62 protein-coding genes (1 of these 62 cut by a window edge) are annotated in these 55,081 nt (G+C 72.8%); 24 read left to right on the top strand and 38 right to left on the bottom strand.

The window, feature by feature from the left end; genetic code table 11:
* The 5 genes from ABLM29_RS12825 to ilvA form a co-directional block, all read left to right on the top strand.
* A protein-coding gene (locus ABLM29_RS12825) for a helix-turn-helix transcriptional regulator (RefSeq protein WP_349714508.1) crosses the window boundary here: on the top strand, window positions 1–2,189 show its 3' portion. 319 nt of this gene lie to the left of the window's left edge; only the last 2,189 of its 2,508 coding nucleotides appear in the window; the start codon falls outside the window, past its left edge; the stop codon is at window positions 2,187–2,189.
* On the top strand, window positions 2,186–2,683 hold the full coding sequence (locus ABLM29_RS12820) for a hypothetical protein (protein ID WP_349714507.1): 498 nt from the start codon (window positions 2,186–2,188) through the stop codon (window positions 2,681–2,683). Before ABLM29_RS12825 ends, ABLM29_RS12820 begins: the two co-directional genes overlap by 4 nt.
* A gap of 65 nt (window positions 2,684–2,748) precedes the next feature.
* Window positions 2,749–4,029 carry a TolB-like translocation protein gene (locus tag ABLM29_RS12815; RefSeq protein ID WP_349714506.1) on the top strand — a complete coding sequence of 427 codons (1,281 nt, stop codon included), beginning with the start codon at window positions 2,749–2,751 and terminating at the stop codon, window positions 4,027–4,029.
* Between the two features lie 123 nt (window positions 4,030–4,152).
* Entirely contained in the window at window positions 4,153–5,184 is a 1,032-nt protein-coding gene (gene fbaA, locus ABLM29_RS12810) for a class II fructose-bisphosphate aldolase (protein ID WP_349714504.1), read from the top strand.
* Complete coding sequence (gene ilvA, locus ABLM29_RS12805; RefSeq protein ID WP_349714503.1) at window positions 5,181–6,500, top strand: threonine ammonia-lyase IlvA; 1,320 nt, start codon at window positions 5,181–5,183, stop codon at window positions 6,498–6,500. Before fbaA ends, ilvA begins: the two co-directional genes overlap by 4 nt.
* A gap of 133 nt (window positions 6,501–6,633) precedes the next feature.
* Here ilvA and ABLM29_RS12800 read toward each other — a convergent pair whose 3' ends face one another.
* Window positions 6,634–8,169 (bottom strand): MFS transporter, encoded by a 1,536-nt coding sequence (locus ABLM29_RS12800; protein ID WP_349714502.1) that lies wholly within the window; start codon window positions 8,167–8,169, stop codon window positions 6,634–6,636.
* A gap of 37 nt (window positions 8,170–8,206) precedes the next feature.
* Between ABLM29_RS12800 and ABLM29_RS12795 the strand changes: the two genes are divergently transcribed.
* A complete protein-coding gene (locus ABLM29_RS12795; protein WP_349714501.1) occupies window positions 8,207–8,632 on the top strand; it encodes a DUF3151 domain-containing protein in 426 nt (141 codons plus the stop codon).
* A gap of 240 nt (window positions 8,633–8,872) precedes the next feature.
* Here the strand turns inward: ABLM29_RS12795 and lysS are convergent, their stop codons facing one another.
* Window positions 8,873–10,588 carry a lysine--tRNA ligase gene (gene lysS / locus ABLM29_RS12790; protein WP_349714500.1) on the bottom strand — a complete coding sequence of 572 codons (1,716 nt, stop codon included), beginning with the start codon at window positions 10,586–10,588 and terminating at the stop codon, window positions 8,873–8,875.
* Window positions 10,589–10,597: 9 nt separating this feature from the next.
* Window positions 10,598–11,620, bottom strand: a complete 1,023-nt coding sequence (locus tag ABLM29_RS12785) for a diacylglycerol/lipid kinase family protein (RefSeq protein ID WP_349714499.1) — start codon at window positions 11,618–11,620, stop codon at window positions 10,598–10,600.
* 51 nt (window positions 11,621–11,671) lie between these two features.
* Here ABLM29_RS12785 and ABLM29_RS12780 point away from each other — a divergent pair, with 51 nt between their 5' ends.
* Window positions 11,672–13,108 (top strand): carboxyl transferase domain-containing protein, encoded by a 1,437-nt coding sequence (locus ABLM29_RS12780; RefSeq protein WP_349714498.1) that lies wholly within the window; start codon window positions 11,672–11,674, stop codon window positions 13,106–13,108.
* A 163-nt stretch (window positions 13,109–13,271) separates the two neighbouring features.
* On the opposite strand, the gene ABLM29_RS12775 is transcribed toward ABLM29_RS12780, so the two are convergent.
* Window positions 13,272–13,646 carry a nuclear transport factor 2 family protein gene (locus ABLM29_RS12775; protein ID WP_349714497.1) on the bottom strand — a complete coding sequence of 125 codons (375 nt, stop codon included), beginning with the start codon at window positions 13,644–13,646 and terminating at the stop codon, window positions 13,272–13,274.
* A 247-nt stretch (window positions 13,647–13,893) separates the two neighbouring features.
* Here ABLM29_RS12775 and ABLM29_RS12770 point away from each other — a divergent pair, with 247 nt between their 5' ends.
* From ABLM29_RS12770 to ABLM29_RS12705, 14 genes are all read left to right on the top strand, one after another.
* Window positions 13,894–15,177, top strand: a complete 1,284-nt coding sequence (locus ABLM29_RS12770) for an adenylosuccinate synthase (protein ID WP_349714496.1) — start codon at window positions 13,894–13,896, stop codon at window positions 15,175–15,177.
* Between the two features lie 133 nt (window positions 15,178–15,310).
* Window positions 15,311–15,898 carry a TetR/AcrR family transcriptional regulator gene (locus ABLM29_RS12765; RefSeq protein ID WP_349714495.1) on the top strand — a complete coding sequence of 196 codons (588 nt, stop codon included), beginning with the start codon at window positions 15,311–15,313 and terminating at the stop codon, window positions 15,896–15,898.
* A 102-nt stretch (window positions 15,899–16,000) separates the two neighbouring features.
* A complete protein-coding gene (locus ABLM29_RS12760) occupies window positions 16,001–16,921 on the top strand; it encodes an alpha/beta hydrolase (protein WP_349714494.1) in 921 nt (306 codons plus the stop codon).
* 31 nt (window positions 16,922–16,952) lie between these two features.
* Window positions 16,953–18,236 (top strand): phosphoribosylamine--glycine ligase, encoded by a 1,284-nt coding sequence (purD, locus tag ABLM29_RS12755; RefSeq protein WP_349714514.1) that lies wholly within the window; start codon window positions 16,953–16,955, stop codon window positions 18,234–18,236.
* A gap of 8 nt (window positions 18,237–18,244) precedes the next feature.
* Complete coding sequence (locus ABLM29_RS12750; protein ID WP_349714493.1) at window positions 18,245–18,760, top strand: GNAT family N-acetyltransferase; 516 nt, start codon at window positions 18,245–18,247, stop codon at window positions 18,758–18,760.
* Between the two features lie 305 nt (window positions 18,761–19,065).
* Entirely contained in the window at window positions 19,066–20,484 is a 1,419-nt protein-coding gene (gene purB, locus ABLM29_RS12745) for an adenylosuccinate lyase (RefSeq protein WP_349714492.1), read from the top strand.
* Between the two features lie 15 nt (window positions 20,485–20,499).
* A complete protein-coding gene (locus ABLM29_RS12740) occupies window positions 20,500–20,958 on the top strand; it encodes an SRPBCC family protein (protein ID WP_349714491.1) in 459 nt (152 codons plus the stop codon).
* Between the two features lie 108 nt (window positions 20,959–21,066).
* Window positions 21,067–21,855 (top strand): ABC transporter ATP-binding protein, encoded by a 789-nt coding sequence (locus ABLM29_RS12735; RefSeq protein WP_349714490.1) that lies wholly within the window; start codon window positions 21,067–21,069, stop codon window positions 21,853–21,855.
* Complete coding sequence (locus ABLM29_RS12730; protein WP_349714489.1) at window positions 21,852–22,763, top strand: ABC transporter ATP-binding protein; 912 nt, start codon at window positions 21,852–21,854, stop codon at window positions 22,761–22,763. Before ABLM29_RS12735 ends, ABLM29_RS12730 begins: the two co-directional genes overlap by 4 nt.
* Window positions 22,760–24,592: an AMP-dependent synthetase/ligase gene (locus ABLM29_RS12725; RefSeq protein WP_349714488.1), complete on the top strand. Its 1,833-nt coding sequence runs from the start codon at window positions 22,760–22,762 to the stop codon at window positions 24,590–24,592. Before ABLM29_RS12730 ends, ABLM29_RS12725 begins: the two co-directional genes overlap by 4 nt.
* Window positions 24,589–25,476 carry a branched-chain amino acid ABC transporter permease gene (locus ABLM29_RS12720; protein ID WP_349714487.1) on the top strand — a complete coding sequence of 296 codons (888 nt, stop codon included), beginning with the start codon at window positions 24,589–24,591 and terminating at the stop codon, window positions 25,474–25,476. The genes ABLM29_RS12725 and ABLM29_RS12720 overlap by 4 nt, the downstream gene beginning before the upstream one ends.
* Entirely contained in the window at window positions 25,473–26,609 is a 1,137-nt protein-coding gene (locus tag ABLM29_RS12715; RefSeq protein ID WP_349714486.1) for a branched-chain amino acid ABC transporter permease, read from the top strand. The genes ABLM29_RS12720 and ABLM29_RS12715 overlap by 4 nt, the downstream gene beginning before the upstream one ends.
* Before the next feature lie 65 nt (window positions 26,610–26,674).
* Complete coding sequence (locus tag ABLM29_RS12710; RefSeq protein WP_349714485.1) at window positions 26,675–27,934, top strand: ABC transporter substrate-binding protein; 1,260 nt, start codon at window positions 26,675–26,677, stop codon at window positions 27,932–27,934.
* A gap of 194 nt (window positions 27,935–28,128) precedes the next feature.
* On the top strand, window positions 28,129–28,587 hold the full coding sequence (locus ABLM29_RS12705) for an aromatic ring-opening dioxygenase LigA (protein WP_349714484.1): 459 nt from the start codon (window positions 28,129–28,131) through the stop codon (window positions 28,585–28,587).
* Window positions 28,588–28,666: 79 nt separating this feature from the next.
* Here ABLM29_RS12705 and ABLM29_RS12700 read toward each other — a convergent pair whose 3' ends face one another.
* Window positions 28,667–28,987, bottom strand: coding sequence for an antibiotic biosynthesis monooxygenase family protein (locus ABLM29_RS12700; RefSeq protein WP_349714483.1), 321 nt, complete (start codon window positions 28,985–28,987; stop codon window positions 28,667–28,669).
* A gap of 141 nt (window positions 28,988–29,128) precedes the next feature.
* Complete coding sequence (locus ABLM29_RS12695; protein ID WP_349714482.1) at window positions 29,129–29,491, bottom strand: hypothetical protein; 363 nt, start codon at window positions 29,489–29,491, stop codon at window positions 29,129–29,131.
* Window positions 29,492–29,571: 80 nt separating this feature from the next.
* Here ABLM29_RS12695 and ABLM29_RS12690 point away from each other — a divergent pair, with 80 nt between their 5' ends.
* Window positions 29,572–30,486, top strand: coding sequence for a phosphoribosylaminoimidazolesuccinocarboxamide synthase (locus ABLM29_RS12690; RefSeq protein WP_349714481.1), 915 nt, complete (start codon window positions 29,572–29,574; stop codon window positions 30,484–30,486).
* A 44-nt stretch (window positions 30,487–30,530) separates the two neighbouring features.
* Here ABLM29_RS12690 and ABLM29_RS12685 read toward each other — a convergent pair whose 3' ends face one another.
* A complete protein-coding gene (locus ABLM29_RS12685; protein WP_349714513.1) occupies window positions 30,531–31,016 on the bottom strand; it encodes a YflT domain-containing protein in 486 nt (161 codons plus the stop codon).
* A 123-nt stretch (window positions 31,017–31,139) separates the two neighbouring features.
* On the opposite strand from ABLM29_RS12685, the gene purS reads away from it, so the two are divergent.
* On the top strand, window positions 31,140–31,385 hold the full coding sequence (purS, locus tag ABLM29_RS12680) for a phosphoribosylformylglycinamidine synthase subunit PurS (protein ID WP_349714480.1): 246 nt from the start codon (window positions 31,140–31,142) through the stop codon (window positions 31,383–31,385).
* Window positions 31,382–32,050, top strand: a complete 669-nt coding sequence (gene purQ / locus ABLM29_RS12675; RefSeq protein ID WP_349714479.1) for a phosphoribosylformylglycinamidine synthase subunit PurQ — start codon at window positions 31,382–31,384, stop codon at window positions 32,048–32,050. Before purS ends, purQ begins: the two co-directional genes overlap by 4 nt.
* On the opposite strand, the gene ABLM29_RS12670 is transcribed toward purQ, so the two are convergent.
* From ABLM29_RS12670 to ABLM29_RS12520, 31 genes are all read right to left on the bottom strand, one after another.
* Window positions 32,019–33,194, bottom strand: a complete 1,176-nt coding sequence (locus tag ABLM29_RS12670; protein ID WP_349714478.1) for an EscU/YscU/HrcU family type III secretion system export apparatus switch protein — start codon at window positions 33,192–33,194, stop codon at window positions 32,019–32,021. The two genes, purQ and ABLM29_RS12670, sit on opposite strands and share 32 nt — an antisense overlap.
* A gap of 27 nt (window positions 33,195–33,221) precedes the next feature.
* Window positions 33,222–33,998: a flagellar biosynthetic protein FliR gene (locus tag ABLM29_RS12665; RefSeq protein WP_349714477.1), complete on the bottom strand. Its 777-nt coding sequence runs from the start codon at window positions 33,996–33,998 to the stop codon at window positions 33,222–33,224.
* Between the two features lie 9 nt (window positions 33,999–34,007).
* A complete protein-coding gene (locus ABLM29_RS12660; RefSeq protein WP_349714476.1) occupies window positions 34,008–34,277 on the bottom strand; it encodes a flagellar biosynthetic protein FliQ in 270 nt (89 codons plus the stop codon).
* Complete coding sequence (gene fliP / locus ABLM29_RS12655) at window positions 34,274–35,065, bottom strand: flagellar type III secretion system pore protein FliP (protein ID WP_349714475.1); 792 nt, start codon at window positions 35,063–35,065, stop codon at window positions 34,274–34,276. Before fliP ends, ABLM29_RS12660 begins: the two co-directional genes overlap by 4 nt.
* 50 nt (window positions 35,066–35,115) lie before the next feature.
* Complete coding sequence (locus ABLM29_RS12650; protein ID WP_349714474.1) at window positions 35,116–35,655, bottom strand: FliO/MopB family protein; 540 nt, start codon at window positions 35,653–35,655, stop codon at window positions 35,116–35,118.
* A 3-nt stretch (window positions 35,656–35,658) separates the two neighbouring features.
* Entirely contained in the window at window positions 35,659–36,471 is an 813-nt protein-coding gene (gene fliN / locus ABLM29_RS12645) for a flagellar motor switch protein FliN (RefSeq protein WP_349714473.1), read from the bottom strand.
* Window positions 36,468–37,409 (bottom strand): flagellar motor switch protein FliM, encoded by a 942-nt coding sequence (locus ABLM29_RS12640; protein WP_349714472.1) that lies wholly within the window; start codon window positions 37,407–37,409, stop codon window positions 36,468–36,470. Before ABLM29_RS12640 ends, fliN begins: the two co-directional genes overlap by 4 nt.
* Window positions 37,410–37,566: 157 nt before the next feature.
* Window positions 37,567–37,998, bottom strand: a complete 432-nt coding sequence (locus ABLM29_RS12635; RefSeq protein WP_349714471.1) for a flagellar basal body-associated FliL family protein — start codon at window positions 37,996–37,998, stop codon at window positions 37,567–37,569.
* Window positions 37,995–38,978, bottom strand: a complete 984-nt coding sequence (locus ABLM29_RS12630) for a flagellar motor protein MotB (protein WP_349714470.1) — start codon at window positions 38,976–38,978, stop codon at window positions 37,995–37,997. The genes ABLM29_RS12635 and ABLM29_RS12630 overlap by 4 nt, the downstream gene beginning before the upstream one ends.
* Window positions 38,978–39,748 carry a flagellar motor protein gene (locus tag ABLM29_RS12625; RefSeq protein ID WP_349714469.1) on the bottom strand — a complete coding sequence of 257 codons (771 nt, stop codon included), beginning with the start codon at window positions 39,746–39,748 and terminating at the stop codon, window positions 38,978–38,980. The genes ABLM29_RS12630 and ABLM29_RS12625 overlap by 1 nt, the downstream gene beginning before the upstream one ends.
* Window positions 39,745–40,083, bottom strand: a complete 339-nt coding sequence (locus ABLM29_RS12620) for a flagellar FlbD family protein (RefSeq protein ID WP_349714468.1) — start codon at window positions 40,081–40,083, stop codon at window positions 39,745–39,747. The genes ABLM29_RS12625 and ABLM29_RS12620 overlap by 4 nt, the downstream gene beginning before the upstream one ends.
* A gap of 136 nt (window positions 40,084–40,219) precedes the next feature.
* On the bottom strand, window positions 40,220–41,083 hold the full coding sequence (locus tag ABLM29_RS12615; protein WP_349714467.1) for a flagellar hook-basal body complex protein: 864 nt from the start codon (window positions 41,081–41,083) through the stop codon (window positions 40,220–40,222).
* Between the two features lie 41 nt (window positions 41,084–41,124).
* Window positions 41,125–41,628, bottom strand: a complete 504-nt coding sequence (locus ABLM29_RS12610) for a flagellar hook capping FlgD N-terminal domain-containing protein (RefSeq protein ID WP_349714466.1) — start codon at window positions 41,626–41,628, stop codon at window positions 41,125–41,127.
* Window positions 41,629–41,636: 8 nt separating this feature from the next.
* On the bottom strand, window positions 41,637–42,944 hold the full coding sequence (locus tag ABLM29_RS12605; RefSeq protein ID WP_349714465.1) for a flagellar hook-length control protein FliK: 1,308 nt from the start codon (window positions 42,942–42,944) through the stop codon (window positions 41,637–41,639).
* On the bottom strand, window positions 42,944–43,978 hold the full coding sequence (locus ABLM29_RS12600) for a transglycosylase SLT domain-containing protein (RefSeq protein ID WP_349714464.1): 1,035 nt from the start codon (window positions 43,976–43,978) through the stop codon (window positions 42,944–42,946). Before ABLM29_RS12600 ends, ABLM29_RS12605 begins: the two co-directional genes overlap by 1 nt.
* On the bottom strand, window positions 43,975–44,439 hold the full coding sequence (locus ABLM29_RS12595) for a flagellar FliJ family protein (protein WP_349714463.1): 465 nt from the start codon (window positions 44,437–44,439) through the stop codon (window positions 43,975–43,977). The genes ABLM29_RS12600 and ABLM29_RS12595 overlap by 4 nt, the downstream gene beginning before the upstream one ends.
* Complete coding sequence (locus ABLM29_RS12590; protein ID WP_349714462.1) at window positions 44,436–45,770, bottom strand: FliI/YscN family ATPase; 1,335 nt, start codon at window positions 45,768–45,770, stop codon at window positions 44,436–44,438. Before ABLM29_RS12590 ends, ABLM29_RS12595 begins: the two co-directional genes overlap by 4 nt.
* Window positions 45,770–46,507 (bottom strand): FliH/SctL family protein, encoded by a 738-nt coding sequence (locus tag ABLM29_RS12585; protein ID WP_349714461.1) that lies wholly within the window; start codon window positions 46,505–46,507, stop codon window positions 45,770–45,772. The genes ABLM29_RS12590 and ABLM29_RS12585 overlap by 1 nt, the downstream gene beginning before the upstream one ends.
* Window positions 46,491–47,522, bottom strand: coding sequence for a flagellar motor switch protein FliG (gene fliG / locus ABLM29_RS12580; RefSeq protein ID WP_349714460.1), 1,032 nt, complete (start codon window positions 47,520–47,522; stop codon window positions 46,491–46,493). The genes ABLM29_RS12585 and fliG overlap by 17 nt, the downstream gene beginning before the upstream one ends.
* Window positions 47,519–49,099, bottom strand: a complete 1,581-nt coding sequence (gene fliF, locus ABLM29_RS12575) for a flagellar basal-body MS-ring/collar protein FliF (protein ID WP_349714459.1) — start codon at window positions 49,097–49,099, stop codon at window positions 47,519–47,521. The genes fliG and fliF overlap by 4 nt, the downstream gene beginning before the upstream one ends.
* A gap of 14 nt (window positions 49,100–49,113) precedes the next feature.
* Window positions 49,114–49,464: a flagellar hook-basal body complex protein FliE gene (gene fliE, locus ABLM29_RS12570; RefSeq protein ID WP_349714458.1), complete on the bottom strand. Its 351-nt coding sequence runs from the start codon at window positions 49,462–49,464 to the stop codon at window positions 49,114–49,116.
* Window positions 49,461–49,853, bottom strand: a complete 393-nt coding sequence (locus ABLM29_RS12565; protein WP_349714457.1) for a flagellar basal body rod protein FlgC — start codon at window positions 49,851–49,853, stop codon at window positions 49,461–49,463. Before ABLM29_RS12565 ends, fliE begins: the two co-directional genes overlap by 4 nt.
* On the bottom strand, window positions 49,850–50,206 hold the full coding sequence (locus ABLM29_RS12560) for a flagellar basal body rod protein FlgB (RefSeq protein WP_349714456.1): 357 nt from the start codon (window positions 50,204–50,206) through the stop codon (window positions 49,850–49,852). The genes ABLM29_RS12565 and ABLM29_RS12560 overlap by 4 nt, the downstream gene beginning before the upstream one ends.
* A 208-nt stretch (window positions 50,207–50,414) precedes the next feature.
* Window positions 50,415–50,894: a hypothetical protein gene (locus ABLM29_RS12555; RefSeq protein WP_349714455.1), complete on the bottom strand. Its 480-nt coding sequence runs from the start codon at window positions 50,892–50,894 to the stop codon at window positions 50,415–50,417.
* A 54-nt stretch (window positions 50,895–50,948) separates the two neighbouring features.
* Window positions 50,949–51,308, bottom strand: a complete 360-nt coding sequence (locus tag ABLM29_RS12550) for a response regulator (protein WP_349714454.1) — start codon at window positions 51,306–51,308, stop codon at window positions 50,949–50,951.
* Window positions 51,309–51,352: 44 nt separating this feature from the next.
* Window positions 51,353–51,832 carry a chemotaxis protein CheX gene (locus ABLM29_RS12545; protein WP_349714453.1) on the bottom strand — a complete coding sequence of 160 codons (480 nt, stop codon included), beginning with the start codon at window positions 51,830–51,832 and terminating at the stop codon, window positions 51,353–51,355.
* Window positions 51,829–52,209: a response regulator gene (locus ABLM29_RS12540; protein ID WP_349714452.1), complete on the bottom strand. Its 381-nt coding sequence runs from the start codon at window positions 52,207–52,209 to the stop codon at window positions 51,829–51,831. Before ABLM29_RS12540 ends, ABLM29_RS12545 begins: the two co-directional genes overlap by 4 nt.
* 114 nt (window positions 52,210–52,323) lie before the next feature.
* Window positions 52,324–52,656 (bottom strand): hypothetical protein, encoded by a 333-nt coding sequence (locus tag ABLM29_RS12535; RefSeq protein WP_349714451.1) that lies wholly within the window; start codon window positions 52,654–52,656, stop codon window positions 52,324–52,326.
* On the bottom strand, window positions 52,653–53,045 hold the full coding sequence (gene fliS, locus ABLM29_RS12530; RefSeq protein WP_349714450.1) for a flagellar export chaperone FliS: 393 nt from the start codon (window positions 53,043–53,045) through the stop codon (window positions 52,653–52,655). Before fliS ends, ABLM29_RS12535 begins: the two co-directional genes overlap by 4 nt.
* An 11-nt stretch (window positions 53,046–53,056) precedes the next feature.
* Window positions 53,057–54,382 carry a flagellar filament capping protein FliD gene (fliD, locus tag ABLM29_RS12525; RefSeq protein WP_349714449.1) on the bottom strand — a complete coding sequence of 442 codons (1,326 nt, stop codon included), beginning with the start codon at window positions 54,380–54,382 and terminating at the stop codon, window positions 53,057–53,059.
* Window positions 54,383–54,485: 103 nt separating this feature from the next.
* A partial coding sequence (locus ABLM29_RS12520; protein ID WP_349714448.1) for a flagellin occupies window positions 54,486–55,081 on the bottom strand: 596 nt, incomplete at its 5' end.

Here is a 55,081-nt window from a genome sequence, read left to right as displayed (position 1 = left end):
ACTGGGCCGACCCGGCCACGCTGGCGTGCCTGGAGGGCCTGGTCGGGGCGGTGCCCCTGGTGATGACGGTACGACGCGGGGACGCCGCGGCCGCGGGCGTCGCCACCCGCCTGGAGAAGGCCGGGGCGTCCCGCCTGGATCTCGAACCGCTCGGCGGGGCCGACGCACGGCTGCTGCTGGACCGGCTCCGGCCCGACCTCGTGCCGGCGGAGGCCGACGCGCTGCTGCACCGGAGCGGCGGCAACCCGCTCCTGCTGGAGGAGCTGGCGCGCGACGGCGCCTCGGAGAGCCTGACGCTGGCGGTGCTCGCCCGCTGCCGCGCGCTGCCCGAGCCGGCGCTGGAGGATCTCGCGACGTTGGCCCTGGCCGGGCGCCCGCTGCCGGCCGAGGTGCTGCCGGAGATCGGGGCCCTGCGGGAGTCGGGGATCGTCGCCGTCGATCCCGGCGGCCTGGCCGCGGTCCGGCACGCCTTGATCGCCGAGGTCGTCGTCGACCTGCTCTCCGCAGAGCGGCGCCGCCGCTGCCACGGCACGCTCGCCGGCCTCGCGGACCACCCGGGAGAGGCCGCGCGGCACCTGCTCGCGCTCGGCGACCGCGAGGCCGCGAAGGACGCCGCGCTCGACGCGGTCGCGGCCGCGCCGACCCCGGGCGAGCGGTGGCGGCACCTGGCCACCGCCGCGGAGGCCAGCGACGGCGACGGGGCGGTGCTGTTGCGGGCCCGGGCCGCCGAGGCGGCCTGCACCGCCGGGGAGCCCGACGAGGCGGCGCGGCTGCTGGACGGCCTCGACGACGACTGCTTCGCGGGGCCGCACGGGGTGGCGGTGGCGATGGCTCGGGCCACGCAGGCCTTCCAGGCGGGGGAGTGGGATCGCTACCTCGCCGAGGTCGAGCGTGGCCGTGAGGTCGCGGCGACCGGCTCGGAGGGCGAGGCGCTGGTCCGGGCTCGGGAGGCGACGGCGGCGCTGGTGGTGCGCAACGACGCCGCCGCGGCGCTGCGGCTGGCCGGCGAGGCGGTCGCGCTCGCGGAGGAGCACGGCCTGAGCCCGGCCGGCCCACGGGCCACCCGCGCCGGGGCGCTGGCCGCCCTCGGCGAGGCGGGCTGGGAGCCCGAGTTCGAGGCCGCGATCGCAGCCGCCCGCGCCGACGGGGATCCCTACCGGGAGCTCAACGCCCGGCACAACCTGGTCTTCGCCCTCACCGTGGCCGGCCTCCTCGACCGCGCCTGGGAGATCGCCGCCACCCAGCGCGCCCGGTGCCTGGAGCTGCGGCTGCTCAAGCGGGCGCGCAGCGCCGACATCTCCCGTCTGGTCGTGGCCGGCTGTCGCGGGGACCACGACTGGGTGCTGGCCGAGTCCGCACGGCTCCTCGCCGAGCCGCTCAGCCCCGGCGACCGGTGCGACGTGCACAGCGTGCGCGGCGGCTCGCTGGCGCAGCTCGGCCGGGTCGAGGAGGCGCTGGCGGCGGCCGACGCTCTCGGCGAGCGGGCCAGCCACGCCGCCGACCGCCTCGCGGTGCGGCTGCTCGCCAACGCCTTCGCCGGTCACGCCGAGGCGGCGCGGGAGGCCTGGGTGGGCTTCGGCGACAGCCTCGGGCAGGAGGACGTGATGATCACCGAGATCACCCGGGCGATGAGCTGGGCCTGCTACGAGGCCGGATGGCCGCTGCCGGAGCGGGCGCCGCTGCCGCCGGACGGCCTGGTCGCCGGCCACGCGCCGGAGCTGGACGGCCTCGCCGCCCTCGCTGCGGGCCGACCGGCGGAGGCGGCGCAGCTGTTCGCGGACGCCCAGGGACGGCACGGGCCGCGGCGCTGGGAGGTGGTGTGGTGCCGCTGGGCGGAGGGGGAGGCGCTGCGGCTCGCCGGCGACCCGTCGGCGACGTCCGTGCTCGGCGCCGCCGCGGCGGCCGCCGAGGAGCACGGCTACGCGCCGATCGCCACCCGCTGCCGGCGGTCGCTGCGGGCCCTCGGCGAGCGCCCCGCCGGACCCCGGCGGACCGGCGACGACCCGCTGACCCCGCGCGAGCGGCAGGTCGTCGACCTCGTCGTGCAGGGGCTGACCGACGCCGACATCGCCGACCGGCTGGGCGTGGCCCGACGCACGGTGCAGACCCAGCTCGCCAGCGCCCGCGCCAAGCTCGGTGCCGAGAGCCGCGCCCACCTGGCGGCGCTCGCCGGCCGGGACGCCCCGTGAGCGTCCCGCTGGTCGTGGTCGAGGGGCCCGAGGCGGCGGTCGACGACGCGCGTGGGGAACTCGCGAGCCTCGGCTGGCGGGGCGTGGTCGAGGTGGCGGTGACCGACGCCGCCAGCGCGGCCACCGCGGTCCTGGCCGCGCTGGAGGGCCGACCGGTGCTGGTCCGGGCTGCCGCGGGGCGTGACGTGGTGGACCGGCTCTGCGACGACCTGCGCCGCCTGGGGCACCTGGACCACCGGGTGGGCGAGCCGGCGGGCCCGCTCACCGCCGAGCAGCACGCCCTGCTGGCGCTGATGGCCGGCGGCGCGTCGCTCGGCGCGGCCGCCCGGGCGCTCCACCTGTCCCGGCGCTCCGCGGACCGCCGTCTGGCCGCGGCCCGCGCCGCGTTGGGGTCGGCGAGCACGGGCGCCGCGCTGGCGGCGTACCGGCGGCGACTGGGGCGGCTGCCGGCCGGAACCATCCCGGGGGCGGAGGGGGATCGGCCCGCGGGCTGATGTGGCGGGGGCGCGGCCCGGCGGAGGCTGCAGGTCCACCGATCACCCGGACCGAGGGGACCCCGATGCACAAGCAGATCCCTGCGCTGCTCGCCAGCGCGCTGATGGCGGCCTGGCTGGTCGTCCTGCCCGTCACGGCGCCGGCGACGGCGCCCGCCGCCACCGCGGCGGCCGCGGGCACCGGTGGCGGCTCGATCGTCTTCATCCGCGACCACGACGTCTGGCTGGTGCGCGGCGACGGCAGCGGGCTGTACCGGGTCACCCGCGACGGCACCGCCGCCACCCCCTACGTCTCGCCCACGATGACGGACGCCGGCATCATCGCCGCCGGCCGCGGCACCCAGGTGGTGCGGATGCGGCAGAACGGCGAGATCCTCTCCCGGTTCGACCCGAAGCCGCTCACCGACTCCGTCAGCCACCCGATCGACGGGGTGCTCAACTACGTCGCGATCTCCCCGGACGGCTCGAAGGTGGCCTACGGCTGGAGCCGGTACAGCTGCCCGGTCGGCGCCTCCTGCCAGGTGCGGTCGGTGACCGCGGTCAGCGCCGCGGACCGCTACACCGCGCCGACCACGACCTCCTACCTCCACCACCCCTCGTGGGTGAGCAACAGCCGGCTGATGGTGCACGGCGGCTACCTCTCGCAGGTGATGCTCCAGGACCTGGGCGCGGCGCCGAAGCACTGGTTCGACGACGACGAGATCTACGAGGGCGGCACCGACCTGGGCGACGCCAGCCTGTCGAGGGACGGCAAGCGGCTGGTCGCGATCCGCGGCTACGGCAGCGGCACCCAGATGATCTGGTACGCCGTCGGCGGCGACCCGCGCAGCGCCGCCCCCAGCGGCCTGCCGAACCCGAACCCGCTGTGCATCGGGTCGCCCGGCGCGACCGCCACGGACGAGCGGCTCCACGCGCCCAGCTGGTCGCCCGACGGCACCGCGTTCGCGATCGGTGCCACCGAGGGCGTCTGGGTGGTCACCACCGGTCCCGCCGACTGCAGCGGGGTCGGCGTCCGGCTCCTCGGCAAGGGCACCAGCCCGTCCTGGTCCGGTGCCGCGATCGACCCGCCGGCCCCGACCCGGTTCGCCCTGCTCGCCAAGCCCGCGCTGAAGGGCGTCGCCGCCGTCGGCAAGCGGCTCCGCGCCACCACCGGGAAGTGGAGCCCGGCGCCCGCCAAGGTGCGCTACACCTGGCTGCGCAACGGCAAGCGGATCAAGGGCGCCGGCGGGTCGTCGTACCGGCCGGTGCGGGCGGACAAGGGCCGCCGGATCGCGGTGAAGGTGACCGTCAACAAGCCCGGCCTGAGGGCCGCCTCCGCGAAGACGCGGGCCGTGCGGGTCCGCTGAGGACGGTGTGGACCGGGCGCGGCGGGTGGCCGGGCGGGACAAGTTCCCGGCTGGTCACTCGCCGGGCGTGGGTGTGGACTAGTGTCGGTTGCGCCCTTGGACCCGTGCCGCAGGAGACACGCCATGCCCATCGCCACTCCCGAGAAGTACGCCGAGATGCTGGATGCCGCGAAGGCCGGCGCGTTCGCGTACCCCGCGATCAACGTGTCGTCCTCGCAGACGCTGAACGCCGCGCTCAAGGGGTTCGCCGACGCCGGCTCCGACGGCATCATCCAGATCTCCACCGGGGGTGCCGAGTACCTCTCCGGCCCCAGCGTGAAGAACATGGTCACCGGCTCGGTCGCGTTCGCCGCCTACGCGGCCGAGGTCGCCAAGTCCTACCCGGTCAACATCGCGCTGCACACCGACCACTGCCCCAAGGACAAGCTCGACGGCTTCGTCCGGCCGCTGGTCGACATCTCCGCCGAGCGGGTCGCCCGCGGCGAGGCGCCGCTGTTCCAGTCGCACATGTGGGACGGCTCCGCGGTCCCGCTGGCCGAGAACCTCCAGATCGCCGAGGAGCTGCTGGCCAAGTGCGCCGCGGCGAACATCATCCTCGAGATCGAGGTCGGCGTCGTCGGTGGCGAGGAGGACGGCATCGTCGGCGCGATCGACGAGAAGCTCTACACCACCCCCGAGGACGCGCTGGCGACGGTGCGCGCGCTCGGCGTGGGCGAGAAGGGGCGCTACATGACCGCGCTGACCTTCGGCAACGTGCACGGCGTCTACAAGCCGGGCAACGTCAAGCTGCGCCCCGAGATCCTCAAGGCCGCCCAGGAGGCGGTCGTCGCCGAGCTCGGCCTGGAGGCCGGCAGCAAGCCGTTCGACCTGGTCTTCCACGGCGGCTCCGGCTCGACCCCCGAGGAGATCGGCGCCGCCGTCGACTTCGGCGTGGTCAAGATGAACGTCGACACCGACACCCAGTACGCCTTCACCCGGCCCGTCGCCGCGCACATGTTCAGCAACTACGACGGCGTGCTCAAGGTGGACGGCGAGGTCGGCAACAAGAAGAACTACGACCCGCGGGCCTGGGGCAAGGCGGCCGAGGCCGGCATGTCCGCCCGCGTCGTCGAGGCCTGCCAGGACCTGCGCTCGGCCGGCACCACGATCGGGTGATCACGTCCCTCCCCACTGAGGAGGCCGGGAGCGCCCCGGCCGCCCTGCCGACCGCGGCCGACGTCGACCGCGCCGCGGCGACGCTCGACGGGGTGCTCGGGGCGACCCCGCTGCAGCGGGCGCCCCGGCTCTCCGCGCTGACCGGGCTCGACGTCCGGTTCAAGCGCGAGGACCTGACGCCGGTGCGCTCCTACAAGGTGCGCGGCGCGTTCAGCGTGCTCGCCGGCCTGTCGGCCGACGAGCGGGCACGCGGCGTCACCTGCGCCTCGGCGGGCAACCACGCCCAGGGCGTCGCGTTCGCCTGCGCGCGCGCCGGGGTGCGGGCGACGATCTTCCTGCCCCGGACCACGCCCCGGCAGAAGCGCGACCGGGTCGCCGCCCTCGGCGGGGACGTCGTGGACGTGGTGATCGCCGGCGACGCGTACGACGACTCGGCGGTCGCCGCCGCGGAGTTCGCCGCCGCCTCGGGCGCCACCGTGATCCCCGCGTTCGACCACCCGGGCATCGTCGCCGGGCAGGGCACCGTCACCGCCGAGATCGTCGCCGCGCTGGCCGCGGAGGGGACCTCGCTGGACGGCCTCGTGCTGCCCGTCGGCGGCGCGGGGCTGATCGCCGGCGCGCTGACCTACCTGGCCGAGCGCGCCCCCGACGTACGGGTGGTGGCGGCGGAGCCCGCCGGGGCCGCCTCGCTCGCCGCGGCGCTGGAGGCCGGGAGGCCGGTCGCCCTGGAGCACGTCGACCCGTTCGTGGACGGCGCCTCGGTGCGCCGCGTCGGGGACGTCACCCACGCGGTCGTGGAGGCGGCGCGGTCGCGGGTGGCGGTGACGCCGGTCGCGGTGCCGGAGGGGCTGATCTGCGTCGAGATGCTCGACCTCTACCAGGTCGACGGGATCATCGCCGAGCCCGCCGGGGCGCTCGCCGCCGCGGCGCTGCGGCTGGATGAGGCGCGCTCGGTGTTCGAGCCGGGGTCGACGGTGGTCTGCGTGGTCTCGGGCGGCAACAACGACGTCTCCCGGTACGCCGACATCGTCGAGCGGGCGCTGGTCTTCGAGGGGCTCAAGCACTACTTCCTGGTCGAGTTCCCGCAGGAGCCCGGCGCGCTGCGCCGGTTCCTGGACGAGGTGCTCGGGCCGGACGACGACATCACGCTGTTCGAGTACGTGAAGCGGAACAACCGGGAGACCGGGCCGGCGCTGGTCGGCATCGAGATGCAGCACCGCGACGACCTGGCCGGGCTGCTGGAGCGGATGGCGGAGTCGCGGCTGCGGGTGCAGCGCGTGGACCCCGACAGCCCGCTCTTCGGCTTCGTGCACTGAGGTCGCGTCCGACCCTGTGTGCCTCAGGTGTCACTGGCGTCACGCCGGACAGGGGGTTCTTGCGCATGACAGGCGTTGCAATGCCTGTCATGTGCAGGAATCACCGGTCGACCGGTGATTCCTGCACCGTGACTCAACCCGTCGACCGCGCGCCGTTCCGCGGCGCGGCGAAGCACAGCACCGCCGCCAGGCCGACCAGCAGCACCGCCGGCGCGATCAGCAGCGACTGCCCCATCGCGGTGCTGAACGGGTCGTAGACCGCCGGCGGCAACCCGCCGCCCCCGGACGACTGCGAGGGGTCGAAGCTCAGCCCGTTGGCGGCGATCCGGCTGTCCATCAGCACCGCGATCGCCGCGGAGCCGATCACCGCGCCGACCTGCCGGGTGGCGTTGTAGACGCCGGAGCCGGCACCGGCCTGCTGCGGCGCCAGGTTGCGGGTGGCGGTGGCGGCCAGCGGGGCCCAGATCGCGGCGCTGCCGGCACCGGTCAGCGCCAGCGGCGCGACGATCTCCCAGACCGCGGCTTCGGGCGTCAACGCCAGGGAGAGCCAGACCAGGGAGACCGCCACGGTGGCGAAGCCGGCTCCGGTGACGTAGCGCGGGTGCACCCGGTCGATCAGGCTGCCGACCGGGCGGGCGAGCACGATCGAGAGCAGCGCCATCGGCACCAGCAGCAGCGCCGCCTGCGTCGGGGAGTAGCCGCGGACCAGCTGCGCGTAGAGCATCGTGGGGAAGCCCATCGCCGTGAACGTGAACGCGATCGCGATGATCGCGATGTTGGCGAGCGAGAAGTTCCGGTCGGTGAACAGCGAGAGCGGGATCAGCGGCTCGCGGCGGTTGTAGTGCTGCCAGACGACGAAGAGGCCGAGGAAGACCACGCCCGCGGCGATCATCAGCGGCACGCTCACCCACCCGGTGACGGTGCCCCAGTCGTACTGGTGGCCCTCCTGGATGCCGAAGACCAGCAGGAACATGCCGACGCCGCTGAGCGCCACGCCCAGCCAGTCGAACCGGTGCTGGTGGGTGGGCAGGCGGGGCACGTTGCGCATCGCCAGCCAGAAGCCGATGAGGCCGACGGGGACGTTGACGAAGAAGATCCACTCCCACGACAGCGCGTCGACCAGGATGCCGCCGAGCAGCGGGCCGACCAGCAGCGCGACGCCGGCAGTGGCGCCCCACAGTGCCATCGCCTGGCCGCGGCGGTCGGGTGGGAAGATCCGGGTGATCACGGCCATCGTCTGCGGCGTCATCATGCTGGCGCCGAGGCCCTGCACGACGCGGGCCACGACCAGGGCGCCGACGGTGGTGGTCAGGCCGCAGGCGAGGCTGGCGACGGTGAAGACGGCCAGGCCGGAGAGGTAGATCCGCTTCGGGCCGAACCGGTCGCCGAGGCGGCCGGTGATCATCACCGGCACCGCGTAGGCGAGCAGGTAGGCGCTGGTCACCCAGACGACCTCGTTGACGCCCGCGCGGAGGTCCTCGATGATCGCCGGGGTCGCCACGGTGACGATGGTCGAGTCGACCATGATCATGAAGAAGCCGAGGACCAGCGCCCACAGCGCGGGCCACGGGCTGGTCTCCTCGGCGGAGCCGTCGTCACCGGTGGAGGGTGGTGCGGCGGCGGCGCCGGCGCTGCGCCTGCCGGCGGGTGTGGGTTCGGTACGGGTCACGGGTGCCACTCAACACCCGACCGGGGACAATCGATCCATGACCAACCCTCCGATCGGCTCCGACCTGATGGCCGGCCCGCCCCCGACCCTGCTGCCCGTCGACCCCGCGGCCGAGGCGCTGGCCTCCGGCGAGGACGCCATGGACGTCGTACGCCGCCTCCCCGCCTCCCCCTGGGCCTGGGCCGCCCTCGCGAACGAGGCCGCCTCCGACGGCGAGGACGCCGTCACCGTCTACGCCTACGCCCGCGTCGGCTACCACCGCTCCCTGGACCTGCTGCGCCGCAACGGCTGGAAGGGCCACGGCCCCGTGCCGTGGGAGCACGAGCCCAACCGCGGCTTCCTGACCTGCCTGGCCCTCCTCGCCCGCGCCGCCGAGGCGATCGGCGAGGCCGACGAGCACGAGCGCTGCTCGACCTTCCTGCGCGACTCCAGCCCCGCGGCGTACGACGCGCTGCTGGGCTGAGGCCGCCGGACCGTGCCTTGTAACACGCTGTCCACCGCGCTCGTCGGCCGTCGGGCGATGTAACACGCTGTCCACCGCACCGGTCGGTCGTCGACGTTGCTTCGAGCCCGCCGCAACGGGATCGAACCAACGTGGACGGCCGACCAGTGCGTGCACCCGCGTGTTACATGACCCGCCGCAGACGACCGGCCAGCGCACGCACCCGCGTGTGACATGTCAGGACACGGCGCGGAGCAGCCCTCAGGCGGGCAGCGTCAGCAGCTCGCGCACCTTCTCCGCACCGAGCGCCGCGAACAGCGTCGGCAGGCGCGGGCCGCGCTCGGCGTCGACGAGCAGCGCGTAGAGCAGCGTGAAGAACGCCTTCTGGTCGGCCTTCACCTCGTCGGTCGGGGCGTCCTCGACGGCCAGGCCGCGGCCGAGCTTCGGCACGCCGTAGATCAGCGTGGTCAGCTCGTCGCCGTCCTCGAACGACGCGGGCAGGCGGTCCAGCAGCAGCCGCAGCCACTCCGCCTCCTGCTCCGACAGCGACCCGAGGCGCTCGGCGTCCGCGACAGCCCGCACGGTCGTCCGGTCCTCGGGGTCGACGTACGAGGTCATCCAGGTCGCGGCCTTCGACAGCCGCGGCTCCAGCTCCTCGACCGAGGCGTGCTCGTGGCCGACCTTGCCGACGGTGGCCGAGATCAGGTCGAGCGAGCCGGCGGTCACGTCCGCCACCGACGACAGCAGGCGGAAGGGGACGGTGACGGCGGGCGTCGGCAGCGTGCCGGCCGAGGCGGTCGCGGAGGCGCGCTCCCAGGCCAGCACCGCGGCGTCGCGCTTCGCGGGGTTGGCCGCCTTGCGGGTCAGGGCGTCCCACTCGTCGTACAGGCGCAGCACCTCCTGGCCGAAGTCGACGTTGAACGCCTGCTTCGGCTGCCGGCGCACGTAGAGCCAGCGCAGGATCGGCGCCTCGAGGATCCGCAGCGCCTCGGCCGCAGTCGGCACGCCGCCCTTGGACGAGGACATCTTGGGCATGCCGGCGACGCCGACGAACGAGTACCCGACGAACGACGGCGCGTGGCCGCCGAAGACCGGTCCGACCAGGTCCTTGCCGACCGTGTACGACGACCCGGGGCTCGCGTGGTCGACGCCGCCGGGCTCGAAGTGGACGCCCTCGAAGGTCCAGCGCATCGGCCAGTCGACCTTCCAGACCAGCTTGCCCTCGTCCTGCGTGGCCAGGTTGGTGACGAACGAGCCGCCGCACGTGTCGCAGGTGTAGGCGAGGTCGGTCGTCTCGTCGTCGTACGACGTCAGGGTGACCGTGTCGCGGCCGCAGCCGCGGCAGTAGGGCTTGTAGGGGAAGCGCGCGAGGTCGCCGGTCCCGTCGGACTCCTCCTCCGCGGTGGGCTCCTCACCCTCGGCGCCCTCGGGCACCTCGATCGCGGCCGGCTTCTTGGTCCGGTAGCGGCCCAGGACGGACTCGATCACGTCGCGCCGGCGGACGGCGGTGAGCACCTGCTCGCGGTAGGTGCCCGACTGGTACATCGCGGTCTGGTCGACCTCGACCATGTCGCAGCCCATCTCGGCCAGCGCCGCGCGGAGCGGTGCCTTGTAGCGCTCGGCCCAGTTGGCGAACTCGCCGGTCGGGTCCGGGACGGCGGTCAGCGGGCGGCCGATGTGCTCGTTCCAGACCGGGTCGACGCCGGCCGGGACCTTGCGGAACCGGTCGTAGTCGTCCCAGGAGTGCAGGTGGCGCACGTTGATCCCGCGCCGGCGGATCTCCTCGGCCACGAAGTGCACCGTGAGGAACTCGCGCAGGTTGCCCAGGTGGATCGGCCCGGACGGGCTGATCCCGGACGCGCAGGTGACCAGGTCCGGCAGCGTGCCGCCGTTGACGGTCTCCGCGTGATGCAGCGCCAGGTCGGCGGTGCGGGTCACCCAGTCGGTCGGGGTCTGGTCTCGTCCTCCACGTGCCACAGCCGCAGCCTAGTCACCGCGCGGCCCGGCCTCCGATTCCCTGTCGGCTCCCGGGACCACCATCGCGTACGCCGACGGCAGCACCCGCCACGTCCGCCGCCGTACCGGGCCGTCGATCTCGCCGTCGCTGTTGCAGTCGAAGCCCTCGCCGCGACCGGCGGCCGCACGCAGGTCGGTGATCGACACCTCGGCCCCGCGGAGCAGGGTCACCTCGCGGTGCTCGCCGTGCCGGGCGAAGGGGAGCCGGAGCAGGTACCCGAGCCGGGCCAGCGTCCGCTCCGGCCTCGCCACCAGCACGTCGACCTGCCCGTCGTTCGGCCGGGCGCCGGGGGTGAGCTCGGTGCCGCCGCCGACCGAGGAGCCGTTGCCGAGGGCGACCTGGAGCACGCGGTGCTCGCCGTCCTCGACGACCCGGCCGTCGACCTCGACCCGCACGCGGAGCGTCGGCGGCCGGACCGCGGTCTGCAGCGCGCCGATCGGGTACCCCAGCCGGCCGAGGTTGACCTTGCCGACGCCGACCCTGCCGAGCCGCTGCTTCCAGGCGGCGCCGCGCTCGCCGGCCGCGGCACCGGCGCCGATGTGGACGCCGTTGACCGTGACCCGGTCCCCGTCCGCGCCGTCGTCGACCACCAGGTCGACCGGCTGGGCCCGCCCAGTGGCGACGACCTGCGCGGCGGCCGCGGGCTCCAGGGGCAGGTCCAGGGTGCGGGCGAAGTCGTTGCCGGTGCCGAGCGGGACCAGCCCGATCTCGCGGCCGGCCAGGTCACCGGCGCGGTGCAGCGCGGCGACCACCGCGTGGATGCTGCCGTCGCCGCCGACCACGACGACCCGGCGCTCGCCGAGTCCGGCGAGCACCCGGTCGAGTTCCTCGGGCGAGCCGGTGCGGGCGACCTCGACCTCGGCGTGCTCGCGCAGCACGGCCAGCGCGGCGTCGAGGGTCTCCTCCGCCGCCGTACCGGCGCCGGAGTTGGCGATGACCAGGACGCGCCGCTGACCGGGGCTGCGCTGGGGGCTGACCGGGGGGCTGACCACAGGGGAAGACTAGGCAGCGGGTCCACACGGCGCGGCCTACAGTTCCGGGCCATGCCGACCTCGCGCCGCTGGAGCGCCCGTGAGCTGATCGACCTGGTGCTGGACCCGGGCAGCTACGAGTCGTGGGACGCGCCCATCGACATCTCGGGCCACCCCGAGGAGTACCGGGCCGAGCTGCGCGCCGCCGCGGAGAGGTCGGGCACCGACGAGTCCGTGCTGACCGGCCGCGGCACGGTGCGCGGCCGCCCCGTCGCGTTCGTGGTCAACGAGTTCCGGTTCCTGGCGGGATCGATCGGGACCGCCGCCGCGCTGCGCATCGCCGCCGCCGTCCGCCGCGCCACCGCCGAGGGGCTGCCGGTGCTGGCCAGCACCTCCTCGGGAGGCACCCGGATGCAGGAGGGCACCCGGGCGTTCGTGCAGATGATCGAGATCAGCCGGGCGCTGATGGAGCACCGGGCGGCCCGGCTGCCGTACCTGGTGCACCTGCGCCACCCCACCACCGGCGGTGTCTACGCCTCGTGGGGCTCGCTGGGCCACATCACCGTCGCCGAGCCCGGCGCGCTCGTCGGGTTCCTCGGGCCGAAGGTCTTCGAGGCGCTCAACGGTCGGTCGTTCCCCGACGGGGTGCAGGAGGCCGAGAACCTCGCCGCGAAGGGCGTCATCGACGCCGTCGTCTCCGTCGAGGACCTGCCGGCGCTGGTCGACGTGACGCTGTCGGTCCTGGTCGACCCGCCCGAGCCTGCCTCGCTGGAGCGCCGCGAGCCGGTTCCGGCCGGGACGCCGGTGGCCGACGTGTGGGCCGACATCGAGCACACCCGCGCGCCGGACCGCGCCGGCGTCCGCGACCTGCTCAAGTACGCCGCCAGCCACACCATCCGGCTCCGCGGCACCGACGAGGGGGAGCGCGACGACACGGTGCTGATCGCGCTCACCCGGCTCGACGGGCAGCCCTGCCTGCTGGTCGGGCAGGACCGGTCGCGTCAGACGCCGGCGACCCCGATGGGGCCGGGCGCGCTGCGCGAGGCGCGGCGCGCGATGCGGCTGGCCGCCGAGCTCGGGCTGCCGCTGGTCACCGTCGTCGACACCCCCGGCGCCGAGCTGTCGCCGGGGGCCGAGGAGGGGGCGATCGCGGGGGAGATCGCCCGGTGCATCGCCACCCTCGTCACCATGACCGTCCCGACGGTCTCGGTGATCCTCGGCCAGGGCTGCGGCGGCGGCGCCCTGGCGATGCTCCCGGCCCGCACGGTGCTGGCCACCCAGCACGGGTGGCTCTCCCCGCTGCCGCCGGAGGGGGCGTCCGTGATCCGGTACGGCGACACCTCCCGCGCCGCCGAGATGGCCCGCTGGCAGCGGGTCGGCGCGCTCGACCTGCTCGCCGCGGGCGACGTGCACGTCGTCGTACCGGAGGTGGCGGGGGACTCCGCGGAGGCCCTGGCCCGGGCGGTGGTCGCCGAGATCGCCCACCAGCTCCGCCGAGAAGGCCCCTAGGGCAGCGCGAACAGGCACTTGGGGCAGCGCGAACAGGCAGTTAGGCCACGCCGAACCGGCAGTTAGGCCGCGCCGAACCGGCACTTGTGCCGCAGATCCGCCCCGGGCCCCGGTTCGGGCTGCCCTGAGCCCCGGTTCGGGCTGCCCCAAGCCCCGGTTCGCGCTAGGAGACGACCATGTCCTCGCCGGACCAGTAGGCGCGCATGGAGGTGATCCTGGCGTCGTCGTCGAACGTCATCACGTCGATCACCGACAGCGTGTAGGTCTCGGCGCCGGCGGCGGTGACGAGCTCGAAGTGGAACGCCGCCTCGTTGCCGGCGACCCGTGCCGTGATCAGCCGGCCCTCCTGGTCCAGTCCGTCGAGGGCGCCGTAGAACTCCGCGATCTCCTCGCGGGTGCTGCGGACCGGGGTACCGATCGGGTCCTCGACGGTGGCGCCGTCGGCGTACAGGGCGACGACGTCGGTCGAGGTCCCCTTGGCGACGAGGTCGACGTAGCTCTGGACGGTCCCGAGGATGGCTTCGCGGCTGGCGGCCATGGTGGCTCCTGTCGGCGGTGACGGGGGTGGGTGGCTGACGAGATCAGCAGGGAGTAGAACGTGTTCTCGTTCTCAACTGAATCTAACCGCCGGACCGCGTTTTGGTAACGTATGGCCGCAAGAGCCCCGGTCTTGCCGGGGCTGTTTGCTTGTCAGGACAACCCGAACCCAACAAAGTGGTGCGTTGAGCAGCCGGCTCGCCGACGGCGGGACGGAGGGACTCCGTCCGGAGTGAAGGAGCGAGCAGATGCCCGCGATCGTGATCGTCGGTGCCCAGTGGGGCGACGAAGGCAAGGGGAAGGCGACCGACCACCTCGGCAGCGAGGTCGACTACGTCGTCAAGTTCAACGGCGGCAACAACGCCGGCCACACCGTCGTCATCGGCGAGGAGAAGTACGCGCTCCACCTGCTGCCGAGCGGCATCCTCACGCCGGGCACGACACCGGTGATCGGCAACGGCGTCGTCGTCGACATCGACGTCCTCTTCCACGAGATCGAGGGACTCGAGTCCCGCGGCATCGACACCAGCCGCCTGAAGCTCAGCGCCAACGCGCACGTCATCGCCGACTACAACCGCACCCTGGACAAGGTCGCCGAGCGCTTCCTCGGCAGCCGCAAGATCGGCACCACCGGCCGCGGCATCGGTCCCACCTACGCGGACAAGATGAACCGGATCGGCATCCGGGTGCAGGACCTCTTCGACGAGAAGATCCTGCGCGCCAAGGTCGAGGGGGCGCTCGAGCTCAAGGGCCAGGTCCTCACCAAGATCTACAATCGCCGCGCGCCCGAGGTCGAGCAGACCGTCGAGGAGCTGCTGGCGCACGCGGACCGGCTGGCGCCGTACGTCTGCGACACCGGGCTGCTGCTCGGCCAGGCCCTCGACCGCGACGAGGTCGTGCTGCTCGAGGCCGGCCAGGCGACGCTGCTCGACGTCGACCACGGCACCTACCCGTTCGTGACCTCGTCCAGCGCCACCTCGGGCGGCGCCTGCACGGGCTCCGGCATCCCGCCGACCCGGATCGACCAGGTGATCGCGATCGCCAAGGCCTACACCACCCGCGTCGGCGAGGGTCCGTTCCCGACCGAGCTCGAGGACGAGAACGGCGAGTTCCTGCGCAAGGCGGGCTGGGAGTACGGCACCACCACCGGCCGCCCGCGCCGCTGCGGCTGGTTCGACACCGTGATCACCCGCTACGCCAACCGCGTCAACGGCGTCACCGACTTCGTGCTCACCAAGCTCGACACGCTGACCGGCCTGGAGCGGCTCCCGGTCTGCGTCGCGTACGACGTCAACGGCGTGCGCCACGACGAGATGCCGGTCAACCAGACCGACTTCCACCACGCCACCCCGATCTACGAGTACCTGCCGGGCTGGACCGAGGACATCTCGGGTGCCCGCGACTTCTCCGAGCTGCCGAAGGCCGCGAAGGAGTACGTCGAGTTCGCCGAGGAGCAGTCCGGCGCCCGGATCTCCGTGATCGGCGTGGGACCGGAGCGGGAGCAGGCGATCGTGCGGCACCCGCTGCGCTGAGATCGGCTAGTCCCTGACGAAAAGCACCCCGGTTGTCCGCATCCGCGTGCTTTTCGTCAGGGACTATCGCCCCTGACGGCCGCTCCCATCGCCCCTGACAGCCACCCCGCCGCCAGCCGGTAGCCTGTCGCGCGTGGCGCGCAAGAGGGTCGACCTGCGACGGGAAGAGATCATCGAGGCGATGATCGAGCAGATGCGCTCGCGCGGGATCGCGGAGACGCGGGTGGTCGACGTGGCCAAGGCGCTCGACGTGAGCACCGGGCTGATCTTCTACCACTTCGACACCAAGGAGGCGCTGCTTCTCGCGGCGTTCCCGCGGGCGATGGAGCGCGACCTGGAGGACCTCGACCGGATCGTGGCGCGGCGCTCGACCGCGATGCGGCGGTTGAAGGCGCTGATCAAGCTCTACGGCCCGGACGGCGACGCCGAGGGGTGGCGGCTCTGGATCGACGGCTGGGGCAACTCCCTGCGCGACGACTCGCTCGCCAAGTCGATCCAGCAGATCGACGACCGGTGGCGCACCGCGGTCCGCACGCTGATCGAGCAGGGCGTCGAGGCGGGCGAGTTCACCTGCGCCGACCCGGTGGCGACGGCCGCCCGGATCACGGCGATCCTGGACGGGCTGGCCGTCCAGAAGGTGGTGCGCCGCGACACGCTGACCAAGGCGACGTACGACTCCTGGGTGGAGCAGCTGCTCCAGGCCGAGCTCGTCGCCGTCTGACCCGGATGGATCGGGCTCAGCGGATGAGGCCGACCCTTGCGCGGCGCGGGCCCTCGCGGGACCGTTGGCACTGACCCTGGTCCCGCGAGCCGAGGAACGAGCATGAGCGCCACCACCGTCACCGCCCGCGAGGCCGCGGAGGTCGCGGCCGCCAACGACTCCGGTCGTCCGCCGGTGGTCTTCGTGCACGGCCTGTGGCTGCTGGCCGGCAGCTGGGACCGCTGGCGGGCCCGCTACGAGGAGCGCGGCTACGCGACGGTCGCCGTCGACTGGCCCGGCGACCAGACCGACGTCGCGAGCGCCCGCGTGTACGCCGACGCGCTGGCCAACACGTCGGTGACCGACGTGGCCGACCACGTCGCCGAGGTGGTCGCCGGCCTCGACCGGGCACCGGTGCTGGTGGGCCACTCCTTCGGCGGCCTGCTGGTGCAGATGGTGGCCGGCCGCGGCGTCGCCGCCGGCGCCGTCGCGATCGACCCAGCGCCGAGCCAGGGCGTGCTGCCGCTCCCGCTGTCCACGCTCAAGTCGTCGCTGCCGGTGCTGGGGAACCCGCTCAACATCAAGCGCACGGTGCTGCTGACCTACGAGGAGTTCCGCTACGGGTTCGCCAACGCGGTGGAGCCCGACGAGGCGCGGGCGCTGTACGACGAGTTCCACGTGCCCGCGCCGGCCCGACCGCTCTTCGAGGCCGCCTCGGCCAACCTCAACCCGTGGGCGGTGACCAAGGTGGACAAGAAGAACCCCGCCCGCGGCCCGCTGCTGGTGGTCACGGGGGAGAAGGACCACATCGTCCCGTTCGCCCTGAGCAACGCCGCCTACCAGCAGCAGAAGAAGAACCCCCACCACGTCACCGAGCTGATCGAGATCCCGCACGTCGGGCACTCCCTGGTGATCGACCGCCACTGGAGCGAGGTGGCCGACTGCACGCTGGGCTTCCTGGAGCGGGTCGGGCTCGGGGCGGACGGTGCGGACGGTGCGGACGGCGCCGACGGTGTGGACCAGGACGGGGATGCCACCGCCTGACCGCCTAGGCTCAGGCCCCGTGAGCACCCCGATCACCTGCCTCGTCGTCGGCACCGGCGGGCGCGAGCACGCGCTGGCCCTCGCCCTCTCCCGCGACCCCGGCGTCGCCGCCGTGCACGCCGCCCCCGGCAACCCCGGGATCGGCGCCTTCGCGACGCTGCACGAGGTGGACCCGATGGACGGTCCGGCCGTCGCGGCGCTGGCCGCGGAGATCGGCGTCGACCTGGTCGTGGTCGGCCCCGAGGCGCCGCTGGTCGCCGGCGTCGCCGACGCGGTGCGGGATCGCGGGATCGCGGTCTTCGGCCCGTCCGCGGCCGCCGCGCGGCTCGAGGGGTCCAAGGCGTTCTCCAAGGAGGTCATGGCCGCCGCCGGCGTGCCGACCGCCGGCTCGCGCACCTGCACCACGCCCGAGGAGGCGGCCGCCGCCCTGGACGAGTTCGGGGCGCCGTACGTCGTCAAGGACGATGCCCTGGCCGCCGGCAAGGGCGTCGTGGTGACCCGCGACCGGGCCGAGGCGCTGGCGCACGCGGAGGCGTGCGGCCGGGTGGTCATCGAGGAGTTCCTGGAGGGCCCCGAGGTCTCGCTGTTCGCGGTCTGCGACGGGTCGCGCGCCTACCCGCTGCAGCCCGCCCAGGACTTCAAGCGGATCTTCGACGGCGGACGCGGCCCCAACACCGGCGGCATGGGCTCGTACTCGCCGCTCACCTGGGCGCAGGACGACCTGGCGTCGGTGGTGATGTCCTCGGTGGTCCAGCCGACGCTGGACGAGATGGACCGCCGCGGCGCCCCGTTCGTCGGCTGCCTGTACGTCGGCCTGGCGCTGACCGCGGCCGGCCCGCGCGTCATCGAGTTCAACTGCCGCTTCGGCGACCCCGACATCCAGCCGGTGCTGGCGCTGATCGAGAGCGGCGTCGGCGGCCTGCTGCACGCCGCCGCCACCGGGCGGCTCGGCGAGGTCGAGGCTCCGCGGTTCCGCGACGGCGCCTCGGTGACCGTCGTGCTGGCCTCGGCCGGCTACCCGGAGTCGTCGTCCAAGGGCGACGTGATCGCCGGCGTCGGCGCCGCCAACGGGGTCGAGGACGTCGACGTGATCCACGCGGGCACCGCGCTGGCGTCCGTGGACGGTGAGGACCGGCTGGTGACGGCCGGCGGCCGGGTGCTGGCGGTCCGCGCGGTCGGGTACGACGTCGCCGACGCCCGCGCCCGTGCCTACGCAGCGGCCGACCTGATCTCCTTCGACGGCCTGCAGCGTCGTACCGACATCGCGGCGGAGCCGCTCGGGGTGATCGAGGGCGCCTCGGTCCTCGAGGACTGAGACCTCCGGTGGAGGGGTGGGCGCTGCCGCCGGTCGTGCGCACGCCGCGGCTGCTGCTGCCGGTGTGGGACGCGGCGACGGTGCGCGCGCTGCGCGGCGGGGAGCGGCTGCCCAAGTGGCACCCGGAGTTCCCGCGCCCCGACGACGTCGACGCGGTGGCGCTGTGGCGCGAGGACGACCCGTGGTCCGCGCGGTCGATCGTGTGGGCCGAGACCGGCCACGTCGTCGGGTCGATCGGCTTCTTCGGCGGGCCCGTCGCTGCGGCGGACGGGGTGCTCGAGGTCGAGGTCGGGTACGGCGTCGTGCCGCGCGGCCGCGGGCGCGGGATCGGCACCGAGGCGCTCGGCGGGCTGCTGGCCGCGGTCGACGCGGTGGAAGCTGGGCCGGTGCGGGTGCGGGCGAGCGTCGCACCGGCCAACGCCGCGAGCCTCAAGGTGCTGGCGCGGCACGGGTTCACCGGGCTGCGCGGGACGACCGAGGACGGCGAGCTGGTGATGGTGCGGCCGGTCGGGGCGGGGCTGTAACACGCTGTCCGCGGCGCTGGTGGGTCGTCGGCGGATGTAACACGCTGTCCGCGGGTGTGGCCGGTCGTCGGCGCATGTAACACGCTGTCCGCCGATCTGGTCGGTCGTCCGCGTCGGTTCGAGCCCGTCGCGACGGGCTCGAACCGACGCGGACAGCCGGGCAGTACACGCAACCGCGTGTTACATCGGCCGACGGCCGACCAGCCCGTGCAACCGCGTGTTACATGTCCCGCCAGCCGATCGGCCCACCGGATCGGCCCCACCGATCGGGCCCCTCGCCCCGACCCGTGGGAGAATCGAGGACCGTGACGGTCCCCAATGTCCTCGCCACCCGCTACGCCGCCGCCGACCTGGCCCGGATCTGGTCCCCCGAGCACAAGATCGTGCTCGAGCGCCAGCTCTGGATCGCCGTGCTGAAGGCTCAGAAGGACCTCGGCATCGACGTCCCCGACGGCGTGGTCGAGGCCTACGAGGCGGTCGTCGAGAAGGTCGACCTCGACTCGATCGCCGCCCGCGAGCGGATCACCCGGCACGACGTGAAGGCGCGGATCGAGGAGTTCTCCGACCTCGCCGGCCACGAGCACATCCACAAGGGGATGACCTCCCGCGACCTGACCGAGAACGTCGAGCAGCTCCAGGTCCGCCAGTCGCTGGCGCTGCTCCGCGACCGCGGCGTCGCGACGCTGGCCCGGCTCGGCGCCCTCGCGGCCGACCACGAGGCGACCGTGATGGCCGGGCGCAGCCACAACGTCGCGGCCCAGGCGACCACGCTGGGCAAGCGGTTCGCGACCGCCGCCGACGAGCTGATGATCGGGCTGGAGCGGGTCGAGGACCTGCTCGCCCGCTACCCGCTGCGCGGCATCAAGGGGCCGATGGGCACCGCCCAGGACATGCTGGACCTGCTCGGCGGCGACGCCGACAAGCTGGCCGACCTCGAGCAGCGCGTCGCCGCGCACCTCGGCTTCGAGCGGGTGCTGACCAGCGTCGGCCAGGTCTACCCGCGCAGCCTCGACTTCGACGTCCTCTCCGCGCTCGTCCAGCTGATCGCGGCGCCGTCGAACCTGGCGACCACGATCCGGCTGATGGCGGGCAACGAGATCGTCACCGAGGGCTTCAAGGAGGGCCAGGTCGGCTCCTCGGCGATGCCGCACAAGATGAACACCCGCTCCTGCGAGCGCGTCAACGGCCTGGCGGTGGTCACCCGCGGCTACCTCAGCATGGTCGGCGAGCTGGCCGGCGACCAGTGGAACGAGGGCGACGTCTCCTGCTCCGTCGTACGGCGGGTGGCGCTGCCCGACGCGTTCTTCGCCGTCGACGGCCTGTTCCAGACCTTCCTCACCGTGCTCGACGAGTTCGGTGCGTTCCCGGCGGTCATCCAGCGCGAGCTGGACCGCTACCTGCCCTACCTGGCCACCACCAAGGTGCTGATGGCCGCGGTGCGCAACGGCGTGGGCCGGGAGAGCGCCCACGAGGCGATCAAGGAGGCGGCGGTCGGCACCGCGCTGGCGATGCGCCAGGGCCAGGCCGAGAACGACGTCTTCGCCAAGCTGGCCGCCGACGAGCGCCTCGGGCTGACGCCCGACCAGCTGGACAGCCTGGTGGCGGAGCCGATCACCTTCACGGGCGCCGCGGTCGCGCAGACCCAGGAGGTCTGCCGCCAGGTCGCCGGCTGGGTCGAGCGGCACCCGGCCGCGGCGGCGTACGCGCCCGGCGAGATCCTCTGACCGCCCCCTGAGCCGATGGCGCGGATCACGCTCGACCTTTCGGTCGACGTCGAGCGCGCCGCGGCGTACCTGAGCGACCCGGCGAACCGGCCGGAGTGGCAGTCGAGCCTGCGCGCGGTCGCCGACCTCGTCCCGGGCCCCGACGGCCCGGACGGCGTGGGCACGGCGTGGACCGACGTCACGGTCGTCCCGGGGGTCCGGCCGCGGATGCGGACGACCCGCGCCGACACCGCCGACACCGCCGACACCGGCGACAGCGGCGGCGCCACCCGCCACTGGGCCGAGGCCGGCGACTTCGGGCCGTTCCGCGCCACGCTCGCGCTCGCCCTCACGAAGTCCGCCTCGGGCACCCGCGTCGAGGCGGACTTCGAGGTGCACGGCGCCGGTCTGGGCCGCCTGCTCACCGCGCTCGCCGTTCCCGCCGTTCGGAGCGATCTGCGGCGTGCCGCGGCCCGGTTGGCGACGCGCAGATAACGATTTCTTAGTTTTTGTTCGGTTTTTCTCTGGGACTGCTGCCAACCAGTGTGATGCGCATTACATTGCGGGACGTTCCTGTGGGACGCGTCACATTGGAGGGCTCGCGTGCTGGCCGTACAGAACCTGGAAGTCGTGTACGACGACGTCGTACTGGCGCTGCGTGGCGTCAGCATGGAGGTGCCGGACGGGAAGATCGTCGCCCTGCTGGGTGCGAACGGTGGCGGGAAGTCGACGCTGCTCCGCGCGCTGAGCGGGTTGCTGGACGTCCACGACGGCGAGATCCGCAAGGGGTCGGTGACGCTCGACGGTGACTCCGTCGGACAGCTGCGGCCCTCGGCGCTCGCCCGGCGCGGCATCAAGCACGTGCTCGAGGGCCGGCGGGTCTTCAAGGAGCTCAGCGTCGAGGAGAACCTGCGCGTCGGCGCCTACGCCGACCGCCGGAACCTGAAGGCCAACATGGAGCGGGTCTACGGCCTGTTCCCGGTGCTCCGCGACCGCCGCGACGGCCAGGCCGGCCTGCTCTCGGGCGGCGAGCAGCAGATGCTCGCCATCGGCCGGGCGCTGATGTCCGACCCGCGCTACCTGCTGCTCGACGAGCCCTCGCTGGGCCTCGCCCCCAAGGTGGTCGACCAGATCCGCGACATCGTCGTCGAGATCAACTCCCAGGGCACCGGGATCCTGCTGGTGGAGCAGAACGCCTCGATGGCGCTGGCGATCGCCGACCACGGCTACGTGCTGGAGAACGGCCGGATCGTGATGGACCGCGAGGCCGCGAAGCTCCGCGACGACGCCGACATCCGCGAGTTCTACCTCGGCCTGGGCGCCGAGGGCGAGGCCGCCAAGTCCTTCCGCAGCGTCAAGCACTACCGGCGGCGGAAGCGGTGGGCCGCGTGAGCGCCGCGATGCGCAGCGAGACCGACGCCACCAGCGACGAGACGAGCGACGAGATGAGCAACCCGACGAGCACCGGCGCCACCGCCCGACCGGTGCTGGAGTTCGAGGACGTGCACCTCGCCTTCGGCGCGGTCAAGGCCGTCAACGGTGTCAGCTTCACCGTCGGCGAGGGCGAGCTGTTCGCCGTGATCGGGCCGAACGGCGCCGGCAAGACGAGCATCTTCAACGTGCTCTCCGGGGTGTACCGGCCGCAGAGCGGCCGGGTGGCGCTGAACGGCACCGACATCCTCGGCATGAAGCCGCCGGCGATCGCCCGCCTCGGCATGGCCCGCACGTTCCAGAACATCGAGCTGTTCTCGAACCTGACCGTGCTCGACAACCTGATGCTCGGCCGCCACCAGCACATCCGCTACGGCACCCTGGCCGCCATCGCCTGGCTGGGCCGGGCGCGCTCGGAGGAGCTGCGGCACCGCAAGCGGGTCGAGGAGATCGTCGACTTCCTCGAGCTCGAGCAGTGGCGCAAGCTCCCGGTCGGGATGCTGCCGTACGGCGTGCAGAAGCGCGTCGAGCTGGGCCGGGCGCTGGCGATGGAGCCGCGGCTGCTGCTGCTCGACGAGCCGGTGGCCGGCATGAACCTCGAGGAGACCGAGGACATGGCCCGCTACATCCTCGACATCCGCGAGGAGCTGAAGATCCCGATGATCATGGTCGAGCACGACATGGGCCTGGTCATGGACATCGCGGACCGGGTGATGGTGGTCGACTTCGGCACCCCGGTCGCGACCGGCGTGCCCGCCGTGATCCAGAAGGACCCCGAGGTGATCCGCGCCTACCTCGGCGGCGACGGCAGCGACGAGGGCGGCGACAGCCCCGAGGACACCACCGACGACGAGGAGGCGCTCGCATGACCACCCGCACCCTGGTCACCCGGATCCGCGACCGCGCGCACAGCCGCCCCACGGGCGTGGCGATGCGCGAGAAGCGGCTCGGCATCTGGCAGGAGATCACCTGGTCGGAGTACTGGGAGTCGATCCTCGACGTCGGTCACGCGCTGCTGGCGCTCGGGGTCGAGCCCGGCGACCGGGTCGCGGTCCAGAGCGAGAACCGGCCCGAGTGGCTGATCCTCGACATGGCCTGCGTCGCCGTCCGCGGCGCCACCGTCGGCCTCTACCCGACCAACCCGTCCGCCGAGACCGAGTACATGCTCGGCCACAGCGGCGCCTGCGTGCACCTGGCCGAGGACCAGGAGCAGGTGGACAAGGTGCTCGAGGTCGACGACCTGCCCGACCTGCGCCGGATCGTGTACGTCGAGCCGCGCGGGCTGCGCGACTACGACGACCCGCGGCTGATGTCGTGGGAGCGGCTGCTGGAGATCGGTCGCGAGCACCGCACCGAGCACCCGGGGGCCGTGGAGGCGCTGGTCGAGGCGGCCCAGCCGGACGAGGTGATCACGCTCGTCTACACCTCCGGCACCACCGGCCCGCCCAAGGGCGCGATGCTCACCCACCGCAACGCCGAGTTCGCGCTGGAGACGGTGCTGGAGAACAGCCCGTTCGCGGACCCGCCGCCGAGCCCGAAGGACCTGACGCTGTCGTACCTGCCGCTGTGCCACGTGGCCGAGCGGGTGCTGACGTCCTGGTACAACGCCGGCGCCGGGACCCAGGTCAACTTCGCCGAGTCGATCGAGACCGTGCCGCAGAACCTGCACGAGATCCAGCCGACCCTCTTCTTCGCGGTCCCGCGGATCTGGGAGAAGCTGCTGGCCACGGCGCGGATCAAGCTCGACTCCGCGACCCCGCTCAAGCGGCGCTACGCCCACTTCTGGCTGAAGCGGGCCGACTCCCTCGGCACCACGCTGGCGGCCAACGGCGGGCAGCACACGCTGTCCACCCGGCTCCGGTACGCCGTCGGCTGGGTGCTCTTCTACCGCGCGCTGCGCGACCGGCTCGGCCTGCGCCGGGTGCGGCACGCGAGCAGCGGCGCCGCCCCGATCGCGCCCGAGGTGCTCAAGTTCTTCATGGGCATCGGCGTCCCGATGCACGAGGTGTACGGGATGACCGAGAACACCGCGATCGCCACCGCCAACCGGCCCGGCCGCGTCCGGCTCGGCACGGTGGGGGAGGCCCACAACGGCATCGAGCTGAAGCTCGACGAGGGCACCGGGGAGATCCTGACCCGCCACGACGCGGTCTTCGCGGGGTACTGGAAGGACCCCGAGGCGACCGCGCGGACGGTCACGCCGGAGGGCTGGCTGCACACCGGCGACGTCGGCGAGTGGGTCGAGGGCACGCACCTGCGGATCACCGACCGGATGAAGGACATCATCATCACCGCGGGCGGCAAGAACGTGGCGCCGTCGGAGATCGAGAACGCGCTCAAGGCGTCGCCGTACATCAAGGAGGCGGTCGTCATCGGCGACGGCCGCAAGTACCTGACCGCGCTGATCGGCATCGAGCTCGACACCGTCGGCGACTGGGCGCAGCAGCGGCGGATCGGCTTCACCACCTACCGCGACCTCACCGAGAAGCCCGAGGTGATCGAGCTGGTCCAGGGCGTGGTCGACGAGGTCAACACCCGCTTCAACCGGGTCGAGCAGCTCAAGCGGTTCGCGCTGCTGCCGAAGGAGCTCGACCACGAGGACGGCGAGCTGACCGCGACGCAGAAGGTCAAGCGCTCCGCCATCGATGCGATGTTCCACGACCTGGTCGAGTCGATGTACCTCGGAGGTGCCGCATGAACGAGTTCCTCGAGGCCGTCGCCGGGGGTGCGGGGCGCGGCGCCGTCTACGCCCTGCTCGCCCTGGGCTTCGTGATCATCTACAAGGCGATGCGGGTGATCAGCTTCGCCCAGCCCGCCTTCATGTTCGCCGGCGCGGTGCTGGTCTCCTACCTGTCGCCGTCGATCGGGTTCTGGCCCGCCGTGATCGTCGGCGCGATCGCCATCGCCGGCGTCGCGCTGATCGTGGAGCGGGTCGCGATCCGGCCGATGGTCGGCAAGCAGGTCTTCGTGATCGCGATCATCACCATCGGCATCGACGTCATCGTCCGGGTGGTCGCGGGCGCCTTCATCGGCCGCGACCCGCGGCAGGTCGGCGACCCCTGGGGCCTGAAGACGGTCGACGTCTTCGGCCTGACCATCGAGCAGCGCGACATCGCCGCGGTGGTGGTGACCGCGGTGCTGGTCACGGCGCTCTTCGCGTTCTTCCAGTGGACGCCGATCGGCCTGGCGATGCGTGCCTCGGCCCTGGACCAGGAGGCCGCGATGGCGCAGGGCGTCAGCGTCGGCACGGTCTTCGCGGTGTCCTGGGGCCTGGCCGGGGCGCTGGCCGCGATCGCCGGCGTCTTCGCCGCTGCGGGCCGGCAGATGGACCAGAACCTGTGGCTGGTCGCGCTGGCCGCGCTGCCGGTGATCATCCTCGGCGGGCTCGACTCGCTCGGCGGAGCGGTCCTCGGCGGCCTCATCATCGGCGTCACGCAGCAGATCGTCGTGACCTACCACCGGGACTGGTTCCCGAACCTGGACACGAACCTCGGGTCGATCACGCCCTACCTGGTGATGGTGCTGGTGCTCCTGGTCAGACCGTACGGACTCTTCGGCACCAAGGAGGTGGAGCGGGTATGAGCACCCTGCAGACCCAACGGACGCGCTGGGGCCGTCCCGAGCTCTACACCAGCTACGGCCAGGACATGGCGCTGCTGAACACCCGCTCCAAGATGGTGGGCGTCGGCGTCATCCTGCTCGTCGCCGCGCTGCTGCCGTTCAGCGTCTCCGACGACCTGCTGGTCATCCTGGGCAGCGGCCTGGTGCTGGCGATCGGGGCGCTCGGGCTGAACCTGCTGACCGGCTACGCCGGCCAGGTCTCGCTCGGCCACGCCTTCTTCGTCGGCATCGGCGCCTACACGGCGGCCGCGCTGGCCGGCGACCCCGACGGGCGCTACCTGGGCTTCGGCGTCGACTCGACGCTCGTGTGGCTGCTCGGCGCGGGCATCGTCGCCGCGCTCTTCGGGGCGCTGGTCGCGCCGCTGGCGATCCGGCTGCGCGGCCTCTACCTGGCCGTGGTCACCCTGGGCCTGGTCTTCATCGGCCAGTACGTCTTCTTCGAGTGGACCGAGCTGACCGGCGGCCAGGGCGTCGGCCGCCGGGCCGCCGAGCCCTCGCTGCTCGGCATCGACTTCGCGGTCGACAACGGGTTCAAGGGCGGCTACACCGACGAGCAGAAGCTCTACTGGCTGTTCCTCGTGATCCTGGTCGTGGCGGCGGTGGCCGCGCGCAACATCGCCCGCTCCCGCGTGGGCCGCGCCTTCGCGGCGATCCGGGACCGCGACGTCGCAGCGGGCGTGATGGGCGTCGGGCTGACCCGCTACAAGCTGGTCGCCTTCACGCTCTCCTCGTTCTACGCCGGGATCGCCGGGGCGCTGATGTTCACCGTCAGCGGCCACATCTCGCCGGAGTCGTTCAGCCTGCTGATGTCGGTGCAGTTCATCGCGATCGTGCTCATCGGCGGCGTGGCCACGGTGAGCGGCACCATCATGGGTGCGCTGCTGATCGCGATGCTGCCGCGGATCGCCAGCGAGCTGCCGGCGTACCTGCCGTTCCTGTCCAGCTCGGCCAGCGAGCACCCCAACATCTTCGAGTTCGAGCAGGTCGCCTACGGCGTGCTGATCGTCGCCTTCCTGCTCTTCGAGCCCCGCGGACTCTTCGGCATCTGGCACCGCGTCCGCACCTATTGGAAGAGCTTCCCCTTCTCCTACTGAGACGGGGTCGACCCACACAAGGAAAACCAGGAGGAACCGTGATCCGAAGGTCGAGAAGTCTGGGCGTGCTCGCAACCGCCCTGACCGTGACCCTGGCCGTCTCCGGATGCGGCCGTGACGACGACACCGAGGCGGGATCCGCGCCCGGCGTCACCGACGAGGCGTGTCCGGACGCCGTCGACGACAGCAAGGGCTGCATCTACCTCGGGACCCTCACCGACCTCACTGGTGTCTTCAAGGGGGTCGGCGAGCCGTTCACCGCCGGGCAGAAGGCGTTCTGGGACGGCATCAACGCGGACGGCGGCGTCGGCGACTACGAGGTCAACGTGACCGAGTACGTCAAGGACACCGGCTACGACCCGGAGGAGCACGCCAAGCTCTTCAACGAGATCAAGGACGACGTGCTCGCGGTCGCGCAGTCGCTGGGCACGGCCCAGACGAACGCGATCCTCGAGGACGCCACCAACGAGTCGATCCTGGTCGGCCCGGCCTCCCTCGGCTCCAACTGGATCTGGGAGGACACCGCGATCGAGGTCGGCACCAGCTACTGCGCCGAGGCGATGAACGTCGTCGACTACGCGGCCGACCAGGGTGCGAAGTCGATCGCGGCGGTCCACTTCCCCGGCGACTACGGCGACGACGCGATGGTCGGCGCCCGGATCGCGGCGGAGGAGCGCGGCCTGAAGTTCACCGACATCACCACCGGCACGGTGGACGGCGGCGACGACCAGACCGCCGCGGTCGGCGCGCTGCTCAAGGCTAAGCCGGACTTCGTCATCATCTCCACCGGCCCCCTCGAGGTCGCCACCGTCATCGGCGGCGCGGCCCAGCAGGGCTTCACCGGCCAGTTCGTCGGCTCGATCCCGACGTGGAACACCGCGATCGTGGACTCCCCGGCGGGGCCGGCGATCGAGGCGCTCTACATGCAGGCCACCTCGTTCCCGACCTGGAACGCCGACACCCCCGGCCAGGAGAAGATGCGCGAGTCCGCGGGGGACATGGCGCCCAACGACTGGTACGCGATCGGCTACGGCAGTGGCTACGTGATGAAGGCGATCCTGGAGAAGGCGATCGACGACGACGCCCTGACCCGCGAGGGCATGGTGGAGACCGCGAACAGCCTGACCGGCATCGACAGCGAGGGCACCCTGCCCGACGGCACCGGCAACTGGGCCGGCGACCCGAACGAGGACGCCGTGCGCGTCACCCAGCTCAACGCCGTCGACCCGAAGGCCGATGACAAGGTCAAGGTCGCCGTGGAGGCCTTCACCGGCCCGACCGCGGAGGCCTACGAGTTCACCGAGCCCTGCTACCTGATGAAGTGACCCGCTTCTGACGACTGCACCAGCGCGACCGAGCGGCCCGCCACGACGACGTGGCGGGCCGCTCTGGCGTGTGTCGTCTGTGCCGATTGGGGCGGAAGTTACTGGCGGGTCGGCATGTCCGGGTCGAAATTCCTACCCTGCGCCACGCCGTTAGTCCCTTGCCGCCGCACGTCAGCGTGCTGTTTGGTGGCTCCATGAGCGAACCGCAGACTCCGGCCGCTCCGGCCGGCACCAAGGGCAACAACACCGTCAAGATCGTCTCGATCATCCTGATCGTCCTCGGCGCCATCTTCTTCGTCGTGGGCATCGGGACCTACGCCATGGTCTCCTCCACCCTCGGCGACGAGAAGATCACCGTCTCCGAGGACGCCGACTTCCTCGGCGGCGACGAGGTGAACGGACCGTTCTCCGCCTTCGCGCAGGCGGACATCATCGCCAAGCACGCGGAGGAGATCGCCGACGGCCAGACCTACGCCGAGCTCGCGCAGGACGACGAGCGCCGGCCGACCGTCATGAACGCGTCGTTCCTCCGCGCCAGCCTCTTCACGTCCGTGGTCGCCTTCGGCGTCGCCGCGCTCGTGGCCGGGCTGGGCGTGATGTTCGTGCTCGTCGGCTGGGCGCTGCTCAGCCTCTCCAAGCCGGCCACGGAGTAGCGCCGGAGCGACTCCGCCGGCTCCGGCGGTCGCGGACGGCCCGCGACCGCCGGAGCCGTGGTGTGGGCTCGGCGTGGGCTCAGGCGGTCGGCCTCACGTCCAGCACGACCTCGAACTCGAGCAGGTCCGCGCCGGTCGAGACCGGCTTGCGCGGCGCCTCGCCGGGTGCGGTGGCGTGCGCGGCGCGCGCGTCGCCGTCGCGCCAGGCGGCGAAGGACTCCTCGTCCTCCCACTGCGTCACGACGAAGTAGCGGTCCTCGCCGGCGGTGGGCCGCAGCAGCTGGAAGCCGAGGAACCCGGGCGATCCCTCCACCGCGCCGGCGCGCGCGGCGAAGCGCTTCTCGAGCTCGGGGCCGGCCTGGGGCGGCACGGAGATGGCGTTGATCTTCACGACGGGCATGCCCCGAGCCTAGGGGCTCCGCGGTCGCCCGACGTGGGCGATCGCGAGCCCTTCCGGTGGTTGAGGTGCGAGCGAAGCGAGCCTCGAAACCACCAGACCCGTCAGGCCCGAGGGAAGCGAGCCTCGAAACCACCGGACCCGTCAGGCGCGGGCGACGCCACCCCAGTTCGCGAGCTTGATCGCGATCTCGGACAGCCTGTCGTCCGCGACGTCCTCGACCTCGAAGTACAGCTTCGCGTGCACGTCCGGGTTGCGGCCCAGCTCGACCGCGCCCGCGCCGGGCAGGTTCTCGACGATCCGCACCAGGCGGTTGCCGATCCGGCCGAGCTGCGACGCGTGGTCGTCGCTGAGCTGGCCGAGGGCCTCCGGCTCGCGGTGGTGCAGCGTCAGGCCCAGCTTGGCACCGGCGTCGTGCCGGGCGAGGACCCAGATCTCGTCCTCCCAGACGATCGCCTCGGGGGCGACGCCGGGAACCTGAAGGGGTGTCTCCGCAGACTCCAACATGGCCACACTGTGCCACCTCGGCCCCGGGGACGGGCAGCCACCCCCCGGCCGGGCGGCCCCACGTCACTAGGCTGGACCCCGTGACGCTCGCGAACATCCCGCCCGCCCCGGCGCTCCCCGGCGCCCGCCACCTGCACTCCGGGAAGGTCCGTGACCTCTACGAGCTCACCGAGGGGCCGCACGCCGGCAAGCTGCTGATGGTGGCCAGCGACCGGCTCTCGATCTTCGACTACGTCCTGGAGACGACGATCCCCGGCAAGGGCGAGATCCTGACCCGCACGTCGCTGTGGTGGTTCGAGCAGCTGGCCGACCTGGTGCCGAACCACGTCGTCAGCGCCGACCCGGCCGACATCCCCGCGGAGGTGCGCGGCCGCGCCGTGATCTGCGAGAAGCTGGACATGCTCCCGGTGGAGTGCGTCGCGCGCGGTTACCTCACCGGCTCCGGCCTGGTCGACTACCGCGCCACCGGCGAGGTCTGCGGCATCGCGCTGCCGCCCGGCCTGGAGGACGGCAGCCGCCTCCCCGCGCCGATCTTCACGCCGGCGACCAAGGCGGCGCTGGGCGACCACGACGAGAACGTCTCCTACGAGGCGGTCGCGGCCACCGTCGGCGCCGACCGAGCGGCGGCCCTGCGCGACCTCACCATCGCTGTCTACGGCCGCGCGGAGGGCATCGCCCGCGACCGCGGCATCATCCTCGCCGACACCAAGTTCGAGTTCGGCGTGCTCACCGGCGACGCCGCGGGAGGGCTGGTGCTCGCCGACGAGGTGCTCACCCCGGACTCCTCCCGGTACTGGCCCGCCGACGAGTGGCAGCCGGGGCAGACGCAGCCGTCGTACGACAAGCAGATCGTGCGCAACTGGGCGCTCTCGCCCGAGAGCGGCTGGGTGAAGTCGTCCGGCGAGGCGCCGCCGCCGCTGCCCGCCGAGGTCGTCGAGCGCACCCGCAGCCGCTACATCGAGGCCTACGAGCGCCTCACCGGCGAGACGTTCTGACGCCGAGCCGGCAGAAACTGACCGTCAGCTTGTGCCGACTCGCGCTACTCGGTGAAGGGGTTGGGCAGCGCGCCGGGCAGACCGGCCAGCAGCTCGCGCGCCTGCGCCGCGCTCTTGTGCTCCACCAGCACCTCGTACCTGGTCGCCACCACCTGGGTGATCGAGGAGAAGTCGCGGCGCCCGCGGGTGAACGCGTAGCCGACCAGCGCCATGATCACGCCGAAGCCGGCGCCGATGACCATGGTCGAGGCGATCACGCTGAAGACGCCCTCCTCGGTGAAGATGCTGAAGATCAGCCCGATGAAGAGGCCGATCCACAGGCCCGACATGATCCCGCCGACCGCGACCCGGCCGGTGCTGAGGCGGCCGGTGATCCGCTCGATCCGCTTGAGGTCCGTGCCGACGATCATGCACTGCTCGACAGGGAACTTCTGGTCGGCCAGGTAGTCGACCGTGCGCTGCGCGGCCGCGTAGTCGTCGTACACGGCGAGGGACTGCGGGAACTGCAGGCCCAGCGGAGAGGAGGTCATGCCGGCGCGCGCGAAGTTGGTCACCTCCCCAGTCTGCCGCACCCACGGGCGCGGCACGAGGGACCGCGGCCCGCGGTCTCGCCCGATGCTGTCCCCGGGGGCTCCCGCCCTTATGATCTCCGCGTGGCCCGAGTTGTCGTAGCCGTCATGCCCAAGCCCGAGATCCTCGACCCCCAGGGGAAGGCCGTCCAGGGCGCACTGCCCCGTCTGGGCTTCACCGGGGTGAGCGACGTCCGTCAGGGCAAGCGCTTCGAGCTGGAGTTCGCCGGCGAGATCACCGACGAGGTGCTCGCCGAGGTGAACCAGATGGCCGAGACGCTCCTGTCGAACCCGGTCATCGAGAACTACACGGTGAGCGTCGAGCAGTGAGGATCGGCGTCGTCACCTTCCCCGGCTCCCTCGACGACGTCGACGCCCAGCGCGCCGTCCGGATCGGTGGGAACGAGGCCGTGGCCCTCTGGCACGGCGACGCCGACCTCAAGGGCGTCGACGCGGTCGTGCTCCCCGGCGGCTTCTCGTACGGCGACTACCTGCGCTGCGGCGCGATCTCCCGGTTCGCGCCGGTGATGACCGAGGTCGTCGAGGCCGCCGGCCGCGGCATGCCGGTGCTCGGCATCTGCAACGGCTTCCAGATCCTCTGCGAGTCCCACCTGCTCCCGGGCGCGCTGATCCGCAACGACCACCGCAAGTTCGTCTGCCGCGACCAGCTGCTGCGCGTCGAGAACAACCGGACGCCGTGGACGTCGGCCTACGAGGTCGGCCAGGAGATCCGGGTCGTGCTCAAGAACGGCGAGGGCGGCTTCGTCGCCGACGCCGAGACGCTCGCCCGGATCGAGGGCGAGGGCCAGGTCGTGGCCCGCTACCTCGAGGTCAACCCCAACGGCTCGATGAACGACATCGCCGGCGTCACCAACGCCCGCGGCAACGTGGTCGGCCTGATGCCGCACCCCGAGCACGCGGTCGAGGAGCTGACCGGCTCCGGCACCGACGGCCTGGGCTTCTTCACCTCGCTGGCGGCGTCGGTCCTCGGCTGACGCCGGCGCCCGACGAGCCGCGCGCCCGGCGGCCGCGGGCCAGCACCTCCGGCAGGTCCTCGGTACGCCGTGGGGAGCGGTGCTCCCCGCCGTACTGCCCCTTCGTGCGCCGGCTGAGCACGAAGGCCAGGACCTGCGCCACGGCGGCCCACAGCTCGCGCGGGATCTCCTGCCCCACCTCGGTGGAGCGGTAGAGCGCGCGGGCCAGCGGGACGTCGCGCACGGTCGGCACCCGCGCCTCGTCCGCCCGCTCGCGGATCTTCGCCGCGATCGCCCCCGCCCCGCGCGCGATCACCCGGGGCGCGCCCTTCTCGGGGTCGTAGCGCAGCGCGACCGCCACGTGGGTCGGGTTGACCAGCAGCACGTCGGCGTCGGCGACGTCGGCCAGCATCCGGTTCCGGGCGGCGGCCAGCTGGCGGCTGCGGATCGCGCTCTTGACCAGCGGGTCGCCCTCGGTCTGCTTGTGCTCCTGCTTGATCTCGTGGTGGCTCATCCTGACCTGCTTGCCGATCCGCCGGCGCGACATCGCGTAGTCGGCGGCGGCCATCACCAGGCCGGCGAGGGCGGCGGTGATCAACAGGTTCGTCACCTGGTCGCCGAGCTCGCTGAGCACCGTCTGGATCGGCATGAAGCCGCCGACCAGCGGCATGATCGCGAGCACCGCGCGGTAGGCGATGATCGCCACGATCGAGCTCTTGATCAGGGTCTTCGCGCCCTCCCACCACGCCTGGGGGCCGAGGACCCGCTTCGCGCCCTTGAGCAGGCTGAGCTTCTTGGGGTCCGGCTTGACGAGCTTGGGGGAGAGGAAGAAGCCGCCCTGCGCGATCGCCGAGAGCACGCCGATCAGCATCACCGTCGAGCCGAGGATGAGCAGGGTGACGAAGACGTGCCGGGCGCCCTCGCCCAGGAGCGTCAGCGCGAGCGCCGGCTCCGGGTCCTGCAGCGCACGCAGGTTGACCCCGAGCATCGTCGTCAGCGCATCGGCCTCGCGGTCGAGCAGGGGGCCCATCATCAGCGCCACGGCGAGCACCGAGAGCCAGCCTCCGAGCTCGGCCGTGCGCGGGACCTGACCGTCCTTGCGGGCCTGCTTCTTCCGCTTCGGTGTCGGCTTCTCGGTCTTCTCGCCGCCGGCGTCCGCGCTCATCGCTCCACCTCCCCTCGCACCGCCGGCTCAGCCGGCCCCGACCATCGTCGCCATGGCCTCGTTGGCCAGGTCGACGATCCGGCTCACGGCGCCGGGCAGCAGCGGGAACGTCAGCCCCAGCAGGAGCAGCGTGAGGCCGATCTTGGCGGGGAACATCACGTTGATCGCGTTCAGCTGCGGCGCCACCTTCGTCAGCAGCGCGAGCGCCAGGTCGGCCACGAAGAGCACCGCGATCATGGGCAGCGCGATCTGCACGGCGACGGTGAAGAACATCGAGAACGCGGTGATCAGCAGCTCCGGCCAGCCGGAGGCGTCGAAGAGCCCGGTCGGCCCGGCCAGCGGCACGTAGGAGAACGTGCTGAGCAGCCCGCCGATGACGAGCAGGTGGCCGCCGGAGACCAGCAGCAGCGCGGTGAAGAGCATCTGGTGGAAGCGGCCGAAGACCGTGTTGACGTTGGCCGACAGCGGGTCCCAGGCGCTGGCCACCGCGAAGCCGCCGAACAGGTCCACCAGCGATCCCGCCGCCGCGACGGCGGCGAACAGGAGCATCGTCACGTAGCCCATGCCGACCCCGATCAGCACCTGGAGCAGGGCGCTGATCGCCAGCTCGACGACGGTGCTGGGCAGCGGGGAGGAGGCCAGGGTCGGCGCCATCGCCATCGCCAGCCCGACCGAGAGCACCACCTTGCCCATCACGGGGATCGCGCGGGTCGAGAACGGCGGCACCACCACCAGCCACGCGGCCACGCGCACCGAGGCCAGCAGTAGCGCCAGCAACGGCGCCCCGTCCACCGTGATGGTCATCCGGGTCCCTCAGGCCAGCAGGCCGGGCAGCATGTCGAACAGCTCGTAGGTGAACGCCATCAGGGTGTGCAGCATCCAGTTGCCCGAGACCAGCAGCGCGGTACCGACCGCGACCAGCTTGGGCACGAAGGAGAGCGTGAACTCCTGCACCTGCGTCATCGACTGGAACAGGGAGATCGCGAAGCCGACCGACAGCGCGGTCGCCAGGATCGGCGCCGACAGCTGCATCGCGACCATCATCGTCTTCAGGGCGATCTCGATGATGGCGGTGTCGCTCACCCGCCACCCCCGTAGGAGGAGACGAGCGACCTGATCACCAGCGCCCAGCCGTCGACCATGACGAACAGCAGCAGCTTGAACGGCAGCGACACCATCACCGGCGGCATCATCATCATGCCGAGACTCATCAACGCGCCGCTGACGACGATGTCGATGACCAGGAACGGGATGAAGATGATGAACCCGATGATGAAGGCGTCCTTGAGCTCCGACAGGACGAACGCCGGGATCAGCGTCGCCGTCGACACGTCGTCGCGGTCCTCGGGCAGGTCACGGTCGGCGACGCTGGTGAGCAGCTTCAGCTCGTCGTCGCCGGTGTTGTCCAGCATGAAGCCGCGCAGCGGCTCCAGGCCGTCGTTCCACGCCTGCGACGTCGTCTTCTGCCCGTCCAGGTAGGGCTGGACGCCGGCGTCGTTGATGGCGCCCAGGACGGGCGCCATGATGAAGAGGCTGAGGAACAGCGCCAGGCCGGCCAGGACCTGGTTGTTCGGCGTCTGCTGCAGGCCCAGCGCGTTGCGGGTCAGGCCCAGCACCACGAGGATCTTGGTGAAGCTGGTGCAGGTCAGCATGATCGCCGGCAGCAGGCTCAGCAGGGTGAGCGCCAGCAGCATGACGAGGCCGTTGCTGGGCTCGTCGGTCAGGCCGCCGAGGTCGATCTGGACGGTGGCGTCGCCGCTGGGGCCGTTCGGTCCGTTGGGGCCGGTCGGCGCCGCGTGCGCGACCCCGCCGAGCAGCGGGACCAGCAGGCCGGCGGCGAGGCCGAGGACCAGGACGAGGGCGCGCCTCACGGCGCGGAGCGGGGTCGGGCTCATGGGGGAGGGAGCGCGGAGGAGCGACGTCAGCCGACGGACCGGCGCGGCCGGTCGGTCGAGTCGGCGCCGGTGAAGAACGCGAGGGTCTGCTTCCAGGTGGCCGGGGAGAGCACCGACCCGGCCAGCGCGCCGTCGGTCGGGGCCGCGTCCGCCCGGCGCTGGCTCGGCACCCTGCCGGCCGCCACGGGCTCGCGGTCCCGTCCGCCCCGCTCCTCGAGGTGGTCCCGCTCCTCGAGGTCGTCCAGGCCCCCGAAGGCGTCGAGGTCGTCGAGGTCCGCGCCGGGCACGACCGGGTCGACCAGCTCGTCGGGCTCGAGCTCGGCGAGCAGCGAGACCTGCTGGTCGGTGGTGCCGACCACCAGCACGCGGTCGCCGACGGTGACCACCGCGATGCCGCTCGACCGGGTGATCTGCTGCCGGGCGATCACCTGGACCGGGGCGCCCGCCGCGGCGGTGAAGCGCCGGTTGGCGAACCGGGCGATCAGGAACAGCAGGCCGACGACCAGCGCCAGGCAACCGACCAGGCGGAAGCCGAGCTCGACCATCGAGGGAGCACCGTCAGTCATCGCTCACACCGCCGCGGCCGCGTCGACGATCTCGGTCACCCGGAGCCCGAAGTCCTCGTCCACGACGACGACCTCGCCCCGGGCCACCAGGCGCCCGTTGACCAGCAGGTCGGCCGGGCTGCCCGCCGCCCGGTCCAGCTCCAGGACGGCGCCCGGGGTCAGCGCCAGCAGGTCGCGCACCGTCATCCGGGTGCGGCCCAGCTCGACGGTGACCTCCATGTCGACGCCGTGCAGCATCTCCAGCCCGCGGGCCATCCGGGGCGCCGGGGCGGACCCGAACGCGGGGACGAACGGCTCGGCGGGCCGGTCCGCCGCCCCCGCGTCGGCCGCAGCGCCCGGCTCGGCCGCCGCCCCCACAGCGACGTCGACCGGGGTGCGGGCTCCTTGGGCGGTCGCGTGCGAGATCAGCACGGCGGCCGCGATGCCGGTGCCGATCAGCGGCACCGTGAGGAACGGGCCGCCCAGCACGGCCGTGATGTCGGTGCCGTCCGCGCCGAGGTCGAGCACCCGGGCCGGGCGCGCCTGGGCGCCGAGGCCGGCGGCGGCGAGATCCAGGGCCGGCTGCACCGCGGACGCCAGGTCGAGCTCGCCGAACGGGCTCTGCGCCAGCGCGTCGACCAGCTCCGAGCCGACGCACAGCACCACCGGGCCCGGCACCCCGCCGTCGAGGTCGGCGGCGACCGCGCCCGCGAACGCGGACGTGACGTGGGCCGACCCCTCCTGCGCGGGTGCCGTGGTCAGCGGCGCCTGCGACGGGAGCGCGCCGGCGACGGCCGTCGCGACCGCCTCGGCGAGCTGCTCGGGTGCGTCGGTCATGAGTCCTCCTCGGGGGTGGTGACGATGAGCGCGGCCTGGCGGTGCCCGCGGGCCCCCGGGGTGGCGTGCGCGAAGGTGGTGTCGCCGACGGCGACGTCCAGGGGCGCCGTGGACGGGTGCCCCAGGCGGAGCACGGCGCCGGGCTCGAGGCCGGCGATGGTGGCGGGGTCCATCCGGAACGGCCGGAACCGCACCGCGACCGAGACCGGCACCTCGGTGAAGTGCTGCTGCAGCAGGTTGGCCGAGTGCGCGCGCTGGTTGCGCTCGCGGTCCGACATCGACCCGGCGCCGGTGGAGTGCGCCAGGTACGGGAGCAGGCCGGAGAACGGCAGGCAGACGGTGACCTGGTGGTCCCGGGCGCCGATCCGCAGCTCGAAGGTGACCACGACCATCACGTCCGACGCGCCGGCCACCTGGGCGAACTGCGGGCTGTACTCGATGCCGGTGACGACGGGGTCCAGCGCCACGATGCCGCCCAGCGAGTAGCGCATCTCGGCCAGCAGCCGGTCGACCAGGCCGCGGATCACGCCCTGCTCGATCTCGGTGAGCGGCCGGTTGGGCTGGCTGTCCGATCCGGGACCGCCGAGCATGTGGTCGACGCACGACATGGTCGCGAACATCGGGATCTCCAGCACGCCGGTGCCCGGCATCGGCTCGGCCGAGAAGAGCGTCATGAAGGTGGACGAGCCGAGGCTGTCGACGTACTCGGAGTAGGTCCGCTGCGCGATGTCGACCAGGTTCATGGTGCACACCGTCCGCAGCGAGCTGGTGAAGACGGTCGTCGCCTGGCGGGCGAAGCCGTCGAAGCCGAGCTGGAGGGTGCGCTGGTGCTCGCGGGAGAGCTGGATCGGGCGCCGGAAGTCGTACGGCGTCGCGTCGATCGCGCGCGTCCGCCGTCGGGCTCGCTGGCCGCTGTGCGCGGCCGGTCCGGGGGTCACGAGTGGTCCATCGTCGCCCGCGTCGGGGACCTGAGTCACAACGACGACCCTGGGACCTTCCGGGCCCAGGTTCGGGACCCCCGTGACCCGAACGGGTGAGGGGGTGCGGGACGTCGTCCCGAGGACCCGGGACATCGGCCCGGGCTCCTGGTCGGCGCTACTGGGTGACGAACTCCCAGAAGTACACCTCGAGCACCTCGTGGTGGTACCTCGCCTCGAGGATCTCGTTGAGGCGCTCGCGGAGCTTCTCGCGCTCGCTGGCCTTGTTGACCTCCTGCATCGGCAGGCCGCTGAAGAGCCCGATCGCGGCGTCCTGGGCCTTGGCGCCGTCGGCCCCGTGGGAGGCGTCCGTGCTCAGCTGGAGCGCCATGCCCAGGCGCAGGTAGTGGCCGTCGGCGAGGTTGACCTGGATCGACTCGAGGCGGACCACCTCGCCCGGCTCCGGCTCCTTGGGGGCGCCGGCCGGCTTGAGGAAGAAGTACCACCCGCCGGCGGCGACGGCGACGACCACCACCAGCGCGAGCAGCAGGCGGCTACGGGACTTCTTCGGCGGGGCGGCCGCTTCGGCGGGCTGCAGGGTGGCGGTCACGAGGCTGTCTCCTCATCGGCGGTTCGGTCGCTGCTCGGGTCCGGTCGCGGAGCGGCGCTCAGGTCGGGCGTCAGGTCGCGTCGCGGCCGGTCGCCGTACTGCTCCTTGAACAGCTCCTCGGTCAGGGCTCGCGTCGAGGCGTCGGCGTCGCTGAGGACGACCAGGTCGACGCGCTTGTTGACGGCCTGCGAGCCGGGCTTCTTCGGGTCCACCAGCGGGCGGGTGTGGCCGAACCCGGTGGCCTGGAGCCGGGTGGCCGGCAGCCCGTTGGCCTCCTGCAGCCGGCGCAGCACGTGCACCGCGCGGGCCACTGAGAGCTCCCAGTCGGTCGGGTAGTACTTCGGCTTCACCTTCACCTGGTTGGTGTGCCCGTCGATCTCGATCTGCTCCGGCAGCGCGGCGAGCACCGGCGCCAGGGCGTCGACGACCCGCTGGCCGCGGGTGGTCAGGTCGGCGATGTTGGGCAGGAACACGACGTGCCGGGAGACCAGGCTGATCACCAGGCCGCGGTCGTTCACGCTCGCCCGCACGTCGCCGCGCAGGCCGGCCTTCTTCAGCGCCGCGTCGGCCTTGTCCCAGATCCGGATCATGCGGTCCAGCTCGGCCTGGGCCTGGGCGTAGCGCCGCTGGTCGCGGAGCTTGTCGGCCTCCTCCAGCGCCTCGCTCACCACCGACCGGGTGCTGTCGGGGAGGCCGTCCATCAGCATGCTGAAGTCGTCCTCGGTGCCCGAGCTCGAGCCGTCCATCACCGAGTTGTTGCCCTCCAGGATGGAGGGGTTGCCGAAGCCGTTGGCGAGGCTGTTCTTGAGCTCCTCGTACTTGGTGGCGTCCACGGTCGACATCGCGAACATGACGATGAAGAGCACCATCAGGAGCGTGACCATGTCGGCGTAGGTCACCAGCCAGCGCTCGTGGCCGCCGCCGTGCTCGTCGTCGTGGTCGTCGTGGCGCTGGTGCCGCCGTTTCGGGGCGGTCGACATCAGGCCGCCTCGACGTCCGCGGTGGCCGTGGGGATCAGGGAGCGCAGCTTCTCGGCCACGAGGCGCGGGTTCGAGCCTGCCTGGATGGCGGCGACGCCCTCGATGGCCAGCTCCATCCGGGCGCACTCCAGCTCGCCGATGCGCTTGAGCCGGCTGCCGATCGGCAGCCAGATCACGTTGGCGGAGGTGACGCCCCACAACGTCGCCACGAAGGCGGCGGCGATCAGGTGGCCCAGCTCCTCGGGCGCGGCCAGGTTCTCCAGCACGTGCACCAGGCCCATGACCGTGCCGATGATCCCGATGGTCGGCGCGTAGGCGCCGGCGTCGTTGAAGAACTTCGCGGCCTGCTTGTCGTCCTTGCGCTTGGCGCGCAGCTCGGACTCCATGATGTCGCGGAGCTCTTCGGGGTCCGTGCCGTCGATGGCCATTGTGACGCCCTTGACCAGGAACGGGTCGTCGACGTCGCGGACGCTGTCCTCCAGGGCCAGCAGGCCCTCGCGACGGGCCTTCTCCGCCAGGGAGACCACCTCGGGCACCAGGTCCTCGGCGGGGGCGACGCCGTCGGTGAGCGCGCGCTTGAAGTTCTTCACCGCGTCCTTGGCGTCGGCCATGGTGCCGCCGGCGACGGTGACCATGATCGTGGTGCCGAAGACCAGCAGCATCGGCGGCAGCAGCAGGAGGCTGGTCGGGTTGCCGCCCTCGAGGATGTTCGAGACGACGATGATGATGAACGCCAGGCCGATGCCCAGCATCGATGCGCGGTCCTTCATGAGTCGGCCCCCCGGTTGCGGTGCGGCGCGGCGCGGCGCCCCGCGGTGGTCGGCACCGCGGTGCTCGGCACCGCCGACAGGTGCGTGGAGCCGCCGGCCGGGCCGGCGCCCCCGGCGCGGGCACCGGACGCGTCGTGCTCGAACAGCGGCGCGCGGGCGACGATCCGGGCGCGGTAGTCGACGACCTCGGCCAGCACCACCTCGGGCGCCTCGGAGACGACGTACTTCGTGCCGTCGACGAGCGTGACCACGGTGTCGGGGGTGCTGTCCACGCGCTCGATCAGGTCGGCGTTCAGCAGGAACGCCGAACCGGAGAGACGGGTCAGCGAGATCATGGGGCGCACCTCCGTGTGCGGTCGGCACCAGTGCGGCGCCCGATTCGGGAGCAGGACCGTCCGTGGCCCGGCAGATCTCCTGATCGGCCGGGCCACGGGTGACTTGAGTGCCTGGGCGTGATCCAGGCGGTGCGGGTCAGCGCTTGATGTTGACCAGCTCCTCCAGCACCTGGTCGCTGGTGGTGATCACCCGCGAGCTGGCCTGGAAGCCGCGCTGGGCCAGGATCAGGTTGGTGAACTCGGCCGACAGGTCGACGTTCGACATCTCCAGCGCGCCGGCCATCAGCTGGCCGCGCTGCCCCAGTCCCGCGACGGCCGGGGTGCCGGCGGCGAGGTCGGCGTTCGGGGCCCCGGAGTTCGCGGACTCGCGGAACGCGGTGTCGCCGACCTTCTCCAGGCCCATCGGGTTGGTGAAGTTGGCGACGGCGAGCTGGCAGATGTCGCGCTGCACGCCGTCCGAGTAGACGCCGCGGACCTTGCCGTCGGCCGAGATCGAGTACGACGTCAGCTCGACGCCGGCCGGCGGGGTGACGAGGTCGAGGCGGACGTCGACCATGGCGCCGGTCGCGTCGCCGGCGGCGTCGAGCGCGTAGCCCTGCACGCGCATGCCGTTCGGCGCGACCAGCGTGCCGGAGTTGTCGAACGTGAACGCGCCGGCGCGGGTGTAGAGGTTCTCCGCACCGTCGGCCAGGACGAAGAAGCCGTCGCCCTGGATCATCACGTCGGTGGTGCGACCGGTGGTCTGCGCCGAGCCCTGGTTGAAGTTGAGGCTCGTCGCCGCGAGCTGTACGCCGAGGCCGACCTGGACCGGGTTGGTGCCGCCACGCTCGGCGTTGCCGCCCGACGCCGCGGTCAGCATCTGGCTGAGGGTGTCGGAGAAGATCGTGCTGCTGGACTTGAAGCCGGTGGTGTTCGCGTTGGCGATGTTGTTGCCGGTCACGTCGAGCATGGTCTGGTTGGTCCGCAGGCCGCTGATGCCGGCGAAGAGGGAACGCAACATGGTGTGGAACCTTTCGTTGGTGCTGGATCAGTGCTGCCGGGTCAGGCGGTGGTGCTGTCGGACGTGCTGGTGCTGTCGGTGGTGCTGGTGCTGGTGCTGGTGCTGGTGCCGGCCGTGATGGTCGGCGCGTCGCCGACGCTGGTGACGCCGAAGAGCGAGACCTCCTGGCCGTCCACGCTGAGCACCGGGCCGGTGGCGGTGAAGGTGGTGCCCTGCACGGTGCCGGTCTGCTCGACGCCGTCCTCGTCGTTCCACCGCACGGTCTTGCCGATCATCGCGGTGGCGCCGAACGCGAGCTGGGAGGTGGCCAGCAGCGCGGTCTGGTCCGCGACGTCCTGCATCGCCTCCAGCGCGCTGAACTGCGCGGACTGGGCGAGGAACTCGCTGGAGTCGGTCGGGTTGAGCGGGTCCTGGTAGCGCAGCTGGGCGACCATCAGCTCCAGGAACATCTGCTTGTCGTCGGAGGACGACGACGTGGAGGTGCTCGTGGTGGTGGAGGAGGCGAGCGCGAACGGCGAGACGCCCTCGGTGGCGGAGACGGACATGGTGCTCCTTACAGGGACCGGTCCAGGCGACCGCTCGGGTCGCCCGGCCGGCCGAGGCTGGTTGCGGTGGTCGGGCTCGTGGTCGTGGCGGCTGCGGCGTCGGTGCCGGTGCGCCAGGCGGGCGCGCCGCCCTCGCGGCGGGAGCCGGCGGCCGAGCCGTCCTGGCCCTGGCCGGCGTCGGTGCCGGCACCCGTGCCGGCGTCGGTGAGGCCGCCGCCCTGGGCCGATGCCTGGCCTCCGGGCTGGCCTCCGGGCTGACCGGCCTGCCCGGCCGAGGCGGCGGTCGTGGCGAGCTGGCCGAACGCGTGGTCGCCCACCCGGACCCGGGCCTCGGAGGCGCCGGCGAGCTCGATCATCCGCTGCAGCTGGTGGGCGCCCGACTCCAGCGCGCGCTGCACGGCCGTGTTGCCGGGATCGCCGGCGATCGTGACCCGCACCGAGCCGTCGCGGACCACCAGGTTCACGCGGACCTCGCCGAGGTGCTCGGGCTGCAGCACCAGGGTGAGCCGGTGGGTGCCGTTGCCGGCGGTGCTCATCCGGGTGATCTCGGGGAAGACGCGGCGCAGCGCGGCCTCCGCGGTGGGGCTGCCGCCGGTGGTCGGGGCGCCGGCGGCCTGGGCCGTGGCGGTGCTGCCCGTCGTGGCGACGGTCGCGCCGACCACCGAGCTGGCACCGGTGCCGGCCGAGTTGGCGGTCGATCCCGCCGAGTGGGGGCTGGTGCCCGCGGCCGCCGTGTCGGCGTCCGGGGACGACCCTCCTGAGGCCGGGCCCGCGCTGGCCGGCACGGCCCGCGCCGGCATCTCCCGGTGCTGGGTCCCGCCGTCGCCGGCGTCGGACGCGCCGTCGCCGGGAGCCGGGGTCGCCGCGATCCCTGCCGGGACCCTCGGGGTCGACGGTGCGGTGGTGCTCGGGGCGGGGGCCGGAGCCTCGGCCGTGCCGGCGTGCACCCGCGGGACGGCCACCGGCGCGGTGGCGGTGCCGGTGGTGCCGGTGGTGCCGGCCCCCGGCGCGACAGCGGGCACGACCGGCGACGCGGTCGGAACAGCTGCCGACTCGGTGGGCACGACTGCCGACTCGGCGGGCACGACCGCCGACTCGGGGGTGGGGTCGCTCGGCGCGGTCGGCGCGGTCGGCGTGGTCGGGACAGCCGGCACGGTCGGGACGGTCGGCGCCGCGAAGCCGAGCAGCAGCGCGGCGAACGACGCCTCGCCGTCGCCCTTGCGGGCCTCGGCGTCGGTGCCGCCGTCGGTGCCCCGCTGCGGCGCCGCGGGCGCGGGTGCCGCGACCGGCACCGGGACGAACGGAGTGATGCTCATCAGGACCTCACCATCGCCATCACGCTCTTCACGTAGTTCTGGGTCTCCGCGTACGGCGGCACGCCGTCGTACCGGAGCACCGCGCCGGGTCCGGCGTTGTACGCCGCCAGCGCGAGGTCGACGCTGCCGAACCGGTCCAGCAGCGACGCCAGCAGCCGGGAGCCGCCGTCGATCGCCTGCGCCGGGTCGAAGGAGTTCGTCACGCCGAGGCCGGCGGCGGTGCCGGGCATCAGCTGCATCAGGCCCTGGGCGCCGGCCGAGCTGACCGCGGTCGGGTCGAAGCCCGACTCCTGCCGCGCGACGGCCGCGATCAGCTCGCCGGGCACGCCGGTGCGCGAGGCCGCGGCGTTGATCAGGTTCGCGTAGGGGACGGTGCTCGCCACCCGGGCGTCCATCCCGGCGAGGGTCCGGGGCGCCGTCGTGCCGGTCACGGTGCGTGCGCCCGCGGTGGCGCTCACCCCGCCGTCGGGGATGATCCGGCGGATCACGTCCGGCGTCGTCGGGACGTCGATGATCCGCACGTCCAGGCCGGTGCGGGGCGCCTCGATCATCTTCCCGTCGCCGATGTAGATGGCGATGTGGTCGACGCCGTCGTTGCGGCTGGAGTTGTCCCACGCGATGAGGTCGCCGGGCCGGGCCTCGGCGAGGCTGGCGACCGGGGTGCCCTCGGCGGCCTGCTGGTAGGAGACGCGCGGCAGGTCGTAGCCGAGGTTCTTGTAGACCAGCTGCACCAGCCCCGAGCAGTCGAGGCCCTTCGTCGGGTCCGTGCCGCCCCACACGTAGGGGACGCCGAGGTACTTCCGCGCCTCCGCGACGACGTCGTCGCCGGTCACGCCGCCGGCGGTGGTGGTGGTGCGGGCGCTCAGCGTGGTGGAGAGGGTGGAGGCGAACTCCGCGGCGCTGGTCGCGCTGCTCGTGCCGGAGGTCGAGGCGGCGGTGGTCGTCGCGGCGGCCAGCGGCGCGCTGAACTGGGCCAGCTGGTTGATCCGCGACTGGATCTCGCCGATCCGCGCGGTGACGGTGTCCAGGCTCATCGGCGCGCCTCCGTCCCCGCGGCCGCCTCGGCAGCGCCGCGCATCCAGCGCTGCGCGGCGAGGTCGTCGGCGTCCCGGGCCTCGCGGCGGTCGGCCTCGCGGCGGCGCTGCTCGGCGCGCCGGGCGAGCAGGTGCTCGACCGCGACCAGCCGGCTGCGGTCGGCGCTCCAGTGGCCGCGCGCATCGACGGTCACCGCCTCCGCGGTGCGGGTCGCGTCGCGGGCGTCGACCACCCGGTCGCCGAGGAAGCCCAGGGCGGTACGCAGGATCAGCAGCGCGCCGGGGGAGCTCTCGGCGGGGACCGAGGCGTCGGCCAGCCGACCCTGCAGGCCGGCGAGGCGGTCGGTGGCGGCGCCCTCCTCGGCGACCGCGCGCTGCAGGCCGAGCCGGCTGTCCTGCTCGCGGACCTCGCGCACGCGGCGCACCGCGTCCAGGCCGCGGTCGTCGCGGTGGGTGCTCATGCGACCAGCTCCTCGAGCAGCGCCCAGGTGCGGGCGGTCGGGGTGGCGTCGTCCATCCGCTGCTGCAGGAACGCCTCGATGCGGGGGAGCCGGGCCAGCGCGGCGTCGGCGTGCGGGTCGGCGCCGCGCTGGTAGGCGCCGATCTCGACGAGCTCCTTGACGGAGCGGTGCGCGGCGAGCATCCGCCGCAGCGCGCGGGCGGTCTCCTGCTGCGCGGGCGTGGTCACCGCCGAGGTGACCCGGGAGATCGACTCCAGCACGTCGACGGCGGGGAAGTGGCCGGCGGTGGCCAGGTCGCGGGAGAGGACCACGTGGCCGTCCAGGATGGACCGCGCGGTGTCGCCGATCGGGTCCTGGAGGTCGTCGCCCTCGACCAGCACCGTGTAGAGCCCGGTGATCGAGCCGCGCTCCGAGGTGCCCGCCCGCTCCAGCAGGCGCGGCATCAGGCCGAACACGCTGGGCGGGTAGCCGCGGGTCGCCGGCGGCTCGCCGGCGGAGAGGCCGATCTCGCGCTGCGCCATCGCGACGCGGGTCAGGGAGTCCATCATCAGCATCACGTCGCGGCCGGCGTCGCGGAACCACTCCGCGATGCGGGTCGCGGTGAAGGCCGCGCGCATCCGCTCCACGGCCGGTGCGTCGGAGGTGGCGACCACGACCACCGAGCGGGCCAGGCCCTCGGGGCCGAGGTCGCCGTCGATGAACTCGCGGACCTCGCGGCCTCGCTCGCCGACCAGCGCGATCACGTTGACGGCCGCGTCGGTGCCGCGGGCGATCATCGAGAGCAGGGACGACTTGCCGACGCCGGAGCCGGCCATGATCCCGATCCGCTGGCCGCGGCCGCAGGGGACCAGGGCGTCCAGGGCCCGCACGCCGAGGCCGAGCGGCTCGGTGATCCGCGGCCGGGAGAGCGCGCCCGGCGCGGTGTTGTCGACCGGCACCTCGACGGTGCCGTCGCCCTCGGCGCCGAGGCGGGGGCCGCCGTCGACGGGACGGCCGAGGCCGTCGAGCACCCGGCCGCGCAGCGCGTCGCCGACCCGGATCCGCAGCGGGCCGCCGGTCGCGCGGACCAGGTCCCCGGTCCGTACGCCGGAGGTGCTGCCGAGCGGCAGGCAGATCGCCTCGCCGGGGCGCAGCGCTGCGACCTCGGCGAGCAGCGGGGCGCCCGGGGTGCCCGGGGCGGCCGCCGCCTCGATCTCGACCAGGTCGCCCACGGCGACGTCGACGCCGCGCACGACCAGGTGCAGGCCGACGAGCTCGGTCACGGTGCCCAGGTGGAGCGGTCGGGTCGCGGCGTGAGCGCGCGCGGCGATCGCGGGGGTCAGGACGGCCATCAGTACACCCCGTCGTCCGGGTCGGCGCCGAGCGCCCGGCGGACCCGCTCGCGGGCCCGGTCCAGGCGCAGGTCGACCACGGAGCCGTCGCACTCGACGACGGCGTCGCCGGGGGCGAGCCCCCGGTCGGTGCGGACGGTCAGCCCCCGGTCGGCCAGCTCGGCCGCGGCGGCGATCCCGACCACGTCGGGGTGGAGTCGGACGGTGGCCAGCGGCTCCTCCGGCAGCACGGCGAGCACGCGGCGCACGACGTCGGCGCCGGCCTCGGCGCGGATCTGGTGGCCCAGCAGCTCCTCGACCAGCGCCCAGGCCAGCTCGGTGCCCTGGGCCTCGAGGTCGGCGGCGAGGCCGGCCAGCACGCCCCGGACCTCGGCGGCGGCGGTGGCCAGCGCCTCGACCGCGACGCGGTGCTCGGCCTCGCGGCGGGCGTCCTCGGCGGCGCGGTCGGCGTCGACCAGGCGGGCCTGCTCGGCCGCCTCCGCGGCGGCCTCGCGGCGACCCTGGGCCCAGCCGACGGCGTACCCCTGCGCCGTGGCGGCGTCGCGGGCCTGGTCGGCGAGACCGCCCAGCAGCGACTCGGTCAGCTCGTCGCCGAGGACCGAGGAGCCACCGAGGCGGGTCCACGAGCCGCGGCGCAGCTCGGGCAGCGCCACCGGGGCCAGGCCGGCCGCGTCGGCCCCGACCACGACCGCCGGCCCGGACGCGGGCGCGGTGACGCGCTCAGACGACGAACTCATCTTCGGTCCCGCGTCGGATCGTGATCTGGCCCTGCTCCTCGAGCTGGCGGATGGTGCGGATGACGCTCTGCTGCGCCTCCTCGACCTGGGCCAGGCGGACCGCGCCGAGCAGGTCGACCTCGTCCAGCAGGTTCTGCGCCGCGCGCTCGGAGAGGTTGGAGGTGATCTTGGTGCGCACGCCCGCGCTGACGCCCTTGATCGCCAGCGCCAGCTCGGCGTTGTCGACCTGGCGCAGCACCTGCTGCACGGACCGATCGTCGAGGCCGGTGATGTCCTCGAACATGAACATCCGGCTCTTGACCTCCTCGGCGAGCGAGGCGTCGAGGCCCTCCAGGCCCTCGACGATCTGGCGCTCGGTGGGGCGGTCGGAGCGGTTGATGATGTCGACCAGCGGGTCGAGGCCGCCGACCTGGGAGACCTCCGCCGGCGATAGCATCGAGGAGAGCTTGCGCTCCAGCACGCTCTCGACGGTGCGGACGATCTCCGGCGAGGTGCGGTCCATCACCGCGATCCGGTGGGCGACGACGGCCTGCTGGTGGGCGGGCAGGCCGCTGAGCAGCAGCGAGGCCTTGTCCGGGGCCATGTGGGCCAGCACCAGCGCGACCACCTGGGGGTGCTCGTCGGCGATGAACCCGCGCAGCTGCGCGGGGTCGGCCCGGTGCAGGAACTGGAAGGGCATCTGCACCGCCGCGGCGTGCAGGCGCTCCATGACCTCCTTGGCGCGGTCGGCGCCCAGGGACTGCTGGAGCAGCTGCTCGGCGAACCCGAAGCCACCCTGGACGACGTGCGCGTGGGCGGTGACCAGGTCATGGAACTCGCCCATCACCGATGTCCGCTCGGCAGCGGTGATCGAGTCGAGGCGGGTGATCTCGGCGGAGATCGCCTCCACCTCGGAGTCGCTGAGGTGGGAGAGCACCTGGGAGGCGCGGTCCTTGCCGAGCTGCACCAGCAGTACGGCGGCCTTGCGGATGCCGAGCCCGGCGATCACCGGGCTGGAGGTGGTCGCGATGGTCATGGCCGCGGCTCCACGAGCCAGCCGCGGAGGAGCGCGGCGACGTCCTCGGGCTGCTTGTCGACCAGGTCGAGCAGCTCGTCGCGGATCCGGTCCTCCTCGGTCTCCTCGGCCACCTCGAGGGCGGCGACGGCCGGGGCGGCCTCGACGGCGCGGGCCGCCTGGTCGGCCCTGATCTGCTCGACGACGTACTCGGTGGCCTGGGCGCGGGCCGCGGCGCGGCGGCGGGCCTGGACCCAGGCGAGGAGCACGGCCAGGGCGATGAAGCCGCCGATGCCGATGTTGCGCAGCATCGTCATCCGCTCGGTCCGGGCGTCGTCGGCGGCGGCCTCCGCCAGCGCGGCGGCGGCGGCCTCCTCGGCGGTCCGGTCGAACGGGACGACGGTGACCTCGACGGTGTCGCCGCGCTTGGGCTTGATCCCGACGGCGGCGGAGATCATCTCCTTGATCGCGGTGGGGTCGATGCTCGCGGCGGCGGTGGCGTCGACGGCGGCGCTGATGTTCAGCTGCTCCAGGGCGCCGGCGGCGGACTCGCGGCGCTCGGCGCGGGTGCCGTAGGGGTTGTCGACGGTCCGGCTGGTGTTGGAGTAGGAGCTGTCGGCGTCGGTGGTGGCGTCCTCGCCCATGTCGCCGGTCGGGCCGGGCACGCCGCCCACCTCGTCGTCGGCGGCGGCGCCGGTGTAGACCTCGCTGGTCTCGGCCGACGTCAGCGGCGGGGCGTCGTCGGCGGGCTGGAGGTACTCGTTGGTCTCGGTGACGGCCTTGTCGAAGTCGAGCTGGGCGGTCACGGCGAGGCTGGAGTTGCCGGGGCCGACGACCTTGTCCAGCAGCGCCTGGATCTTGGCCTGCACCGAGCTCTGGTACTGCTCGACGGCCTTGGCGCGGGTCGAGGCGACGCCGTCGGTCCCCTCCTCGGGGTTGGAGAGCACCTTGCCGGTGGAGTCGGCGACGGTGACCTTCTTGGGGTCCAGCCCGTCGATGCTGGAGGCGACCAGGTGGACGATCGCCTGCACCTGCTCGTCGTCGAGGGTGGTGCCGGGGGAGGTGTCGACCAGCACGGACGCCGTCGCCGGGTCCTGCTCGTCGGTGAAGACCTCCTTCTCCGGCATCGCGAGGTGGACCACCGCGGTGCGGACGCCGTCGATCGCCTCGACGGTGTTGGAGAGCTCGCCCTCCATGGCCCGCTTGAAGTCGGTCTGCTCCTTGAACTCCGAGGTGGAGAGGTCCTGGTCGTCGAGCAGGCTGTAGCCGGTGTCGCTGCTGGCGGGCAGCCCCTTGCCGGAGAGCGCGATCCGGGTCGAGTAGACGTCGGAGCGGGGCACCATGACGGTGCTGCCGTTGCCGGTGATCTTGTAGGGCACGCCCTCGGTCTCGAGCTCGTCGATGACGGCCGAGGCGTCGGCGCCGGAGAGGCTGGAGTACAGCGGGGCGTAGGTGGGCGTGGCCACCCAGCGGAAGACGAGGAACGCCGCGATGAGCAGCGCGCCGCCGCCGACGATCGCGACGGCCTTCTGGCCGACCGTGAACTCGGAGAACGTGCCGCGTGCCTGGGCGAGCGACGAGGTGAGCTTGGTGCGCATGGTTCAGACCCCGCTCAGACCTGCATCCGCATGATCTCGTTGAACGCCTCGAGCGCCTTGTTGCGCAGGGCGACCGTCATCTGGGTGGCGACCTGCGCCTCGCTCGCCGCGATCGTGTAGTCGTGGATGTTCTCCAGCTGGCCGGTCGCGGCCTGGACGGCGAGGTTGTCGGCCTTGTCGGTGAGCCCCTCGAGACGGTCGATGCCGTCGATGAGCAGGTCGCCGAACTCGGCGCCGCTGACGCCGTCCGCGCCGGAGGTGCCCGACACGTCGGCCGGCGCCAGGCCGACGCCGGAGACGGAGCCGGCGAAGGCGCCGGTCTGCCCGGGGAGGATGCTGGAGAGCTCCAGCGGCCCGATGCTCACTTCGCCCCGATCTGGATCGCCGCGCTGTAGGTGTCCTGGGCGTGCTTGGTGGTCTGCACCGACGCCTGGAACCCGCGCTGGGCCATGATCAGCTCGCTCATCTGGTCGGACATGTCCATGTCGGGGGCCCGCACCATGCCGTTCTCGTCGGCGACCGGGTTGGCCGGGTCGTAGACCATCCGGCCCTCGGCGTCGGACGCCTCGAAGCCGGTGACCTTGACGCCGCCCTGCTCGACCTGGTCGAGGACCACGTAGGTCGCCTGGAAGGCGTCCTCGTCGGTGGGCCGCACGGTGTTGGCGTTGGCGATGTTGTTGGCCAGCGCGTCCAGCCACACCTGGTGGGAGCCGAGCGAGCTGTTGGCGATCCGCAGGGCCTCGAAGGCGCTCACTGGGCACCTGCCACGGTCGCCAGGATCGTGTGCCGGTCGCTGATCGCGCGGCCCATGATCTGGTACTGGTACTGGGTCTGGATGGCGGCCATCGACTCCTTGCGGAGGTCGACGTTGTTGCCGTTCTCCCCGACCGGGGTCTGCGTGGGCGCCGTGGAGGCGGAGATCGGGGTGTCGAGCTGGCCCCGCGCGATCGCGGTCTCGAGCGCGCTCTCGAAGTCGACGGCACTGGCCCGGAAGCCGGGGGTGTCGAGGTTCGCGATGTTGTCGGCGGTCACCCGCTGGCGCAGGGACAGGCCGTTGATCGCCGTGTGCAGGACCAGGCCGACGGCGTCGGACGCAGCAAAGGACACGTGTCTTCCCTCTGTGAGTTCCACCGAGAATGGAGGAGGGTGCCGGTCCTTCGGCGTCGGGGCGAGCAATCCGTGCTCGCGTGGGTCATCGGCTCCCGCGTGGGGAACATGAGGCGGGTGTGACTTCCGGGACGGATTCAGGACGAAGTCCTGAATCAACCGGACTCCTGGCGCCTGGTGACGCGGGCCCCGGGGGAGTGGGCCCGCGTCAGACCAGGATGATCGAGAGCTGGCCCTCGCCGTACCCGGCGACGTCGACGATCAGGTCCTCGCGGCGCCCCAGGGTCAGGGTGTGCATCCGCACCCACGGCTCCAGCGGCGGGCCGGCCGGGTGCATGTCGTGCAGCCGCAGGTGGTCCGCGCCGGGAGCGTTGAAGACCGAGGCGACGATGTTGAGCACCTCGCGCAGGTTCTCCGCGAGGGTGTCGTCGAGCTTGCCGTCGTCGATCGCGGCCTGGGTGCCGGTCGCCGGGGTGAGGCCGATCGCGCCGCCGGCGTACGCCGAGAACGCCAGGTCGCAGGCGATCACGGCCGCGATCCGGACGCTGTCGTCGACGTACAGCGCCACGGTGGCGGGGGTGTCCGGGCCCGGCGCGAAGGGCGTGCCCGGGCGCAGCGTCACCTCGCGGCCGAGCAGGCCGGTCAGGACGTCGCGCATCTCCTTGGGCTGGGGCAGGTGGACGGGCATCGTGGCCTCCGGGAACGTGGTGCGGGCGGTGCGGACGGGGCGGGCGGCGTCGCGTCAGACGACGGCGCGCAGCGCCTCGTCGAACGCCTCGGGGGTGAACGGCTTCGCGATCAGGAACGCGGCGCCGGCTGCGGCCGCCCGCTCGCGCATCTCCTCCGAGCCCTCGGAGGTCACGAAGCCGAACGGGACCTGCGAGCCGGTGCCGCGCAGCGCGACCAGGCAGTCGATGCCGTTCATCTCGGGCATGTTCCAGTCCGACAGGACGAGGTCGGGCGCCTCGGTGGCGACCATGTCCAGCGCCTGGCGGCCGTTCTCGGCCTCCACGATGTCGTGGCCGCCGTGGCCGGCCTGGCGCAGGGTGCGGATCACGATCTGCCGCATGACCCGGCTGTCGTCGGCGATCAGGATCTTCATGGTGGTGCTCCTCGGTGCTGTCGCTGCTGGTGGGGGCGCCCGCGTCAGGCGGGCGGGTTCGTGGGCAGGTGCACGCTGACCCGCAGCGCGTGCTCCCGCCAGTGGGCGTCGAGGCGCGCGGCCTCGACGGTCTCGGTGCCGAAGGCGGCGCGTCCCGCCGCGACGGTCGGCAGGGACAGCGCGCTGGGGCCGGGCAGGATGCTCTTCAGGCTGCCGCCGACCATGTTGACCAGCTCGCCCACGGCGTCGGCCAGGTCCGCGTCCTCGAGCGCCTCGTCCTCGGTCATCGCCAGCATCCGCCGGGTCAGGGAGCGGGCCAGGTCGTCGCCGAGCTCGACGGTGATGCTGCCGTGCCAGCCGCCGCTGACGGTCACCGTCGCCGACCACGGCGACGCGGTGTCGTACGGCCCGGGCGCCGGCGGCGCGGGGACGAGTCCCTCGTCCTCGCCGACCAGCGAGCGCCAGACGTCCTCGGTGATGGCCAGGACGTCGTCGGTCGAGGGGGCTTCCTGCAGGGTGCTCACACGGACTCCCGGGCGATGAGGCCGAGGAGGTCGAGCTTCTCGACGATCGCCTCGGGGGTGAACGGCTTGATCACGTACTCGTGGGCGCCGGCGGCGAGCGCGCGCACGATCTGGGCGTGCTCGCTCTCGGTGGTCACCATCATCAGGGTGACGTTGCGCCACTCGGGGTTGTCCCGCACGCGGGTGACGAACGTGTAGCCGTCCATCACCGGCATGTTCCAGTCGACCAGGCAGACGTCCGGGACGAACCCGTCCTCCATCCGCTCCAGGGCCTCCTGGCCGTCGCCCGCCTCGGCGGTCTCGAAGCCGACGCCCGTGACGATCCGGCGCAGGATGCTGCGCATCGTGCGGGAGTCGTCGATGATCAGCGCTCGCATGCCGTACTCATCGTCGGGTCGGGCCCGCTCCTGAGGCGTCGGCCGCGGTCGGCGGCCGCAAAAACGACGCGAGTCGGCAGAAACTTTCTGCCGACTCGCGGATGAGCCGGTGGCTCAGGCGGTGACGTCGAGGTAGACCGGGCCGCTCTTGACCGCGGTGGCGTCGCTGACCTTGGCGGCCACCGCGCGCTGGGACTGGTTGTCGGCCAGCAGCGCCGGCAGCGTCGCCATCAGCCGCTGCTGGCGCTCCAGCAGCTCCTTGGCGCGGAAGAGGAACTCGGTCGGCATCGGGCCCAGTCCGGTGGGCTCGACCCACGGTTCGTGGGTGTGGTCCTCGTCGGGGGCGGCCAGGCCGCTGATGATCCCCTCGGCGCGGTCCACGTGGGCCTCGAGGCGCTGCAGCGCCTCCTCCCAGGACTCGGGCGCCTTCGGCGCGGCGGCGCTCACTGGACAGCCGCCGTCATCGCCGCCTGGCGCCAGGTCTCGGCCAGCTCGGAGGCGAGCTTGAGGGCCTCCCGGGCGGCCGCCGGGTCGCGGTGGATGTTGGCGTGCACCAACCGACCGCGCAGGTACTCGTAGAGCGACGCGAGCTGGCGACCGGCCGGCATCGCCTCGACGTCGAGGCTGACCTCGAGCTCGACGACGATGTCCTGGGCGTGCAGCAGGTTGGTGCGCGCCTCGTCCCACTCGGCGGTGTCGATCGCGGCCGCGCCGCGCGTGATGTCGAGGACCAGGCGGTCCCAGAGCATGACGAGGAGGCGGGCGGGGGAGGCCGTGGTCAGGGCGTTGCTGGTGTAGGCGGCGCGGGCACTGCCGGCGAGGGCGCTGCTGGTCATGGGGTTCCCCTTCAGTCCGAGGACTTGGTCAAGGAGGCGAGCTGGCTGGTCAGCCAGTCCGACTGCGAGTTCAGCTGGGAGAGGGCGGTCTCCAGCGCGGTGTACTGGCGCTCGAGGGTCGCGCGTCGCAGCTCGAGCCGGTCGTCCCAGGAGTCGATGCTGTCGTTGAGCCGCTCGATCGTGCTGTTGCGGCCGGCGATGGACGAGGTGATGTAGCCGTCGTACTTGTCCGAGGCGGCCTCGGCCGCGGCCTGGATCCGGGACGCCAGCCCGTCGGTGCCGACGAAGGCCGCGGTCGCGCCGTCGGGGTCGGCGGCGTAGGCCTCGGCGAACTTGTCGGCGTCGAAGGTGTACTGGCCGTAGCGGTCCAGCTCCACGCCGTACTGGGCCAGCGAGGTGGTGCCGCCCGGCCAGATCGCGTTGATCAGCGCCTGCCCGGCCTGGCGGACGGTGCTGTCGCCGGTGAGCACCCCCGAGGAGGAGGTGTCGGCGCCGTTGGCCTTGGTCTGGGTGCTGATCATGGTCAGCACGTTGTTGATCGCGTCGACCAGACCCTTGACGGCGTCGCCGCGGGTCGACGCGTCCCGCGCCAGCGTGATCGTCGCGTCGGTGTCGGTGACCGCGGTCGCGGTGATCGACACGCCGTCGACGACGTTGGCGTAGGTGTTGGAGGAGCCGGTGATGCTCACCCCGTTGACCGTGATCTGGCCGTCGGCGCCGCCGGTGCCCGCGATGAGCTCCGCGCCGCCGCCGTCGACGATCGAGAAGTTGGAGGCGGCCCCCGTCGTCGTGGACACCACCTGGAGTACGCCGTTCGCCGAGCCGTCGTTCACCACGACCGCCTTCAGGCCGCTCGTGGCCGACGTGGCGTTGATCGAGGCCGCGAGCTCCTTGTAGGTGCCGCTCGCGGTGGTGAACGTGATCGCGTTGCCGTCGGCGTCGGTGACGCCCGAGAGGGTGTAGGTGGCGCCCGCGGTGAGCGCGGTGCCGCTGAGCGAGCCCTTCGCGGAGGTGGCCAGCGAATCGACCTTGACCGTCAGCGTGCCGGCGCTGGCGCTCCCGGTCGCGGTCGCGGAGACCGCGGTGCTCGAGGAGGTCGTGGACAGCGTGCCCCAGGTGCCGGTCGTGGTGGAGGAGGTGGCCAGCGCCTTCGCGGTCGTGGCCAGCGTCGCCAGCGCGGCGTTGATGCTCTGCAGCGCGCTGACCTTGGACTCTTCGGTGCTGACCTGGTTCTTGAGCTTGGTCTGCGGGATGGCCTCCAGCTGCATGAGGCTGTCGATGATGCCGGCGGTGTCCAGGCCGCTGGCCAGGCCGCCGATGCTCGCGGTCGATGCCATCCCCGTGCTCCCTGTCGTCTCGTTCTGCTAGGTCGGTCGTCCTGTCGCGTGCCGGTGGGGCCCGGTGGGTCCCACCGGCACGCGCGGATCAGGTGTGTCCGGGTCAGCCCTGGAGGAGCTGGAGGACGCCCTGGGAGGCGGAGTTGGCCTGGGCCAGCATCGCGGTCCCGGCCTGGGACAGGATCTGGTTCTTGGTCAGGTTCATCATCTCCTGGGCCATGTCGGTGTCGCGGATGCGCGACTCCGAGGCGGAGAGGTTCTCGATGGCCACGTTGACCGAGTTCACGGTGTGCTCGAATCGGTTCTGGATCGCGCCGAGGGCGCCGCGCTGGGTCGAGATCGTGGTGATCGCGGCCTGGATCGTGTCGCTGTCGGTGATGACCGCGGCGGCGATGGTCCCGGCGCCGGTGGCGCCGTCGAAGTCGGTGAGCGACGCGGCCGAGATCTGGATCGTGTCGCCGTTGGCGTAGCCGACCTGGAAGGTCAGGGCGGCGCCGGCGAACAGCGTGTTGCCGTTGAACTTGGTGTTGTCCTGGATCCGGCCGATCTCGGTCTTCAGGGCGGTGAACTCCGCGGACAGCGCGGCCCTGGACTCGGTGCTCTGGGTGCCGGAGTTGTACTGCACGGCGAGGTCGTTCATGCGCTGGAGCATGGAGTGGACCTCGGTGAGGGCGCCTTCCGCGGTCTGGGCGACCGAGA

Source organism: Nocardioides sp. YIM 152588 (genome assembly GCF_040191335.1).
Lineage (GTDB): Bacteria > Actinomycetota > Actinomycetes > Propionibacteriales > Nocardioidaceae > Nocardioides.
This window is presented reverse-complemented; position numbering and strand designations above follow the sequence as displayed.

Excerpts from the sequence above, each read along its gene's own strand:
- ABLM29_RS12815 (WP_349714506.1), top strand. The coding sequence starts at position 2,749 with ATGCACAAGCAGATCCCTGCGCTGCTCGCCAGCGCGCTGATGGCGGCC.
- ABLM29_RS12780 (WP_349714498.1), top strand. The coding sequence starts at position 11,672 with ATGCCGACCTCGCGCCGCTGGAGCGCCCGTGAGCTGATCGACCTGGTG.
- ABLM29_RS12600 (WP_349714464.1), bottom strand. The coding sequence starts at position 43,978 with ATGAGCCTGGACACCGTCACCGCGCGGATCGGCGAGATCCAGTCGCGG.
- ABLM29_RS12670 (WP_349714478.1), bottom strand. The coding sequence starts at position 33,194 with ATGAGCGCGGACGCCGGCGGCGAGAAGACCGAGAAGCCGACACCGAAG.
- ABLM29_RS12740 (WP_349714491.1), top strand. The coding sequence starts at position 20,500 with ATGGCGCGGATCACGCTCGACCTTTCGGTCGACGTCGAGCGCGCCGCG.
- ABLM29_RS12795 (WP_349714501.1), top strand. The coding sequence starts at position 8,207 with ATGACCAACCCTCCGATCGGCTCCGACCTGATGGCCGGCCCGCCCCCG.
- ABLM29_RS12725 (WP_349714488.1), top strand. The coding sequence starts at position 22,760 with ATGACCACCCGCACCCTGGTCACCCGGATCCGCGACCGCGCGCACAGC.
- fliN (WP_349714473.1), bottom strand. The coding sequence starts at position 36,471 with ATGACCGACGCACCCGAGCAGCTCGCCGAGGCGGTCGCGACGGCCGTC.
- ABLM29_RS12720 (WP_349714487.1), top strand. The coding sequence starts at position 24,589 with ATGAACGAGTTCCTCGAGGCCGTCGCCGGGGGTGCGGGGCGCGGCGCC.
- ABLM29_RS12715 (WP_349714486.1), top strand. The coding sequence starts at position 25,473 with ATGAGCACCCTGCAGACCCAACGGACGCGCTGGGGCCGTCCCGAGCTC.
- ABLM29_RS12760 (WP_349714494.1), top strand. The coding sequence starts at position 16,001 with ATGAGCGCCACCACCGTCACCGCCCGCGAGGCCGCGGAGGTCGCGGCC.
- ABLM29_RS12605 (WP_349714465.1), bottom strand. The coding sequence starts at position 42,944 with ATGAGCATCACTCCGTTCGTCCCGGTGCCGGTCGCGGCACCCGCGCCC.
- ABLM29_RS12540 (WP_349714452.1), bottom strand. The coding sequence starts at position 52,209 with ATGCGAGCGCTGATCATCGACGACTCCCGCACGATGCGCAGCATCCTG.
- ABLM29_RS12620 (WP_349714468.1), bottom strand. The coding sequence starts at position 40,083 with ATGATCTCGCTGACCCGTCTCTCCGGTTCGGCGTTCCTGCTGAACGCC.
- ABLM29_RS12705 (WP_349714484.1), top strand. The coding sequence starts at position 28,129 with ATGAGCGAACCGCAGACTCCGGCCGCTCCGGCCGGCACCAAGGGCAAC.
- ABLM29_RS12695 (WP_349714482.1), bottom strand. The coding sequence starts at position 29,491 with ATGTTGGAGTCTGCGGAGACACCCCTTCAGGTTCCCGGCGTCGCCCCC.
- ABLM29_RS12770 (WP_349714496.1), top strand. The coding sequence starts at position 13,894 with ATGCCCGCGATCGTGATCGTCGGTGCCCAGTGGGGCGACGAAGGCAAG.
- fbaA (WP_349714504.1), top strand. The coding sequence starts at position 4,153 with ATGCCCATCGCCACTCCCGAGAAGTACGCCGAGATGCTGGATGCCGCG.
- ABLM29_RS12585 (WP_349714461.1), bottom strand. The coding sequence starts at position 46,507 with ATGAGTTCGTCGTCTGAGCGCGTCACCGCGCCCGCGTCCGGGCCGGCG.
- ABLM29_RS12610 (WP_349714466.1), bottom strand. The coding sequence starts at position 41,628 with ATGTCCGTCTCCGCCACCGAGGGCGTCTCGCCGTTCGCGCTCGCCTCC.
- ABLM29_RS12650 (WP_349714474.1), bottom strand. The coding sequence starts at position 35,655 with ATGACTGACGGTGCTCCCTCGATGGTCGAGCTCGGCTTCCGCCTGGTC.
- ABLM29_RS12550 (WP_349714454.1), bottom strand. The coding sequence starts at position 51,308 with ATGAAGATCCTGATCGCCGACGACAGCCGGGTCATGCGGCAGATCGTG.
- ABLM29_RS12685 (WP_349714513.1), bottom strand. The coding sequence starts at position 31,016 with ATGACCTCCTCTCCGCTGGGCCTGCAGTTCCCGCAGTCCCTCGCCGTG.
- ABLM29_RS12700 (WP_349714483.1), bottom strand. The coding sequence starts at position 28,987 with ATGCCCGTCGTGAAGATCAACGCCATCTCCGTGCCGCCCCAGGCCGGC.
- ABLM29_RS12590 (WP_349714462.1), bottom strand. The coding sequence starts at position 45,770 with ATGGCCGTCCTGACCCCCGCGATCGCCGCGCGCGCTCACGCCGCGACC.
- ABLM29_RS12615 (WP_349714467.1), bottom strand. The coding sequence starts at position 41,083 with ATGTTGCGTTCCCTCTTCGCCGGCATCAGCGGCCTGCGGACCAACCAG.
- ABLM29_RS12775 (WP_349714497.1), bottom strand. The coding sequence starts at position 13,646 with ATGGCCGCCAGCCGCGAAGCCATCCTCGGGACCGTCCAGAGCTACGTC.
- ABLM29_RS12630 (WP_349714470.1), bottom strand. The coding sequence starts at position 38,978 with ATGTCGACCGCCCCGAAACGGCGGCACCAGCGCCACGACGACCACGAC.
- fliF (WP_349714459.1), bottom strand. The coding sequence starts at position 49,099 with ATGCGCACCAAGCTCACCTCGTCGCTCGCCCAGGCACGCGGCACGTTC.
- ABLM29_RS12595 (WP_349714463.1), bottom strand. The coding sequence starts at position 44,439 with ATGAGCACCCACCGCGACGACCGCGGCCTGGACGCGGTGCGCCGCGTG.
- fliD (WP_349714449.1), bottom strand. The coding sequence starts at position 54,382 with ATGGCATCGACCGCGAGCATCGGCGGCCTGGCCAGCGGCCTGGACACC.
- ABLM29_RS12555 (WP_349714455.1), bottom strand. The coding sequence starts at position 50,894 with ATGCCCGTCCACCTGCCCCAGCCCAAGGAGATGCGCGACGTCCTGACC.
- ABLM29_RS12625 (WP_349714469.1), bottom strand. The coding sequence starts at position 39,748 with ATGAAGGACCGCGCATCGATGCTGGGCATCGGCCTGGCGTTCATCATC.
- fliS (WP_349714450.1), bottom strand. The coding sequence starts at position 53,045 with ATGACCAGCAGCGCCCTCGCCGGCAGTGCCCGCGCCGCCTACACCAGC.
- fliG (WP_349714460.1), bottom strand. The coding sequence starts at position 47,522 with ATGACCATCGCGACCACCTCCAGCCCGGTGATCGCCGGGCTCGGCATC.
- ABLM29_RS12665 (WP_349714477.1), bottom strand. The coding sequence starts at position 33,998 with ATGACCATCACGGTGGACGGGGCGCCGTTGCTGGCGCTACTGCTGGCC.